Raw genomic sequence first — 57,240 nt, 5'->3', positions numbered from 1 at the left:
GGTCGGCCTGTTCCAGGTGATTCACATAGAGATGAGCATCACCGAAGGTATGAACGAATTCGCCCGGTTGCAGCCCGGTGACCTGGGCCATCATCTGGGTCAGCAGGGCATAGGAGGCGATGTTGAACGGCACGCCGAGGAAAATGTCCGCCGAGCGTTGATAGAGTTGGCAAGACAATTTGCCCTCGGCCACATAGAACTGAAACAGGCAGTGGCACGGTGGCAGGGCCATGCGGTCAACGTCGGCCACGTTCCAGGCGCTGACGATCAAACGACGGGACTCGGGTGTTTGCCGAATCTGCGCCACCAACTGGGAAATCTGGTCAATCTTGCTGCCGTCAGGGGTCGGCCAGGAGCGCCATTGATGGCCATAAACCGGCCCCAATTCGCCCTTATCGTCCGCCCAGTCGTCCCAGATTCTCACCCCGTTGTCGCGCAGATATTTGATATTGGTATCACCGTTCAGGAACCACAAAAGCTCATGAATAATCGACTTAAGATGCAGTTTCTTGGTGGTCAGACAGGGAAAGCCCTGCCCCAGATCGAAGCGCATCTGGTAGCCAAACACCCCCTGGGTGCCGGTGCCGGTACGATCACCCCGGAATACACCGGTGTCGCGCACATGTCGAAGAAGATCGAGATACTGTTTCATGGGGGCCTATTGTAAGGGCCGGGAATGGCAAGAGGCAATCGGTTTGCCCTGCCCGGGCGGCAGTGTATCATGGGGCGGGGAATCAAGGGGGAGCACATCACGTGACAGCGAACAGCCATTCCAAACCTCGGGCCAGCGGTCCGATATCTTTTCCGAGTGCCGTTTTGGCCCGCTACCACAACGACCAGGGGCTGCGGGTAGCGGCATCGCTGAGCTACACCTCGTTGCTGTCGCTGATTCCGCTGCTCACCATTGCCTTTGCCATGCTCGCCGCCTTTCCCGGATTCGCCGGAGCGCGGGAACAGATCCTGGCCTTTCTGCTCGACAATCTGGTGATGCAGGACCGGGATCAGATTGAGCTTTATTTCAACAATTTCCTGACTAATGCCGGGAAGATGGGGGCCGTGGGCGTGGTCGGATTCGCGGTCACCGCCTTGATGCTGCTGTCGACCATCGAAGGGGCCATGAACCGGGTCTTCCGGGTCTCGCGTCCGCGCAGTTTTCTGGTCCGCATTCTGGTCTATTGGGCGCTGTTGACCCTGGGGCCGGTGCTCATCGGGTCGTCGTTCACCCTGTCGGGCTACATTACCACGCTGCTCAAGCTCAACGGGGCCGACGCCTTTGCCGGGCCATTGGGCAAGTTGACCATCGCGACCCCGACCCTGCTCACCATCGTTGCCTTCATGTTATTCTACATGACCATGCCCAACCGCTCGGTCAAATGGACCCATGCCCTGACCGGGGCCATTGTCGCCAGTCTGCTGTTTGCCTTTCTGCGCTGGGTGTTCGCCCTCTATGTAATCTCCTTTCCGTCCTATCAGGCGGTCTATGGGGCCATTTCCTCCATTCCGATCTTTTTGATCTGGATGTATCTGTCCTGGGCAGTGATTCTGTTCGGGGCCACCATCACCGCCGCCCTGGCCGAGTGGAATCGCGGCAACCATCTCATATATCAAGGATTTTCAGAGCATGGACGCCGCTTGTGGCTGGCCGCTCATATTCTCAAGATCCTCGACGAGCGCAGCCATGGCGAAGGCGGCGAGGTGCAGCGCAAGCTGTTGATTGACGAAACCGGGGTCGGCGAGATGGAAGTCGATTACATGCTCGACCATCTGGCTGGCGAGTCCTACATCACGCGCACCGATACGGGCCGCTGGGTGTTGTCGCGCAATCCGGAAAGCACCACCCTGGCTGACCTGCATCAGTCCCTGAATTTACCGCTGGGGCCGCTGCCCGCCGTCGAGGAGCAGACCCCAGCCTGGGCCGCGCGCATGCTGAACAAGCTCAGCCGGGCGGAAAAGACCCAGGCCGCTTTCCTATCCGCCCCCCTGCGCGACATTTTCCACGGCGACGACCTGCCCCGGGAAGAAGAGGTTTCCCATCCCTCTCCGGCCCTCGACTTGATGGCTCCGGCGCTTAAGACTTCGGACATCAAGCCGGTGCCGGACCTGCGCGCCGAGCGGGAGTGATCAGTCCGACTTTTTTGGCGGACGCTTGCGCTTCAGGGGCCGCGATCCGGCGTCATCCTGGTTGCGGTTGCGCGGGGCCGACTTGGCGAACTTGGGCTTGAACGGTTTCTTGCCCTGATATTTGCCCTTTTCCTTGGATGCCGCGTCGCCGGTTTCTTCGGCGCGCTCCGTTCTGCGGGACAGCCCCAGCTTGCCCCGGGGGGCGGACGCAACTGGCGCATCCGATCGGGACGGCTGTTCCGGTTTGGACCGACGGGCCGGTTTGGCCTCGCCCCAGCGTTCGGAAATCGGGCGTGATTCGGGCCTGCGACGGGGCTTCGGCTTGGCCTCCTCCTCGGTTTTCCGGGGCGCTTCATCCGCCTCAACCCTCGGCGCCGGTGAATACGGTTTTTTCCGCTCGTAGGGCTTGGCGTCCGGTTTCGGCTTCTTGCTCCACCGTTCCGGCTTCGGTCGGTCATAGGGTTTGGGTTCGACCTCGACTTTCACGGGTTCCGGCGCCACGGAATCCGTGCGCGGCTGCCAATTGTCCGGCTTCGGACGACGCTCCGGGCGGGGACGTTCATAGGGCTTCTTGTCGGCATAAGCAGGCTTGGGCCCACTTTCCTGAGGCGCCTCCGGGATGCCGTCGAGGCGGGTCACGGAAATGGTCTTTTCCACCTTGCGGCTCGGCCCCAGAGCTTCCAGGAAGCGTTCCACACAGCCCGGAGCCAGTTCCACATAGGTCTCGCTGGCATGAATACGGATGGCCCCGATCTCGTGCTTGGTGATATGCCCGGCCCGGCACAGCATGGGCAACAACCAGCGTGGCTCGGCGGTATGCTCGCGCCCCACCGACAGGGAAATCCACACGCCGCCGGTAAAATTATCCCGAGGAGGCCGCTCCCGTTCCACCGGAGCCGCATCCAGCAGTTCCTCCGGGGCGGGTTGCTTGGAGCGATGCAAGCGCAAGAAAGCGGCGGCAATCTGCTCCGGCGCATGCTGGCTCAAAAGGTCTTGGGCAAAGGACTGCTCATCCTCGGTCAGCGCCTCACTGAGCAACGGATCGGCCAGAATGCGCTCCCGGTCGCGCCCCATGATATCCACCAGCGACGGCGGATGGACCCAGGACGCCTCGATATGCGCCGCCTGGAACAGCCGTTCGGTGCGCTTGCGCCAGTTATGGGGGACGATCAGGGCACTCACTCCCTTGCGTCCGGCCCGACCGGTGCGGCCACTGCGATGCAGCAGGGTCTCGCGGCTTTTCGGCAAATCGGCGTGGATCACCAGTTCCAGGTTGGGCAGGTCAATGCCCCGCGCGGCCACATCGGTGGCGATACAGACCCGCGCCCGGGCGTCGCGCATGGCTTGCAGGGCATGGCTGCGCTCGTTCTGACTCAGTTCGCCGGACAGGGCGACCACCGAGAATCCCCGGTTGGCAAATCGGCTGGTCATGTGATTGACCGTGGCGCGGGTGGCGCAGAAGACCAGGGCATTCTTGGCATCGTAGTAGCGCAGCAGATTGATGATGGCGTTTTCCCGATCGTTGGGGGCCACCATGAAGGCGCGATAGTCGATATCCAGATGCTGCTTCTGTTCCGCCACCGTGCTGACCCGCACCGCGTCGCGCTGATAGCGCTGGGCCAGATTGGCGATGGAGCGCGGCACGGTGGCCGAGAACATCAGGGTCCGCCGCTCGCTGGGCGCGGAGTCGAGGATATATTCCAGATCGTCGCGGAACCCGAGATCGAGCATCTCGTCCGCCTCGTCCAGCACCACCGCCTTCATTTCGGAGGTATCCAGGGAGCCGCGCTCGATATGGTCGCGCAGCCGTCCCGGCGTCCCGACCACGATGTGTGCTCCACGATCCAGCGCCCGCCGTTCGGTGCCCATATCCATGCCGCCGACACAGGAGGCAATGGAGGCCCCGGTCATTTCATAGAGCCATTCCAACTCCCGTTTGACCTGCAAGGCCAACTCGCGGGTCGGGGCCACGCACAGGGCCAGGGGGGCCTTGGCATAGGCGAAGCGCCCGCTCTCATTGAGCAGGGTGTGGGCCAGGGCGAGCCCGAACGCCACGGTCTTGCCGGAGCCCGTTTGCGCGGAAACCAGGGCATCGGCATCGCGCAGATTGGGGGCCAGCATGGACTCCTGAACCGGAGTCAATTGGGTATAGCCCCGTTTGGTCAAGGCCTGACCCAGCGTCTCGATGACGCCTTCAAAGTCTGTCATGTTTTTCTTCTTTCTGAATACGGGATATCGCACGCCGTATCTCACAGAAGAAAAGCGCCAGTTGCCCGAGGGGGTGGCACTCTAATCCCGCAACGCAAAAATACATACCTTTTTTATTCACCGGGGTGATGATCGAGGTGCCCCCTATTTGCAGGACAGCATTCGATCCACCAGGCCCCAACCGAATACCTTGTCCCGGCCGGGCAGGCCCAGGTCGAGGGTTTCCTGGCGCAGGATCTTGCGCAGTTTGTCGGCGCTCAGTTGACCGCTGCGGGAAGCCTCGACACCCGCCAGCGCGGTAATGAAGGGTGCTGCGAAGGACGTTCCGCTTTGCGACTTGCCGCCCCCGGGAACGGCAGTCCATAACCCCACTCCCGGTGCCGCGAAATCAATCCAGGACCCCGTATTGGCATGCCGATAAATGATGCTGTCCGCCGAACCGCCGCTCACCGCCGTCACCGCGACCACCGGCAAATAGGCCGCCGGATAGGCGGGCTTGTCATCGCGCCCCCAGTTGCCGGCCGCCGCGATCAGCAACATGCCGAGCTTGCGGGACTTGGAGACGGCAAGCCGCATCACCTTGTTGTCGTCCCCGGCCACGCTCATGTTGATCGCATGGACCCGCTCGCCCGCCAGCCAGTCCAGGGCCTTGAGCAGCCCAGCCGCGTTAGCGACCTTGCTCCCAGTCTCGGTGAGTTCGAAAATATTGGCCGCCTTGAGCGACGCCTCGGGCAGAAGGCCACCCCATTCGCGGTTGCCCACCAGGATCGCCGCGACCGCCGTACCATGGAGCGAGGGTCCCTGCTGGCGGCCTGTGCGGTGGAAGGATCGGAATTCGACGTTGCGGTTCTTGAGCGCCGGATGAGTCAGATCCACCCCTGAATCGATCATGCCCAGACTCACGCCGCTGCCACAGCCCGGCGGGGCCGCCGGCCATCCCATGGCCGCCCGGGCATGGCGATGGTTCTGGCTGGCCTGGGCCTCGAACCGATGGTTAGCCTCTACGGTCAGGCTGGGAAACCGATCCCTGAGAGTGCGAATGGCCCCAACGACGCTCTCCCCGGGTGGCACCTTGAGCACCACCAGAGTCATGTCCAGCCGCTCCAGGGACACCGAATCAATGACGCGAAACCCAAGCCGTTTGATCGCTGAGAAAAAGCCGCTCGGTGGATCGAGAACCATCACTTCGTCGGGCTCGAAGGCCGGATTGGGACCGCCGCCTTGCTCCTCGCCTACGGAGCCGGAGCCGGAATTCTGGCCCTCGCCATTCTCGATTCCGATGACCCGCCCCTGGCTGTCATATTGCAGGATCTTATACTCGGCTCGTCCCACGCCGCCCAGAAGCACCATGACTCCGACGGCCAACGCCACGACTGCTGATTTCCATCCCCACATACCCGCCTCGCGCTGTTACTGCTGCTCGACATTCCCGTGGTCAGGCTAGCGCATCCCGAACCCGTGAGAAACCCCTTCCCCACTGGCCCGTTGCCCTGCCCTGGATAACGCGCTCAAAGTCCCGAAGCAAAGCCGAGGTAGGCGATCAGGCCGACGACGCCCGCCAGCACAATACCGTTGATGAGGCCGCTGCTGGCCCGGTTCCTGAAAGCGCGGCGCTGTTCGCTGCTCAGATGGCAATAACCCGCAGGACGCCGGTAGCCCCAGGCAAACCCCACGGCAAACGCGACTGCGGCAATGATCAGTGTCGTACTCATCGGCTCTCCAGCCTCCTCTGCAAGGGCAAGCTATAACATATCAACCCTCAAGGCGAGAGAGGAATGGAGAGAAAGTTGGTTTCGGGGGGCTTCCTGGGCAAGTTGGGCTGTTCAGCCGTTCACTTGCTCCAGAGAGCCTTTATGAATCAATCGACGCCGAACCGCCGATTTACTGAAATCAAGCATATATGACGCAGACCACTGTCTTTGCGTGGTTCTCCTGCGTCATCTGCCTCCACAGCCTCACCCCCCTGGGCTGCGTTTTGGTCGTGCCGCAGAAAGGAGGGGAGGCGTTGTCCTGATGATATGGATCAGGATGCCCTTCGTTTGGTCAACTTAAGTGTTATTTTTTGACTTTTGGCGCGACAACGACAGTCACTTCCTCTGGTTTTTTAGAAGGTTGATCGACTTTCGGTGCATCCTTGGATATGGCGGTTTTCGTCGCCTTTTGGGATGATGAGAAACTATTAAAGGACATGTGTCTGACCTTTCTCTGGGGGGGGGGGGGGGGGGAATTTATATCTTAATTGCTTCTGCTTAAGTATTAAGCTGTTTGACTAAATTAGGTTTAATGTTCTTTTGTGAAGCAGCCAACTCCAACTTGGCTTTCTCCCAATGCACTTCATTTCGATCACTCGGGCATCCTTCATTTTCCCATATTTGGTAAGCTGCATCCCGGATTTTCTCTTCATTTGTTTTAGGCATTTCAATTCTCCATATTTCTATTTGTTCATGTATTGGTAGATGGTGCATATTTTGAAGACTCGCGAGTTCTTTGTTGTTCGTGAGTCCTGTCGGTTCGGCTTGCATCTTAAAGCAGAAGATTGCACGGCCATCCTCACCAGATAGCCCCTGAACGATGGCATCTGAAAACAGCCGATCACATGCTTCAACGCTGGAAGCGAAGCAATCTACATAAGGAAGGGGATGCATTTATTTTCCGCTTCACAGGAATAAAAAACTTTATGGGTTCTATTTAAAAAAACCCGTTCCTGATATAAATAAAATGGCATACTTTTCAAATATAATCAACAATTATTAATAATTGTTATAAAATATTTCCATTATAAAATCACTAAGTTAATTAATTTTGTTTACGAGACTTGTTTTGCTTGTTTCATTTTTTATGGCATTAAGGAATGAATGGGGCGTGCGATGGCACAAAAGAGGGAGACTCCGCTGATTGCAGAAGGCAGCAATGGAGACAATGGCTGTTTTCCGGGCGTTACCGATCCTGGGGAGGGCTGTTGATGCCAACTCTGCCCTCCCCTTCAAGGTCCGCAACGCCCTTACCCTCAATCCTTCTGGATCAGTTCGATCATGTAGCCATCCGGGTCTTCGATGAAGGCGATGACGGTGGTGCCGTGCTTCATGGGGCCGGCTTCGCGGGTGATCTTGGCACCGGCGGCGCGCAGGGCCTCGCAGACCGCATAGGCATCGGGGACCGCAATGGCCAGATGGCCGAAGCCGTCGCCGCGCTCATAGGGGGTGTCGCGATCCCAGTTATGGGTCAGCTCAATGGCCGTATGGTCCGTCTCGTCGCCATAGCCGACAAAGGCCAGGGTGAACTTGCCGCCCGGATAGTCGGCCCGGCGCAGTTCCCGCATGCCCAGCAGGCGGGTATAGAAATCCAGTGATTTGTCCAGGTCGCGGACCCGGATCATGGTATGCAGCAAGCGGAATTTCGATTGATCCATGGCTAAAGCCTTTCACCTGTTATATGACCCCTCCTGATAGCATCCGGCGAGTCGAACCGCCAGGAAAGGTCTCGAAAGCGATGCGGCGCATCGGTGAGAGAGCTTGACGCCGCGGGCGACCGCCAGATGCCACCCTTTCGGGCCGATCATTTTCCGCCAGGGCTGCGTCGCGACCCTTGGCCGTAGCCCCGCTACGCCCTGCGCGCCGCTCCTGCCCCTGGCAAAAAATGATTCGGTCAGGATGGATCATATAACAGGCGAAAGGCTTTTGATTTCCTTCCTGTCGATGAGGGTCCAAACCGCCTCGGCGGCGCGGCGTGACGGCGAGGGACCGCCGCGCCCCAACTGCTCCAGGGCCGGAGCCGCCGCGTCGATTTGCGCCCGTCGCCGCGCGGGGTCGGCCAGATAGGACTGCAAAACCGGCGTGATGGTCTCGGCGCGGCAATTTTCCTGAAGAAACTCGGGGAGCACAGGACGGTCTAGAATCAAATTGATCAGGCTGGCATAGCGCACCTTGACCAACCGCCGCGCCAGCCAGGCGGTCAGCGGGTTCATCTTGTAGGCGACCACCGACGGGCAACCGGCCAGCGCCAGTTCCAGGGTCACCGTGCCCGAGGCCGCCAGGGCCGCGTCGGCGGCGGCAAAGGCGTCGAATTTCGCCCCCTCACCCTCGATCACCTGCACCGGACAGGGCCAATCGACGACTTGCGTGCGAACCAAGTCGGCCACCCCGGCGACGGTCGGCAGCACCACACGCAGCCCGTCCAGGGACTCGGCCAAACGGCACACCACCTCGCGAAACACCGGCAGATGGCGGGTCACCTCGCCGACCCGGCTGCCCGGCAACACGCAGAGCAGCGGCGCATTTTCGGTCAACCCCAGGCGGGCGCGACAGGCCGCCCCATCGCCCTGGTCGGCCCCGCCCTCGATAACCGAATGCCCGACAAAGGTCGTGGGCAGTCCCTCGCGCTCGAAATACGGCGGTTCAAAGGGCAACAAGACCAGCAGATGATCGAGAAAACGGGCAATCTTGGCCGCCCGCTTGGGCTTCCAGGCCCAGACCGTGGGGGCCACGTAATGCACCAGCGGAATGCCCAAATCCCGCACCCGCTGATCAAGACGGAAACAGAAGCCAGGGGAATCAATGGTCAAAATCAGGTCGGGTCGGCACTGACGGATATCCGCCTCCGCTTCCCGCAGGCGGCGCATCAGGCGCGGCAGGTGGGGCAGCACTTCGGCCAATCCCATCAGGCTCAGGTCCGACATGGGAAACAGACTGTGCAGCCCCTGCTCGGCCATCCGCTCACCACCGATTCCGGCAAAAGTGATTCGCCCCGGACGGGCCACATGCAGGGCCGCCATCAAACGTCCGCCCAACAAATCGCCGGACGGCTCCCCGGCCACCACATAAACCAGGGCGGCCCCGGGCATATCAGATATCCCTCGGCTCGGAGAGTCCGATCAGGAACAGCCCCAGGCGGTCGGCCCGGACGAGGATTTCGTCGCGATCCAGCATCACCGTGCCGCCCGCTTCCACGGCAATGCCGCGCAGACCGGCGGCGGCGGCCTGATCCATGGTCGCCGGTCCGATGGTCGGCAGATCGGCGCGGCGTTCCTGTTGCGGCTTCTTGAGCTTGACCAGCACCCCTCCGAGCCCGTCACGGGCCAACCTGCCCGCCCGCGCCAGCATGGCCTCGGTGCCTTCCACCGCCTCGACCGCCAGCACAATGCCCTGCTGCACCACCACCCCCTGCCCCACATCCAACGCCCCGAGACCGCGCGCCACCTCCCAGCCCCGCCGCAGGTCGATGCGGGCCTGTTCGTCCGGCTCCAGTCGGCCAAGCCGTCCTCGGGGAGCCAACAGACTGGGCAACAGATCATCCAGCCCGACCATGTGGAAGCCCTCAGCCTCGATTTCGGCAATCAGCGCCCGCAACAGGTTGTCATCGCCCAGGGATTTCAGGCCCACCTTGGCCAGGAAGCGGGCACTCCACATGTCGGGACGCAGGCTGGCCAGACTGGGCCGGGTGACGCCGCCGGCCATGACCAGATCCTTCACCCCGGCCTGACGCAGCAGCGTGATGCCCTTGCCCGCGCCGCCCAGGCGGATCCAGGCATGGGGCACATCCCTGGCAACCGTTTCCGGGTCAGTCTGATTTTCGATGGCGAGGACAAAGTATGGCCGCCCCCGTTCCCGGCAGGCGGCAATGATCCAGGCCGGAAGATCCCCCCGCCCGGCGATGATGCCCAGGGGGACGGTCGGATCAGTCGACATGCCCGTCGGCCGGCAGGCAGACGCCGCGGGAAGAGGACTCGTCGCGGATGAAATCGACGATCTCCATGACCGGCTCGTTGTTGGCGAAATCCTCCACCAGATCGGCCAGACGCTCTGACATGGTGCCCTCCTGGGCGAAGATCAGGCGATAGGCCTTGCGAATATCGTGGATGGTATCACGCGAGAAGCTGCGCCGTTTCAGGCCGACGATATTCAACCCCGACAGCCGCGCCCGGTTGCCCATCACCGAGCCATAGGGGATGACATCGTTTTCCACCCCCGACATGCCGCCGACCATGGCATGACGCCCAATGCGCACGAATTGATGCACGGCGGACAGCCCCCCGAGAATGCCGAAATCGCCGACCCGTACATGCCCGGCCAGGGTGGCGTTGTTGGCCAGGATCACTGAATCCCCGACCCGACAGTCGTGGGCCACATGGGAGCCCATCATGAACAGACAGCCGTTCCCCACCTGGGTCAGCATGCCGCCGCCCTCGGTGCCCGGATTCATGGTCACATGCTCCCGGATGGTATTGTCGGTCCCGATGATCAGTTGCGAAGGTTCGCCCGCATATTTCAGATCCTGCGGTTCATGGCCGATGGAGGCAAAAGGGAAAATGCGCGTGCGCGCCCCAACCGTGGTCCGTCCGGCCACCACCACATGGGACTTGAGGATGACGTTCTCCTCCAGCACCACATCCTTGCCGATACAGCAATAGGGGCCAATCTGCACATCTTTGCCGATCCGGGCTTGGGGATCGACAATGGCCGTGGGGTGAATATTCGTCATTCTTCGGTCCGAATCATGGCGGCGAACACCGCCTGTGCCACCAGCTTGCCGTCCACCTTGGCCTCCCCCTTGAATTTCCAGACGCTGCCCCGGCTGTGGATGCGGGTCACGTGAATATGCAGGCAATTGCCGGGCACCACGGGCTGCCGGAAACGGGCATCATCCACCGACATGAAATATACCAACTTACCTTCGGCGGCCTCGCCCAGGGTTTCGACCACCAGCACCGCCGCCGTCTGGGCCATGCTTTCGATGATCAACACCCCCGGCATGATCGGTTTTTGGGGGAAATGGCCCTGAAAAAAAGGCTCATTGATGGTCACGTTCTTGATCCCGGTGGCCCGTTCCCCAGGCACCACATCGTCCAGACGATCAATCAGCAACATGGGATACCGATGGGGAATCATCTCCATGATCCGTCCGATATCAATGCTAAAGCCCTCAGTCATTTCCGCATGGTCCTCCATAGATCAAGGGTCTTTTTTCCGCGCGAGTTTAGCCAACATCGCCACCTGTCGCCAGTACTCCTTGGCTGGCATGGCGGGCGATCCGGCCACGGTTTCCCCCGGCGGAATATCACGGAAAACACCGGCCTGCGCCGACACCCTGGCCCCGGCGCCGATGCTCAGATGCCCCGCGATGCCGGACTGCCCGCCGAACATCACCATGTCGCCGACCACCGTGCTTCCGGAAATCCCCACGTGAGAGACCACGATACAACCTTTGCCCAGTTTGACGTTGTGACCGATCTGCACCAGGTTGTCGATCTTGGTCCCGGCACCGATTTCGGTATCCGGCCCGGTGCCCCGGTCAATGGTCGTGTTGGCCCCGATTTCCACGTCATCGCCGACGATCACTCGGCCCAGTTGCGGCACCTTGAGGTGGCCTTCACGACCGAGGGCGAACCCGAAGCCATCCTGGCCGATGCGCACGCCGCCGTGCAGAATGACCCGGTTTCCGATCAGGCAATGGGTCAGGGAAACACAAGGGCCGATGTGGCAATCATCACCGATGCTTACCCCGTCCTCGATCACCGCATTGGCCCGGATATGACAGCGGTTCCCGATCTTGACCCGATGGCCGATGACCACCCCCGCCTCAACCCGCGTATCGAGGCCCACTTCCGCGTCATCGGCGATCTGCGCCCCGCTTTCCACCCCTTCCTTGAAAGGCGGAGCGGGATAGAAGGCCGCGGCGATTTTGGCATAGGCGCGATAGGGGTCGGCCGTCACCAGCAACGCCATCCCCGGAGGGGCCTTGTCCACATGGGCCGCCCGGACCAGACAGGCCCCGGCTAGACTGCTGCGGAATTGTTGGAGATATTTCGCGTTATCGAGAAAAGACAGGTGTTCCGAAGTCGCCGAATCCAGGGGCGCCACATCCATGATCCGCGCCGAGGAATCGCCGCCCGCCGCCAATTCGGCACCGGACAAAGTGACCAATTCGGCCAGCGAAAAAGGTCCCGACCGGGCAAAAAAACGAGGATCCGCCATGGCTCAAGGCTCGACGGGCCAGACGACCTCGACCTTGACAGACGGCAGCGATTTATTAAGCGCCGCCAGGACTTCATCGTCGATTTGCAGACGTTTCGGGGTCAACACCAACTCCCGGCGTCGAAAGACCAGTGAAATCCCCTTCTCATTGGCCACATCAATGATGATCTTGCGCATCGCCTCCTGAAACACGTCCTTGGCCTTTTGATCGGCATCGGAAATGGCCTTTTGTTTGGCCTGCAGCCACCTTTGGGCCTTTTCGCGTTCCTTGAAAAACGCAACCCGCTTGGCCTCGAAGGCTTCGGCGGAAATGATATTGCGCTGACGCCCCAGTTCGGCATCGGCCTCGCGCAATTTTTCTTCGTCCTTGGCCGTTTCTTCCTGCAAACGCTTGATCAACTGCGCCACCTGATCATCAATATTTTTCTTGGCCAGCGCCCCCCGCAGGACGGCCTCCATGTCGATCACACCGATGATGAATTTGGTCTCATCGGTCGTCTGTTTGGCGTCCTGCGCCATGGCCCCCGCGAGCGGACCGAACAGAAACATGGCCACGACGATGCTGGCGGTTAAACCTGAAATCAAGCGCATGACCTAGAACCTCGTGCCAAAGTTAATCCGAAACGACTCTGTTTGATCGAACTTCTCTTTGAGAATCGGGAAGCCGAAATCCACCCCGATGGGGCCGACCGGGGATTCCCATCCCACGCCGAAGCCCACGGAAAGCCGAAGGCTTCCGGTATCCTGAATCAAGGAAGACTTGGGCGACACCGCCCCCACACTGCCGGCATCGCTGAACACCCGCCCCTTGATCCCGAATTCATTGGGCAGGCCCAGCGGGAACGACAACTGTGTCGATGCCGTATACTTCCATTCCCCGCCCAGGGCATCCTTGGTCGAGGAATCCCGGGGACCGATACCCGCCGTGGCGAAGCCGCGCAAATCGTCCCCGCCCCCGTGGAAGCGGTCGATCAGAACCACGTCCTCACCGATTCCATAAATGTGACCGACCAGACCGGAAACCGACAGCGTCACCTGATCGTCGATGGGGATATATTTGGCTGCCGACAATGTATTGCGCAGATAATGCCGGTCCCCGCCGAGACCGCCCAGATCGTTGGCCAGACGCACGAAATATCCGTCGGTGGGAGAAAGCTTGCTGTCCCGGCGGTCATAGAGCAGACCATGCGACAATTCCGACAGCAAGGTGGTGCCTTCTTGGGATTTGATGAAGGTCGAGGCCCCCGACTGGACGTTGGTCACCTCGGTTTGCTTCACGGTCTGACGCCAACTCTGGCTCAAGCGCTCGGTAATCGGATAGCCCACGCGAAGCGCGCCGCCGGTGAGGCTGGTATTATGCGACTGGGTATCCTGTAGATCGGTCGAGGAATGAAAGAGGTCAAATCCCGCTGCCACTTCCCGATCCAGGAAGTAGGGCTCGGTAAAGGACAAATCAATCTTGCTCTGGCGCTGGGCAATGGTCGTCGACAGACTCAGCTTCTGCCCCTTGCCCAGAAGGTTGGATTCCTGGATGCCCACTTCGGCCAGCGCGCCGTTGGTGGTCGAGAACCCGGCCCCCAAGGATAACGACCCGGTGGATTTCTCCTGCACATCCACCTCGACGACGGTTTTGTCCGGGGCGCTGCCAGGCACCTGCTCCACTTCGACTTTTTCGAAATAATCGAGATCCTGCACCCGCTGACGGGAGCGCCGCAAACGGGACTGGTTGAACGGATCGCCTTCGACCAGACGGAATTCCCGGCGAATGACCTTGTCTTCGGTCCGCACATTGCCGGACACATCGATGCGCTCGACGAACACCCGTGGCCCCTCATTGAGGGCGAAGGCGATGTCGATGGTCTTTTTTTCTCGATTGCGCTTGATGCTCGGGCGCACGTCGATAAAGGCAATGCCCAGTTCACCGACTTCGTTGGTCAGGTCGGTGACGGTCTTTTCCACCTTGTCAGCCTCGTACCAGTCGCCTTGTTCAATTTCGACCACATCCGCCACATCTTCGACATTCAAGCCCTTGATGTTGGTCGACAGGGTGACCTCGCCCAGTTCGTAGCGTGGCCCCTCGTCGATGGTGAAGGTGATGAAAAAATCTTCCCGGTCCGGGGTCATCTCGGCGACCAGGGACAGCACCTGAAAGTCGGCGAACCCTTCGTTCAGATAAAACCGCCGCAACAGTTCCCGGTCAAAGGACAGGCGGTCGGGATCGTAGGTATCCTCGCCGGTCAGAAAGCGCCACCAGCGGGTCTCCTTGGTGCGAATTTCCTCGCGCAGCCGGGAATCACTGAACTCCCGGTTGCCGACGAAACGAATCCGCTCCACGTCCGTGGCCTTGCCCTCGTTGATCTCGAACACCAGATCGACGCGGTTTTGTTCCAACTGGATGACCTTGGGATCGACCGTGGCGGCAAACCGCCCGCGGGCGCGATACAGTCCGAGCAGACGCTGCACGTCGTTCTGCACCTTGGTCCGGGTATAGATGACCCGCGGTCGCAGGGTCACTTCCTTTTCCAGATCGGCATCCTCGATGCGCCGGTTGCCCTCGAAGGCGATGCGGTTGATCACCGGATTCTCGACCACCCGGACCACCAGCTGACTGCCCTGGCGCTCCAGGGTCACGTCGGCGAACAGGCCGGTGCCGAACAGTTTTTTCAGCGACCGATCCACCCGCACCTGATTATAGATATCCCCTTCGCGCAGCAGCAGGTAGGAACGGATGGTTTCCGGTTCGACGCGCTGCGCCCCCTCGACCACGATGTCGCGAATAACCCCCGAGGACTGGGCCAGGGCCGACGGCTCCCACATTCCCACTCCCCAAAGCAGCAGCACGGCGACGGCGGCAAAGCGGCTCAAAATCAATCCCTTTCCAGGTCGTTCCTCAGGACACCAGATCCGTGAAGAACTGGACAATCTTCAGATTTACCAAGTCGTTCCAGGTGGCAAACACCATCAAAGCCAATACCAGAACCAGACCGAAACGGAAACCGTATTCTTGGGCCCGCTCTCCCATCGGTCGCCCGCGAATCGCCTCGATGGCATAGAACACCAGATGACCACCATCCAGCATAGGTATGGGGAACAGGTTAATGAGCCCCAAATTCAACGACAGGGCGGCCATGAAAAACACCAGATTGGACAATCCACCCTGCGCCACGTCGCCGGACATCTTGGCGATCATCAGGGGGCCCCCCAATTCCTCGGACCCCCGATCACCGGTGATCAGTTCCCCCAGGTAGCCCAGAATCTGCTTCGTCATGGTCCAGGACTTGTCAAAACCTGCTGCGATGGCCTCCAGGGGACCATAGGTTTCCGTTTCAATCTGTTCCGGGTCCGGAGACACACCAAGGAAGCCTTTGGCCTCTCCCGCCACGTCGCGGGATTTGGGCACAGCGGTCAGGGTCAGAATCTGATCCCCCCGGCGCACACTGAAGTCCAGGGCGATTCCGGGATTTTTCTCAACGATGCTCTTCAGGTCGTCAAACCATCGGACCGGCGTTCCGGCAATGGAGAGCACCCGGTCGCCACTCTCGAACCCGGCCTCGGCGGCGGCAGAGTTTTCCTGCACCGTGCCCACGGCAGCCATCGGGTAAGGCTGCCCGACGGCCCAGAACAACCCGGCCAGCACCACGATGGTGAAGGCAAAATTGGCAAACGGTCCCGCCGCCACCACGGCAGCCCTTTTGCCCAGGGGTTTATGCTGAAAAGAGCCGCTTTTCTCCGCCTCGGTCATCGGCCGTTCTTCGCCGTCTTCGCCAGTGGTGGTATCGCCGTTTTCGCCGAACATTTTCACGTAGCCGCCCAACGGCAGGGCGCAGACCCGCCAGCGGGTGCCGTGTTTATCGTTCCAGCCCCGCAACTCCGGTCCAAAGCCGATGGAGAATACCTCGATCCGCACCCCGGCCCAACGGGCAATCAGGTAATGACCGAGTTCATGGACAAACACCAGAACCGACAGAACAAAAACAAAAACAAAGACGTAGTAAGGGACGCTCCCGACGAATTCCATGCTTTCCTAATCCATTTCCTTGTGGGGAGGCGCGACAGGCTCACCGCCGCGCCCTTCACCGCTGAATCAAATCCATACGTTCTTGCGCCTTGCGACGGGCCCAAGCGTCGGTTTCCAGAACATCCGACAAACTTTCCATGGTTCCAGATTGCTCGGCATTCATAGTCTCTTCGACCACCCGGGCGATATCCAGAAAACCAATTTTCCGCCCAAGGAACCCGGCCACCGCCACCTCGTTGGCCGCATTGAGAACAGTTGGCACCGCGCCACCTCTTTGCAAGGCCTCGCGGGCCAAACGCAACGCCGGGAATCTCTCCATGTCCGGGCTCTGGAAGCTCAGCGTGGCGATCTTCGCCAGGTCGAGCTTCTCCACCGGTGCCCCCATCCGGTCAGGCCAGGCCATGCTGTAGGCGATGGGCGTGCGCATATCCGGCGACCCCAACTGCGCCAAGACGCTGCCATCCGCATAGGCGACCATGGAATGGATCACCGATTGAGGATGCACCAGAATTTCGATCCGCGCCTCGGGCACCGGGAACAGATGCGAGGCCTCGATCAACTCCAGCCCCTTGTTCATCATGGAGGCGGAATCCACCGAGATCTTGGCCCCCATGCTCCAATTGGGATGGGCGACCGCCTGTTCCGGCGTCGCCGCTTCCATGAATGCCTTGCTCGCCTCGCGGAACGGCCCGCCCGAGGCGGTCAGGATGATCCGCTCCACACGCTCCGGGCGTTCAAAATCGAACACCTGAAAAATGGCGTTGTGTTCGGAGTCGACGGGCAACAGGGTCGCCCCGTGACGGCGCACCTCCTCCATCACCAGATCGCCGGCACAGACCAGGGTCTCCTTGTTGGCCAGGGCCACCACCGCGCCATGACGCACGGCGGCCAGAGTCGGTTCCAGCCCCGCCGCGCCGACGATGGCCGACATGACCCAATCCACCGGCCGGGCGGCGGCGGCCACCACCGCCTGCGCTCCGGCGGCCACCTCGATGCCACTGCCCGACAGCGCCGCCTTGAGGTCCTTGTAGCGCTCAGGGTCGGCAACCACGGCCAAACGGACTTGCAGCTCGCGGGCCTGCTCGGCCAGAAGCGCCACGTTGCGGTGTGCGGTCAGGGCCTCGACCCGAAAGGCGGCCCGATTGCGCTTCAGAAGATCAATGGTGCTGCAACCGATGGAACCGGTCGAGCCCAGGATGGCGACCGTGCGCGGGGCGGTTGCCGCCTTCAATTCCGTCACAGCCATGCTCACTGTCCTCCCAGTGCCCAGAATTCCAGGAGAGCCAGGGCCAGACCGGCGGCCAGCAGGCCATCCATGCGATCAAGCAACCCTCCGTGTCCGGGGATCATACCGCCTGAATCCTTCACATTGAAGCGTCGCTTGACCCAGGATTCAAAAAGATCTCCCATTTGGGCGATGACCGCCAGCCCCCCACTGACCCAGAACATCCAACTCCCCGAAGGCCGTTCCAGCCAGAAATCAATCCCGGCCCCGACCGCCATCGCACAGGCCATGCCGCCGAGGAGCCCCGCCCAGGTTTTCTTGGGGCTGATCCGGGGAGCCAGTTTCGGCCCGCCGATCAAGCGCCCGGCCGCATAGGCCCCGGTATCCGTCGCCCAGACCACCCCGAGCAGCCATATGAAGTTGACCATCCCCCAATCTTCCATGCCGCGCAGCCAGACCATCGCCGCCATGGGCAGCACGATGTAGGGAATGCCGACGACGATCCAGCTCGCACGCCAGCCGACCAGACGTCCCCATTCCACCCCGAGCAGAACGAGGCAGACCGCCGCCAGGATCTCGAAATAGGGCGACCCGAAATAGACCGCAGCCAGAACCGGCGGGGCAAGCACCAGGGCGGACACAATCCGCACCCCCACGCCACCTCCAGCAAGCCTGGAAGGTGTGACTGCCCCTGCGTCGGCATCGGGTTTGGTCACGATGGCCTCAACTCCCCACCGCGCCGAAGCGGCGCTCGCGCCCCATGAAGTCGTGCACCGCCCGTTGCAGGTCCTCGGCACCGAAATCCGGCCAAAACTTGTCGACGAACAGAAATTCCGTATAGGCCATTTCCCATAGCAGGAAATTGCTGATGCGTTGATCGCCACCGGTGCGAATGAGCAGATCCGGCGGCGGTGTTCCCATCGTTTCCAACCGCTCATTGAAGGTGTCTTCGGTGATCTCCGAGGCCGCCAGTCGCCCCGATGCCACCTCTTCGGCCAAACGGCGGGCCGTCGCCGCGATGCTGGCCCGTCCGCCGTAGTTGAGTGCCAGCACCAGGGTCAGGCCGCTATTCTCGGCCGTCTTGGCTTCCGCCTCCTTGATCAAGGAAACGATGTCGTCGGCCAATCCGGTGCGGTCGCCGATCACCTGCAAACGCACATTGTTCTTGTGCAGGTTGGCCACTTCGCTGCGCAAATGGAATCGCAGCAGCCCCATCAGGTCCTTGACCTCGCTCAGCGGGCGCTTCCAGTTCTCCGATGAAAAGCTGTACAGGGTCAGATAGGAAATCCCCAATTCCCCAGCCGCGCGCACGACCTCCTTGACCGCATCGGCCCCTTTCTTGTGGCCGGCCGCGCGGGGCAGTCGACGGGCCTTGGCCCAGCGTCCGTTGCCATCCATGATGATGGCCACATGCACTGGGACCTGCGGGTCGTCCGAGATTTGCGGGGCCGGTTCCATCATCAGACCTGCATGATCTCCTTTTCCTTGTGCGCCAGCGCCTCGTCGATCAACGCCACATGGTCGTCGGTCAGGGTCTGGATCTCCTTGCTGTGGTCACGCAACTCGTCCTGGGAGATTTCGCCATCCTTTTCCATGCGCTTGAGTTCATCCAGGGCATGGCGGCGCACATTGCGCACCGAAATCCGGGCATCCTCGGCATATTTTCCGGCAATCTTGGTGAATTCGACCCGCCGTTCCTCGGTCAGCGGCGGCACCGGGACGCGGATCAACTGACCATCGGTCTGCGGATTGAGCCCAAGGCCCCCATCCCGGATGGCTTTTTCCACCGCCTTGATCATGCCCTTGTCCCAGACCTGCACGGTCAGCATGCGCGGCTCGGGCACGCCGATATTGCCGACCTGGGAAATCGGCATCACGCTGCCGTAGGCTTCCACCTGGATCGGTTCCAGCAGGCTGGTGGTGGCGCGCCCGGAGCGCAACCCGGCGAATTCCGTGTGCAGCATCTTGACCGCCCCGTCCATGCGGTGGGACACATCTTTCTTGAGTTCCTTGAAATCGGTAAATTGAGCCATTGTTGGACATCCTCCCCCTTATTTCGGGTCTTCGATGATCGTGAAACGACCGCCACCCGCCACCACTCGGGCCAGTTCGCCGGGCGTATGAACGGAACAGACAAGCATGGGAATGTGGTTTTCCCGTGCCAAAGCGACCGCAGTTTGATCCATGACCCGAAGATTATCGGACAGGACCTGTTGATAGGTCAGCCGGTCGTAGCGTTTGGCATCAGGCACCTTTTTGGGGTCCGCGTCATAGACGCCATCCACCTGGGTGCCCTTGATCAAGGCATCGCAGCCGGTTTCCGCGGCCCGCAGAGCCGCCGCGGTATCGGTGGTGAAATAGGGATTGCCGGTGCCGCCGGCGAACACCACCACCTCGCCCCTCTGCAAACGCGCCACCGCGTCGCGCTGGGTATAGGAATCGCAGACCGTCGGCATCGACAGGCCCGACATCACCGACGCCGCCACCCCTTGCGTCTTGAGGGCGCTGGCCATGGCCAGGGCATTCATCACGGTGGCCATCATGCCCATGTAGTCGGCGGTGGTCCGCTCGATCCCGGCGGCGGCCTGGGACAGTCCGCGAAAGATGTTACCGCCCCCGATCACCAGCCCGACCTGAACCCCCAGATCATGCACGGCCTTGACCTCGGCAGCGGTGCGCGCCACTTCCTGCGGGTCGATCCCGAAGGGCTGCGCCCCCATCAGGCCTTCGCCCGAGAGCTTCAACAGAATTCGTTTATATTTCGGCCCATCCGGCATGGCAGAGTCTTCCGTCGTCCGTTTTGTCGGTCGTGGTTTATCGCACAGGTGAACCCATGGAGGAAAGCCTTATACCAAGGCTCCCGGCTTTCCAAAGGCCAAAGACGTACGGCCCGGATCTTACACAATCCGGGCCGTTGGGTCTTTTTCAAAAAAGGAAGACCGAGCGAGGGCCTCAGCGGCCAGCCGCCGCTGCCACCTCGGCCGCGAAATCCTCTTCCTTCTTTTCCAGGCCTTCGCCCAGGGCGTAGCGCACGAAGCCGGTCACGGTGATCGGCTTGCCCGCGTCCTTGGCTGCCGCATCGACCACCTTTTGCACCTTGCTCTCGGGGTCCATCACGAAAGCCTGCTCCAACAGGCAGACGTCTTCGTAGTATTTGCGCAGCCGTCCTTCGACCATCTTGTCGATGATCTCTTCGGGCTTGCCGGACTCGCGGGCCTGTTCCTTCAGCACCTCGCGTTCGCGATCCAGGTCCGAGGCGGCCACGTCATTGCGCGACACCGCCTGCGGGTTGGCCGCCGCCACATGCATGGCCAATTGCTTGCCCAGGGCCTCCAGGGCCGCACCATCGGCCTCGGATTCCAGGGCCACCAGCACGGCGATCTTGCCCAGGGAAGGGGCCGCCTGATTGTGGATGTAAGAGGCCACCAGCCCGTGTTCGACCTTCAGCACCTTGGCCCGGCGTAGCCCCATGTTCTCGCCAATGGTGGAGATCATATGGGTCAGTTCCTCGGCGACGGTCCGACCGCTGCCCGGGAACGCCTGGGCGGCCAGCGCCTCCATGTCGCCATCGACGTTCATGGCCAGATCGGTCACGTTGGACACGAAGCCCTGGAACGTCTCGTTGCGGGCCACGAAGTCGGTTTCCGAATTGACCTCGACCACCGCCCCCACGGTGCCACCGGTCTTGCCGCAAACCAAACCCTCGGCGGCGATGCGCCCGGCCTTCTTGGCGGCGGCAGCGAGCCCCTTGGTGCGCAGCCAATCGACGGCGGCTTCCAACTCGCCATCGGTTTCGTTCAGCGCCTTCTTGCAATCCATCATACCGGCACCGGTTTTCTCGCGCAGTTCCTTGACGAGCGCAGCAGTGATCTGGGCCATGGTTCCCTTGTCCTCATGAAGCTTGAATGTGAGTGGTCAAAGCAACGGTGGCGGGATCAACTCCCGCCACCGTGTTCGAAGGAGATGATCAGGCGTCCGGAGCCGCCTCGACCGGCGCGGCCTCAGCGGGCAGAGCCTCGGGCAGCACCTCGTCGGGCACGACTTCCATCTCGCCCAGATCCTCGCCGCTGGCGGCCATTTCGGCCTGGATGCCGCCGATGGCCGAACCGGCGATCAGGTCGCAGTACATGGTGATGGCGCGCACCGCGTCGTCATTGCCCGGGATCGGATAGGTGATGCCGTCGGGATTGCTGTTGCTATCCACCACCGCAGCCACCGGAATGCCCAGCTTGTTGGCTTCCGCCACGGCCAGGGCTTCCTTGTTGGTGTCGATGATGAACAGGATGTCCGGCAGGCCGCCCATGTCCTTGATGCCGCCCAGGGAGCGATCCAGTTTTTCGCGCTCGCGGGTCAGGCCGAGGATTTCCTTCTTGGTCAGGCCGGTCTGATCCTCGCCGAGGCGGGATTCCAGTTCCTTGAGGCGCTTGATGGAGACCGAAATGGTGTTCCAGTTGGTCATCATGCCGCCGAGCCAACGATGGTTGACGTAGTATTGACCGCACTTGCCCGCCGCTTCGGCGACCCGCTCGCTGGCCTGGCGCTTGGTGCCGACGAACAGCACCCGGCCGCCGCCGGCCACAGCGGTTTGCACCGCTTCCATGGCCCGATGCAGCATGGGCATGGTCTGACGCATGTCGATGATGTGAATATTATTGCGGGAGCCGAAGATAAACGGCTCCATTTTCGGGTTCCAACGGCGGCAGCTATGGCCGAAGTGAACACCCGCCTCGACGAGTTGACGCATGGTGAAGCTGGGAAGCGACATCTTTCAATTTCCTTTTCCGGTTAAGCCTCCGCGGACGAGAGTTCCCCCATGGGAACACCGGAGCGACAAAACGGCGAATTTGCGCCGCCGCCGCGAGTCCGCGTGCGAAGTGGGCGCAGGTCTACGCGCCCTCCTCCCGGAAATCAAGGGAAAATCCGCTTCCAGCACGCCAACCCCGGAAAAGCCCCCTCAAGCCAGCGGATCAAGAAGGCCAGGGTCCGGCCCAGCAATGGCGCGTCCAACTCAGTGCCTGGACTGCCCGGCTTCGATCCGGCGTTCCCAATAGGCGCTCCCACTGTCGCGCTGATGGGTGCGGCGCATTTCGTCCGTTCGGCAGGACACATCGTAGCCGTGGGCGGCCTCCGTCCAGGTCACGACGTCCAGTTCCTGACAAAACTCCCGCATCGCCGCGCCGATGGCATCCAAGTCATCGATTCCACTGGGAATGATGTACGTTTTGATGATGGAACGCTCGGCATGCCCATCAGAGTTCACATCACGCCAGAATTGTACGCGTGTATTCATACCACACCTCCAACGATTTCGTTTTTATCGGATTAAAGACCAAAATTAATAATATATCATTTACGAATTCTTGGCAACCCGGTTGTTTGATTTAAGGTTCTACTTTGATGCAACCAAATCAAACCTCGACCACCTCAATCACCCCGTCCAGGAAGGTCAAAGACTGCACCAGGGTCGGCGACACCGCGTAGCGGTCGGGCAGGCGCACTTCGACCTCCGTTTGGTCTTCCAGGCGCGACAAAAGACGAATCTCGCCACGCCCCCTTTTCTCTCCGGCCAGAAGGTCGCGCAGTCCGGGCAGGGCTTCGGGCCGGTCCAGGCGCAGGGTCAGACCGGCGTCGGTCTCTCCGGCCACCTTGTCCAGCAGTTCCACCGAACTGGCGGTCAGCCGCAGGCGGTCGTTGTCGAACTCCGCCGCCGCCCGGATGAACAGAGAGGTGCCGGTTTCCAGCAGGTCGCGGGACTGGGCCAGTTGCTCCGAGAACAGGGTGATCTCATAGGCCCCCGAGGCGTCTGACAGGGAGACGAAGGCGAAGCGGTTGCCCTTGGCCGACACCCGCTCCTTCTTGGCGACCACCGTCCCGGCCAACTTCACCGCCCCCGAGCGCCCGGATTCCAGAAGCTCGGCGGAGGCCACCACATGCAGCCGCTTCAGAGCCTGTTTGTAGGCATCCAGGGGATGGGCCGAGAGATAGAAGCCGATGGCGTCGAACTCTTCCTTCAGCTTCTCCATGGGACGCCATTCGGCCACCTCGGGCAGTTTCGGGCGATTGGATTGCAGACCCGCATCGCCAAACATGCCCATCTGATTGCTGTTGCGTTCCGCCGTCGCCATGCTGGCATGGGCGATCAACGCCTCCAACCCCTTGAACAGCCGCTGTCGGTTACGCTCCAGGCCGTCGAAGGCCCCGGCGCGCACCATGTTTTCCAACTGCCGCTTGTTGATCGCCTTGCTGTCCAGGCGGTCGAAAAAATCGTGCAGGTCCTTGAACGGGCCATGGGCACGCCGTTCCTCGACGATGGTCCGCACCGCCTCCGCCCCGACATTCTTGATCGCCGCCAGGGCATAGCGTACCGCCGCCCCGCCCTGACCGTCGCGCTCCACCGAGAAGGTCACCTCCGAGCGGTTGACGTCAGGCTGCCGCACCTCGATCTTCAGCCGCGCCAGTTCCTGACGAAAGGCGTTGAGCTTATCCGTGTTGTTCATGTCCAGGGTCATGGAGGCGGCCATGAACTCGGTCGGATGGTTGGCCTTCAGATAGGCGGTCTGATAGGCGACCAGGGCATAGGCGGCGGCGTGGGACTTGTTGAAGCCGTAGGAAGCGAACTTGGCCACCAGATCGAAAATCTCCGAGGCCTTTTTCTCCGGCACCCCCTTGGCTACCGCGCCGTCGACAAAAATCTTGCGCTGCTTCTCCATCTCCTCGGCGATTTTCTTGCCCATGGCCCGGCGCAGCAGGTCGGCGCCGCCGAGGCTGTAGCCGGCCAGTTCCTGGGCAATCTGCATCACCTGTTCCTGATAGATGATGATGCCGTAGGTTTCCTTGAGGATACCCTCCAGAGTCGGATAGAGATAATCCGGCTCCTCCGCCCCATGCTTGCGGCGGATGTAGCTGGGGATATTGTCCATCGGCCCCGGGCGGTACAGGGCCACCACGGCGATGATGTCCTCCAGGGTATCGGGCTTCATGTTCTTCAGCACATCGCGCATCCCTGCGCTTTCCAACTGGAACACACCCTGACTTTCGGCCCGGCCCAGCAATTCGAAGGTCGTTCGGTCATCCAGCGGGATGGTCGACAGATCCACCGTCACCCCTTTGTCAGCAATCAGCTTCACCGCCGTAGCCAGTACAGTCAGGGTCTTCAGGCCGAGAAAGTCGAACTTCACCAGCCCGGCGCTTTCGACGAACTTCATGTTGAACTGGGTGACCGGCATGTCGGAGCGCGGATCGCGGTACAGGGGCACCAGTTCATCCAACGGTCGATCACCGATGACCACCCCCGCCGCATGGGTAGAGGCATGACGGTACAACCCTTCGAGCTTCAGCGCCTTCTCGGTCAGGCTGCGTACCGTCGGATCATCGTCAATCATTTCCTGTAGTTGTGGCTCGTCCTTAATAGCCTGCGCGAGAGGGACGGGCTTGCCCGGCGGGTTGGGCACCAGCTTGGTGATGCGGTCCACCTGACCGTAGGGCATCTCCAGCACCCGACCCACATCGCGCAGCACGGCGCGCGCCTGAAGCTTTCCAAAGGTGATGATCTGGGCCACATGGTCATAGCCGTATTTCTTCTGCACGTAGCGGATCACCTCGTCCCGCCGGTCCTGACAGAAGTCGATGTCGAAGTCGGGCATGGACACGCGCTCGGGATTAAGGAAGCGTTCAAAGAGCAACCCGAAGCGCAAGGGGTCCAAATCGGTGATGGTCAGCGCCCAGGCGACCACCGAACCGGCCCCCGATCCACGCCCCGGACCGACTGGAATATCATGGGCTTTCGCCCATTTGATAAAGTCCGACACGATGAGAAAATAGCCCGGAAAGCCCATCTGCGCGATGACGTCCAACTCATAGTCCAGACGCTCCCGATAGGGTTTCGCCACCCGCTCCCGCTCGTCGTCGGACATGGCCGGACCGTAGACGCCGGTCCATAGACGCTTGTCGAGCCCGGCAATGGATTGGGCACGCAGTTCGTCGGCCTCGCCCCGTCCTTCGCCGCAGTCGTAGGGCGGCAGGATCGGGTCGATCTTTTCCACCATCACCGCGCAGCGGCGGGCAATGACCAGCGTATTATCGACCGCCTCCGGCAAATCGGCGAACAAAGCGCGCATTTCCGACGCCGACTTGAAGCGATGCTCCGGGGTCAGCCGCCGCCGCTCGCTCTGTGAAACATAGGCCCCGGCAGCCACGCAGAGCAGCGCGTCGTGCGCGTCGTACATGGACTCGTCGGCAAAAAAGGCTTCGTTGGTGGCAACCAGCGGCAGACCCTGGGCATAGGCCAGATCGACCAACGGCCCCTCGATCTGTTTCTCCACAGCCAGGCCGTGGCGTTGAAGTTCTACATAAAGTCTATCATGGAATATTTTGTTTAACCTGGAAAGATACTCTTCGGCCTTATCGTTCTGTCCCTCGGACAGCAGCCGCCCCACCGGCCCAGCCGGCCCCCCCGTCAGACAGATCAATCCGCCATTCAGCGCTTCCAGGGACTCCCAGGTAACATGCGGGTCGTCTCCCGGATCGGTGTCCAGAAAAGCCCTGCTGACCAGTTTCAGCAGATGGTGATAGCCGACCCTGTTCTGGCACAGCAGCACCAGCGAATCCGGCGGTGGGGTCAGCCCCCCCTTGCCGGGCGTCCCGTCGCTGCGGGCGAGTCCCAACTGACAGCCGATGATCGGCTGCACCCCGGCCCCGGCCATGGCCCCGGAAAACTCCATCGCCCCGAACAGGTTGTTGGTGTCGGTGACGGCCACGGCGGGCATGTCGTGAGCCTGACAGAGCTTGGCCAGATCCTTGACCCTGATCGCCCCCTCGGAGAGCGAATAGGCGGTATGGACGCGCAGATGGACAAAATCGGCATGGGTCATGGGGAGAGGATTCCATGCGCAGCCGATTCCCGCCATGCCCGTTTTTCCTTTTCCACAAGAAATCCGGGGGCTAGACTCCCAGGAATTCAAAAAATTTCGAGCGGGGGATTCGATCATGAGCGAACAACAGAACACCGAAAAGAAACTGGCCGGACAAGCCGCGGCGGCATTGGTGCAGGATGGCATGCTGGTCGGCCTGGGCACCGGATCGACAGTCAATTATTTCCTGCATTCTCTGGGATTGCGGGTCAAAGACGGGCTTAAGATCAAGGGCCTGCCGACCTCGGAACGCACTGCCGCCCTGTGCCATGAATTGGGTATTGAATTGATCGACTTCGCCTCGGTGGACAAGCTCGACATGGCCATCGACGGGGCCGACGAAATCGACGGCGACTTCCAGATGATCAAGGGCGGCGGCGGTGCCTTGCTGCGTGAAAAGGTCGTCGCCTCGGCGGCCGATCATGTGGTGATCATGGTCGATGCCTCCAAACGGGTCAAAACCCTGGGCCAGTTTCCGCTGCCGGTGGAAATCATCAAGTTCGGTCATCAGCAGGTGGAGCGCCGCATCCAGGAAATGGGCATCCCCTACGCCATGCGTCTGGTCGAGGGGCAGCCCTATGTGACCGACAACGGCAACTACATCCTGGATTGCCAGATGGACTCCATCACCGATCCCCGCGCCCTCAACGCGCAACTGAACGGCATTACCGGGGTGGTTGATAACGGCCTGTTCATCGACCTCTGTCACACCCTGGTGGTGGCCACCGGCGATCAGGTGGAGACCCTGCCGAAACCGTGAGCGGCGGTGCCGGGACGCCTGAAGAGCAGTTAGGAATACGGTTATGTCGATCCGAAAAACACTGAAGAACAAGGAAATCTGGTTCCTGTTCGAGGGCTTCCTGACGGAAGACATCTTGTCTGGCACGTCCAATGCGCTGAAAATGCGTTTGTCTTGTGACGACGTCGCGCCCGCGGTGGCCAAGATCACCTTCCACGTTTTCGTAGAATTGGCCCAGAACATCATGCGCTATTCGGACAAGCATGAGTTCATCGAGTCCCTCTGGGGGGCAGAAGACCTCAAATTCGGCACGATCGTTGTCGGACGAGGTAAAGACACGATCGTGGTCGCCTCCGAAAACCAAATCCAAAATGAAAAGGTGGAGTCCCTCCGCAGCCATCTTGACACCATATGCGGGCTGGATGCGGAAGGCCGGAAAAAGCTCTACAAGGAAACCCTCAGAGGCAACACACCTGAACAAAGCAAGGGCGCTGCGGTCGGTTTCATCGACATCGCCCGCAACAGACTGACGAGCTTCAATTACGTTTTCTACGAAATTGACGACAGCTATTCCCGCTTCGTCTTCGAGATCAATATCGACACCTCGGGTACGGCCCCACAAGCCCTATAGCGCCTTTCGCGGCAGCAGGGTCGGCCACAGGCCGCCCTCTGCGCCGCTTGGGGTCACGCCCGCCGTGGAAAGACGCCGCTCACCACCCCTGCGGGATGCGGAACGTTTCGTGGCACTGGGTGCAGGCGCGGATCAGGTTGCCGAAGGCCTCGACCGTCTCTTCGGTGAAGGTCTCTTCGGTGAAGGTCTCCTCGCGAATGTCCCGGGTCGGACGGACCGGACGCGGCGGCTGCGGACGCCAGGGCGGTCCCATGGTGCGCGGATCGCGGGGACGATAGGCCGTTCCCGTCTTCGCCTCCTCCGGGCTCGGCCGCTCGGCCAGCTTGTCGGCCAGATCACCGGCACGGACTTTCAGGTTCTCCGCAAAGGCCTTGAAGTCGTCGAACTTCTCCCAGATCAGCGGCAGGCTGCGCGACTGCCGGGTCAGACTGCCGGGCTTGTAGAGGGACCACAGGTTCTCCCCGGCCCCGGCCTCGACTTCGCGCGCCATTTTGGTGGCTTCCCTGCGGTCGATGTGCCGCTGGCCGTCTAAAATCAGTTTCAGTTGCCGCATCTGGTCACTGTGGTCGCGCATCAGGTTTTGCCGTTCATGGGTCAAACGGGACGCCTCGCGGCTCGGCGGTTGGGCAGGCCCGCGATAGCCGTATCCCGGTCCGCTCGGTCCATAACCGTATCCGGGACCGCCCCAGGGCGCCCCCCAATACTGGGCCTGCGCCGAACCGGCAAGGAGCGCTCCCATCCCCAGAGTCGCCGCGACGGCCAGCATCTTGAATCCAAAATGTTTCATGACATTCCCCCTCGCTGTGGGTTCTCCCTTTCCGGGGACACATCTCCCCAGGCCCCGGAAACCGGGCGGATTATACCATAAATGAGGGCAGGCCCGTCACCCCTCGCGGCGGGCCAGGGTGCGGTTGACGGCGATCATTTCGTCGAGCCGCGCCGCCGCAGGATTGCTTGCCGCCCGCTGGTTTTCCTGATCCATGAAGTCACAGAGTTCCAGCAGATCCCGCCGCAAATCCTCCGACAGCGGACAGCCCGCCGCCGAAAGGTCGGCCTGAAAAATGGTCCAGAGCTTGTGATTGAAGCGTAGCGCCTCGGCCAGATCCCCCCGGCCATGGCGTGCCTGATCAAGCAACCGGGCCGCCTTGACCAGGGCTTCGGATTCGGCCCGCGAGCGGATTTGTGGTCCTCGGGCCGCCTTGGCATAGGCCGCCCGGGCCGCATGCAAGGCGTGGGAAGAGGAAATCATCCGCCTGCCTGGGTCACCAGATCGACAATCAAATTCTGGGAACGGGCCGCGATGCGCTGCCCCTCGATGGCCAGTCCGTCGAGCGCCTGGGTGGCCTGTAACGCGGCGGCGCTCTCGTAGGGATCGCTGGCCGTCAGCCGGTCGGCCCCGGTCTGCGTCACATCGGCCAGATCCTGATTGAAGCGGCTCCGAACCTCAAGGATTCCGGCATTGATGCCGATGGCCGAGGCACTGGCCTGAAGGGTACTTCCGGCACTCTGCACGGCACTCAGGGCGGCATCAATATCGGTCTGGGTGGCGAAATTGTTATAGTCCGTGGTCGCCGAGCCGAGTCCCAGGGACGCCGCATCGCTGGGCCGCCCCTGCACCGTCAGTTCAGGCCCCGGTGCCGGACTGACCGAGACCCGCAAATCATCCGCCGGAATACTCAGCAGGTTGGTTCCCCGATAGGACGTGTCGGCGACCAGATTGTCCAACTGAGACGCCACCTGATCGAACTGCCGAGCCAATTCGGCCCGCTGTTCGGCGCTGCTGGCATCCTGCGCCGCCAGGGCCAGTCCCTGCAACTGGTCGGACAGCCGTCCGGCGGCATCCAGCCCGGCCTGGGTGGCCTGCAATGTCTGGATGGCCTGTTCCGTATTGGACTTGGTCTCCAGCAAGCGGCTCACCTGGGCTTGCAGCGCCTTGGCCTGATAGAAGTCCTGGATGTCGTCGCGGCGCAGTTGAGCCCGTTCATCCTGGCGCAAACGCAAGGACGCGCGATCCCGGGCTCTTTCCAGAGAGATCCGATCCAGCGTGGCCTGCCGAAAGGCAGTCACATCGGCAATGGCGGACAGGGGCGTGGCCATGTTTCCTCAACGGTCACTTGCAAGGTTGGACCATTGTAGCACTTTCCGCGCCTCTGGAAAATTGATCGTCGTCACAGGTTATCGAATGCCTCGAAACTATTTCGCTTTCGCCAAAAGAAAGGGGTTTTCAACGGCAAAAAATTCCATACACTTCATCCCAGGTAATATTTGGACCCTCGATACCCGGACAACAACGGCGAATCGGGTTTTTTATTTCGACTGAGTGCAAGGGATTGCAAAAATGATCATCAAGGAAACAGGGCTGAAATTGTTTTCCGGAGAAAGTGTCGTCATCAAAGGTCCGGCGGATGTGAGCGTCATTCCCGGCAAGGCCGTTGCCGCCACCAAGGGTGCCGCCGCCAAAACCGGGGCGACCCAGATGGGGCTGGCCAAGGCTGGCGGAACGACCATGGCCGCCAAGGCCGGAGGCGCCAAGGTGGCCGGGACGACCGGCACCAAGGCCGCCGCCGCCGCCGCCGCGGGGAGCAAGGCTGCTGCGGCCGGGACAATTTGGAACGGCACCGGCTGGAGCCTCGGTCTGGGTCTCGGCCTGGGGGCCTGGGGTCCGGTGTTGCTGGTCGCCGGGGGTCTTGGGGGATATGCAGTGTATCGCGGCTACAGGGCCCACAGCCTCGGCAAGCGGGCCAAGGAACTGGCCGAACAGGCCCGTCGGGCGGCCAATCCGTTCCGCGCCTTCCGTCGCGGCTGACCCCGCGCCATTGACAAAAAACCCGGCCCCTGCGAAGGGAGCCGGGTTTTTTTGCGCTCAGCATGACGGCTTGGTTTCTGTCGGCTATGCGACAGACCAACGGGACCAATTGCCTCATATTTCGACCACATAAATTTCAATAAGCAATATAAACAATGAGTTGCGCTAACGGCGCGGTTCTTGCGTAGAACGACTCATGATCCTTTTCAGGATGCGAAAGGCATGAGCGATTGAGCACCTTTGACTTTGGACAAAATGCGCCGGGATTTGGTTTTGCCTCCTTCTCCGAGGACGCCGAACCCCTGGCCGGGCCGTACATCCCAGAGGCCCGCGACTGCATGAGTTGTGGCATGTGCCTGCGTCGTTGCCCCACTTATCAGGTCAGACGTGAGGAACCCTACAGTCCTCGCGGTCGCATTCGTATGATCGAGAGGGTGCTCAGAAAGAACCAGGTTCTTGACGCGGAGGCGATGGAGGCTTTGATGGCCTGCACCCTTTGCCGATCTTGTGAAACGGCATGTCCGTCGAAGATGGCCTATGGTGATCTTTACCGCCAGACGTTGGAAGCCCTCGCGAATAGGCCGAGGCAGGGGCGGACGATCCGGGTGATGTTGGGTGCGGTGGCGGAAGGGCGAACCGCGCAGCGCGGGCTGAATGCCCTGCTCCGCTTCTACCAAAAGAGCAAAATGCAGCGTGCGATCAGGCGGCTGTCGATTCCGCCGATGATGCGGAACCTGCGCAGGCTGGAATCCCTCCTGCCCGCAGCACAGGTAGGCCCTCCCGTCCCGCCCTTCAATCCAGCGATTGCCCCCGAGTGCCGGGGAGAAGTGGCGCTGTTCACCGGCTGTATCGCCCATGTTTTGGATACCGAAACCCATGGTGCGACGATCAACCTGTTGACAGCCCTGGGCTATGATGTGTGCGTTCCCGAGGCGCAAACCTGTTGCGGTGCCCTGTATGCTCATAACGGAGACTTCGAGCGCGCCCGATCCTGTGCCCGGAAGAACAGAGCCGCCTTTTCCGGGCTCGGGGTCGAGTCGATGATTTACAATTCGAGTGGCTGCGGGGCCTTCCTGAGCGAGTATGAGGGCCTATTGAACGCGGACCCGCCAGGGGACGGAATGGGACCGCCGATGCGCGATATCATGGATTTTCTGGTCGGAAATGATGGATTTCGCCACGTGACGTTCCGGGAAATGAAGGCACGGGTTGCCGTGCACGAGCCGTGCAGTCAGCGCAACGTCTTGAAAAACAGTCATCTTGTTTATGAGCTGTTGGCGCGGATTCCCGGGCTTGAGGTTGTCCCTCTGCCCGGCAATGACATGTGCTGCGGGGCAGGCGGCACGAAGATGCTGACACATCCCGAACTCGCGTCGCCCCCCCGGGACGAGAAGGTGCAGGCCCTCCTCGACAGCAAGGCCGACCTGCTGATCAGCACCAATCTCTCCTGTGCGCTGCATCTGTCCAGTGGCTGCCGCGACGTCGGACATGAGATTCCGGTTTTGCATCCGGTTGCACTTCTGGCCCGGCAGATTAATTTCCCGCCGCTTTCTGGAGGCGCCGCCACTTGACCACGTTCTTGTTGTGCTCGGTCAGGGTGCGGGCAAAGCTGTGGCCGCCCTGCCCGTCGGCCACAAAATACAGATCCTGCGTCCGCGCCGGGTGCACGGCGGCCTCCAGCGAGGCTCGTCCGGGGTTGCAAATGGGGCCGGGCGGCAACCCCTTGATCACATAGGTATTATACGGCGTCTGGGATTGCAGGTCGGCGCGCGTCAGGGGGCGCCCCAGGGGCACGCCGGGGGACAGTCCGTAGGACACGGTGGGGTCCGATTGCAGGCGCATCCCCTTGCGCAGACGATTGACGAAAACGGCGGCCACCCGGACGCGCTCCCCAACCAGCCCGGTTTCCTTCTCGATCAGCGAGGCGAGGATCAAGGCCTCCTCCGGGGTTTTCAGGGGCAGGCCTTCCGCACGACCGGCCCAGACCTCGGCCAGCGCCTCGCGCATGGCCTGACGCATGCGTTCCACCACGTCGGCCCGTTGGTCCCCGTAGGAAAAATAATAGGTCTCGGGCAACAGATCCCCCTCCGCCACCCGATGGGGCAGAGGACCGAGCAACCCCTCCACCGCCGCCAACTGATCGAGCACCGAATCGCTGGTCAGTCCCTCGGCGATGGTGAACCGGCGGGCCAGGGTCTTGCCCTGGCGCAGGATATCCAGCACGTCGCGGATGCTGGCCGAAGCCGGAATGAGATATTCCCCGGCCCGCAGGCCCTGCCCGTCGCCGGTCAGCCGGACGGCGACCTGAAACACCTGGGGATTGTTGAGGATACCCAAATCTTGTAACTGTCGCGCGATGGCGGCCACGCCGGAGCCCTTGGCAATCAGGATCGTGCGATCCGACGACAGGGGGCCCGGCTCGACGAAGCGGGCATACCCCCAGGCGTAGAGGCCACCAAACGCGGCGCCGACCATCATCAATAATGTGAGGAAAATGAGGATCAGGCGCCCCATGCTGCCTGACCCCCTGACTTAATCGACGGCCTTGAGAACCAGCGACGCATTGGTGCCGCCGAAACCAAAGGAATTGGACAAGGCGGCCCGAATAGGACGTTCCATGGCCTGCTTGGCCGCCAGATCCAGATCGCAACTGTCCGACGGATTATCCAGATTCAGGGTTGGCGGAGCCACCTGATCGCGAATCGCCAGAACGGAGAAGATCGCTTCCACCGCCCCGGCCGCGCCGAGCAGATGCCCGATCGCCGATTTGGTCGAAGACATGGTCAGATCATAGGCCGCCGCCCCAAACAGACGCTTCACCGCGCCCAGTTCGATTTCATCGCCGAGCGGCGTCGAGGTTCCATGGGCGTTGATGTAATCAATATCCTCGGGGTTCATCCCGGCTCGCTTCAGGGCCGCCTGCATGGAGCGGAAACCGCCATTGCCATCGGCTGCCGGGGCGGTGATGTGATGGGCATCGCCGGACATGCCGTAGCCGACCACCTCGGCATAGATCTTGGCCCCGCGCTTCTTGGCGTGCTCGTATTCTTCGAGCACCACCATGCCCGCGCCTTCGCCCATGACAAAGCCGTCGCGGTCCTTGTCCCAGGGACGCGAGGCCCGCACCGGGTCGTCGTTGAAGCCGGTGGACAGCGCCTTGGCGGCGGCAAAACCAGCCACACCCAAGCGACAGACCGCCGCTTCCGTACCGCCCGCGACCATGACTTCGGCATCTTCCCACATGATCATGCGGGCCGCGTCGCCGATGGCGTGCGCGCCGGTGGAACAGGCCGTCACCACCGCATGGTTCGGTCCCTTGAACCCATATTTGATGGATACATGGCCGGACACCAGATTGATCAGACTGGCCGGAATGAAGAATGGGCTCAGACGGCGGGGATTGGTCTCCACCGTCAAGGCGCCCTTGGCGATTTCCGGCAGGCCGCCGATCCCGGAACCGATCAACACGCCGGTCCGTTCCCGATCGGCCTCGTTCTCAGGCATCCATCCGGAATCCTGCACCGCCTGCATGGCCGCTGCGATGCCATAGATGATGAAATCATCCATGCGCCGCTGATCCTTGGGCGGAATCCAGTCGGTGGAAATGAAAGCGCCCTCGACGGACTCGTCGGTCGGCACCTGGCCGGCAATTTTCGCCGCCAGGTCCGAAACGTCGAAGTTGGTGATTTTGCCCAGACCGGACTCGCCCGCAAGCAGACGGTTCCAGGTCAGTTCAACCCCGCACCCCAGAGGGGTAACGAGACCGAGTCCGGTGATGACGACGCGTCTCATGGCAGACCTTGATGAGTCATCCAGCGCCCCGAATTAGGAGGCGTTGGCTTCGATGAAATCAATGGCATCCTTCACGGTCAGGATCTTTTCCGCCGCATCGTCAGGGATTTCGCAGCCGAATTCCTCTTCGAAGGCCATGACCAGCTCGACGGTATCGAGGCTGTCGGCGCCCAGATCGTCAATGAAGCTGGAGGTATCGGTCACCTTGGATTCTTCGACGCCCAGGTGCTCAATGACAATTTTCTTCACGCGCTCAGCAGTGTCACTCATGCTCGTTATCCCTCGGATTGCTTGGTCGTATCAAAAAAACTAAAGGTATCCTGGGGATACCACCCCTTACCCCCCAATTTCTGGGCCTTTTTCTGGGCCTTTCGGCGTTTGGTATCATACTTTATCCGGCAAGGCTAGCATCCTATCGCCGTCCGAAAAAGCATCATATCATCGCCATTCCGCCATTCACATGCAAGGTCTGACCGGTCACATAGGCGGCCTCGTCGCTGACCAAATAAACCACGGCGGCGGCGATTTCCGCCACATCCCCCATGCGTCCGGCGGGAATGGCCGACAACAGCTTGTCCTTTTGCGCCTCGGGCAGGCCGTCGGTCATCGCCGAAACGATGAACCCAGGGGCCACGCAGTTGGCGGTGATCCCCCGCGACGCCACTTCCTGGGCCAGCGACTTGGTCATGCCGATCATGCCCGCCTTGGAGGCGGCATAGTTGGTCTGCCCCGGATTGCCGGTGGTGCCGACGATGGAGGTGATACCGACGATGCGTCCCCAGCGCCGTTTCATCATCCCCTTCAGGCAGGCCCGGGACAGCCGGAACGCGGCGCTCAGATTGACATCGAGCACCGTCTGCCAGTCGTCGTCCTTCATCCGCATGGCCAGATTGTCGCGGGTCATCCCGGCGTTGTTGATCAGGATATCCACCTGTCCCAGCACCGCCTCCGCATCCTTGATCAAGGCTTCGGCTCCGGCAGAATCGGAGAGATCAGCAGGCACCGCGAACGCCCCCTCGCCCAGTTCAGCGGCCAGGCGATCCAGGGACTCCCGGTTGCGGCCCGACAGCGCGACCCGCGCTCCGGCCTGATGCAGGGCCCGGGCAATGGCCCCGCCGATGCCCCCCGAGGCCCCGGTCACCAGGGCGGTTTTTCCCGTCAATTGGAACATATTCATTTCCCCATTCATGGCACACCAGGAGTCTCATCCACATCCTTCGACAAGCTCAGGATGAGGTGGTGTTGTGTTGCTCCTTATCCTGAGCCTGTCGAAGGATGAGCCAGTTACAGATTCTGCAAAAAAGTCTCGATATCGGTCGGTGTGCCCACCGATTGGCCCGACAACGCCTTGTCGATGCGCTTGGCCAGACCGCCCAGCACCTTGCCACTGCCCAGTTCGACCAGTTCGGTGACCCCCTCGGCCTTCATGGTCAGCACGCTTTCCCGCCAGCGCACCGCGCCGGTGACCTGCTCGACCAGCAACCGGCGGATCTCCTCCGGGTCGGTTACCCGGGCGGCGGTCACATTGGCCACCAGGGGCACTTTCGGCGCGGCGATGTTGACCCCGGCCAGCGCCTCGGCCATGGCCTCGGCAGCCGGCTGCATGAGGGCGCAATGGAACGGCGCGCTCACCGGCAACAGCACGGCCCGCTTGGCGCCACGCTCCTTGGCGATGACCAAAGCCCGCTCCACCGCCGCCTTGGCCCCGCTGACCACCACCTGACCGGGGGCATTGTCGTTGGCCGCTGTGCAGACCTCACCTTGGGCCGCCGCCTCGGCCACTTCGCGGGCCGTTTCCAGGTCCAGACCGAGCAGGGCCGCCATCGCTCCCAGCCCCACCGGCACCGCCTTTTGCATGGCCTCACCGCGAATCCGCAATAGCCGCGCCGTATCGGCCAGATCGAACGCCCCGACGGCGGCCAGAGCCGAATATTCGCCAAGGGAATGACCGGCGACCAGAGAACAGGATTGCGCCAAATCCAGGCCGCCGTCCTTTTCCAGCACCCGCGCCACCGCCAGACTGACCGCCATCAGGGCCGGTTGGGCGTTGGTGGTGAGCACCAGTTGATCCTCCGGCCCCTCGAACATCAGGCCAGACAGATTCTGAGACAGCGCCTCATCCACCTGTTGAAAGACATGGCGAGCGGTCTCGAAGGAATCGGCCAGATCTTTGCCCATGCCGACGGCCTGGGAGCCCTGTCCGGGAAATACGAATGCGCGTGACATGACAGCCGTCGCCCCTGTTGTTGAAAAAACATTTCGCCCTTGCGATAAGGGAAGGACGTTCTTAGCGGCTGCGATGCGTCGGATCAAGCGTCGGAATGGCAAAAAATCCCGCCAAAATTCTTGCACACCCCTTTGAAATGTGTATAGTCCCGGCCTTCAGTCTTCCTGCCGGGATGGCCCGGCTATGCCCTTTTGTGACTGAATAGGGCTGAGAGAAGCCATAGGGAGAAGTCAGAGTATGTCGTTTTATGAATGCGTGTTCATTGCACGCCAGGATATTTCCACACCCCAGGTCGATGCCTTGGCCGATGCCTTCACCACGGTCCTCACGGACAATGGGGGCGAGGTCAAAAAGCGCGAGTATTGGGGCCTGCGGGGTCTGGCCTACAAGATCAAGAAGAATCGCAAGGGCCATTATGTGATGTTCAACATTGATGCCCCGGCTTCCGCCGTTCTCGAAATGGAACGCCAGATGCAGCTCAATGAAGATGTGCTGCGCTTCTTGACCCTGCGCATGGATGAACTGGAGGAAGGCCCCTCCGTGATCATGCAGAACAAGGACCGTGGCGACCGCCCGGACCGTCCGCGCCGTGATCGGGATGACCGCCCGGATCGCCCGCGCCGCGATGATCGCCCGCGCCGCGATGACCGGCCGCGCGAATTTGGCGACAGCGCATCGACCAGTGAAGGAGCCGAATGATGAGCAAACCTGCCCCCCGTCGGCCGTTCTTCCGTCGTCGCAAGAACTGCCCGTTCACCGGTGAAGGCGCGCCGAAGATTGATTACAAAGACATTCGTCTGCTGGGCCGCTTCATTTCCGAGCGTGGTAAGATCGTACCCAGCCGGATCACCGCCGTGTCCGGCAAGAAGCAACGCGAGTTGGCCCGTGCCATCAAGCGTGCCCGTTACCTGGGACTACTGCCGTACGTGCTGAAGTAGGACCGGAACCCGGAGCCGGGGCCAATATGTCGAAGGAGACTCTAACAGCCGTCGCGGCTGGTGCCTTCAGTGGCGTTTTGGCCTTGAGTTGGGTCAGCGGCAATCCGATTGGTATGCTGCTGACCTATGTGGCCCCCCTGCCCCTGTATTGGGTCGGGTTGTCCCGCGGAGCCGGGGCACTTCTGGTGGCCTGTTTGGCCGGTTTGGCGATTTCGGTCCTGTTGCTGGGCCTGTTGCCGGGCATGGTATACGCTTTGGTGCATGCGGCACCGGCCCTGATGGTGGTCCGGTTTGCCTTGATGCACCGCCCGGACGAACAGTCCGGCACGCTTTGGTATCCGGCCGGACATGTGATCGTCTGGTTGAGTTTGATGACGGCGGCCATGTTTGTGGTCATGTCCGCCTTCCTCCTGAGTTCCGGGGTCGTCCTGAGCCAGGGGATCGAAAAGATGTTGACGGAGTTGCTGTCCCCGCTTCTCGCCGCCGCTCCGGTGGCGGAAAGAGAAGACTGGATCGCGACCCTGGTGGCCGTGTTTCCCGGGCTGGTTGGCACCTCCTGGGTGATCATGGTGGTGGCCAATGCGGCTGCGGCGCAGGCCCTGGTGGCGCGCGCCGGTCGCAACAAAAGGCCATCGCCGACGTTCGCCGGGCTCACCGTGCCCCAATGGGCGCCGGTGCCGTTGGTCGTGGTGGCCGCCTTGACTTTGGCCAGCAGCGGCGAGTTGGAGTATCTGGGCCGGAATTTGGTGATTATCCTGTCCGTGCCGTCGTTTTTCATGGGTCTTGCCGTGGTGCATACCCTGGTGTCCCGGTTCCCGCTCCCGATGCTGGTCCTGGGGGTGTTTTATGTGTTCGTGGTTCTTGTCGCCTGGTTCATGGCTGCAGTCGCCGCGATTGGTTTTGTCGAGCAATTGATCGGCCTCCGTCAGCGGTTGACGGGTCCCGGTCAGCGCACGGGAGAGTAAGGTTATGGAAGTCATTCTGCTGGAACGCGTAGAGAAACTGGGTCAGATGGGCGATGTGGTCGCCGTCAAGCCGGGCTACGCCCGTAATTATCTGCTGCCGCAGAAAAAGGCGTTGAGAGCCACGGCAGCCAACAAAACCATTTTCGACACCCAGAAGGCCCAGTTGGAGGCCGAGAACCTGCATCGGCGTCAGGAAGCCGAAGCGGTGGCCGAAAAGATGGTCGATGTCTCGGTGGTCATCCTGCGTCAGGCGGGCGAGGCCGGGCAGCTCTACGGATCGGCCAACAGCCGCGACGTGGCCGCCGCCCTCACCGAGGACGGCTACACCGTCAACCGGACCCAGGTCGAACTGGCCGCCCCGATCAAGACCGTTGGGTTGCATGAGGTGATTGTCCGTCTGCACCCGGAAGTCTCCCTGACCGTCACCGTCAACGTGGCCCGCTCGGCGGAAGAGGCGGCCATCCAGATGGAAACCGGCAAGGCCGTCACCGGGGCTGACGACGACGAGGAAAACACCGACCTGCCGCCCATGGGCTACAACGAGGACGCGCCCTTCGGGGACGACGATCACGATCACGAGGACGTGGCAGAGGAAGCGCCCGACGAGACCGAGGAACCCTCGGCCTAAGGGTCCCTTTTTACCCCACTCGAATAGCGGCGCGTTCTTTGGAGCGCGCCGTTTTTTATCGAGTTATCCCCAATGTTCACAGGCCCGGGAGAAGATCGGACAAGCCGACACTGGGGTCGGCTTGCGGAGACCTGTAAGGTCCCGCCCATGGACCATTATCCCGACGATCCCGGCCCTTCGGAGCCCTACGATTCTCCGCCCTCCCCTTCGGAGTCCCTGCGGTCCGATCCGGGCAGGCAGCAGGCCTTTCGCGCCCCGCCGCGCAATTACGAAGCCGAAAAAGCCCTGCTGGGAGCCATTTTCGCCAACAACAAGGCCTATGAGCGGGTTTCGGAATTTCTGAAGCCCGAGCATTTCGCCGACCCAATCAACGGCTTGGTCTACGACGCCATTTCCCTGCTCGTCGAGCGGGGGCAAATTGCCGATCCGGTGACCCTGCGCAGCTACTTTGAACAGAACAAGTCGCTGGCCGACGTGGGCGGCACCCGTTATCTGGCCGAACTGGCCGATTCGGCGGTGACCATCATCAATGCCGGGGAATACGGTCGCATCATCTACGATCTGTTTCTCAAACGGGAATTGATCAATCTGGGGGAAGAGGTGGTCAATTCGGCCTTTGATTCGGACGTCGGCGAATCGGCCAACAGCCAAATCGAGGCGGCGGAACAGCAACTCTACAATCTCGCCACGTCCGGTGAGACCGAGGGCGGCTTCAAGCCGTTCAAGGACTCGGTCATCGGAGCCCTGGGGGCCGCCGAAGCGGCGCACAAGCGGACCAGCGGTCTGGCCGGTTGCACCACCGGCCTGCGCGATTTGGACAAGATGCTCGGCGGCCTGCACGAGTCCGACCTGCTGATTCTCGCCGGTCGCCCCTCCATGGGCAAGACCGCCCTGGCCACCAACATCGCCTATAACGCCGCCTATTCCCATGTCCGCAGCCAGGGCGATGAAGGAGCTGTGGTCGGGTTCTTCTCGCTGGAAATGAGCGCCGAGCAGTTGGCGGCCCGCATCATCTCCCAGGAGGTGCAGATTTCCTCCGACCGGATGCGCAAGGGCGAACTATCCAACGATGAGTTCACCCGTCTGGTCTCGGCCAGTCAGGCGCTCTATCAGTTGCCGTTTTTTATCGACGATACCCCGGCCCTGACCGTCTCAGCATTACGCACCCGCGCCCGGCGATTGAAACGCCAACACGGTCTGAGCCTGATCGTGGTCGATTACCTGCAACTGCTGTCCGGGGCCGGTCGGCGCAACGAAAACCGGGTGCAGGAACTGTCGGAAATCACCCGCGGCCTGAAGACCCTGGCCAAGGAATTGAGCGTTCCGGTGATCGCTCTGTCGCAGCTCTCGCGCGCCGTGGAACAACGGGACCCGCCGCGCCCGCAATTGTCGGATCTACGCGAATCGGGCTCCATCGAACAGGATGCCGACGTGGTCATGTTCATCTACCGGGCCGAATACTACATGGAGCGCAAACGCCCCGACATGGACGATCCGGAGAAGGTCGCCAAGTGGGAGGAACGGCTCGATAAGGTGCGCAATCTGGCCGATATCATCATCGCCAAGCAGCGTCACGGCCCGGTCGGCGACGTGACCTTGCAGTTCACCGGACAGTTTACCCGTTTCGGCGATCTGGACACCACGCACGGCGGCGGTTACGAATAGGTCCATGGGAAAAGCCGACGCCCGCGCCAATGCCATTCTGACCATCGACCTGCGGGCGCTGGCCGATAACTGGCGGCTGCTTCGCGACCGGGTGGCCCCGGCGGACTGTGGGGCGGTGGTCAAGGCGGATGCCTACGGATTGGGTATCGGACCGGTCTCCAAGGCCCTGTGGGAAGCCGGATGCCGCCGCTTTTTCGTCGCCCAGATCGACGAGGCGCTGACCCTGCGCAAGCGGCTGCCGGAAGCCGAGATCCATGTGCTCAACGGCCTGCTGCCGGGCACCGCCGCCGAATTCCATGCCCGCAACCTGATTCCGGTGCTCAACGACCTGGGCCAGATCGAGGCCTGGCGCAAGCATGTGGGTGATCCTCCCCTGCCATGTGATATCCACATTGATACCGGCATGTCGCGCCTCGGCCTGCCCGCCGACGAACTGCAACGGCTGATCGAGGCGCCGACCCTGGCGCGCGGCCTGAAACCCCGCCTGATCATGAGCCATCTGGCCTGCGCCGACAGCCCCAATCACCGGCTGAACGCCGCCCAACAGGAAGAATTCACCAGCGCCCGCAAACGGCTGGCCCAGGCTGGACTGAGCGGCGACGGATCGCTGGCCAATTCATCGGGCATTTTTCTAGGCCCCGCCTTTCATTTCCAGACGGTGCGACCCGGGGTCGCGCTGTATGGCGTCAATCCGACCCCGGACGATCCCAATCCGATGGCGCAAGTTGTTCGGCTGCAAGGAAAAATCCTTCAGGTGCGGACAATTGACACCCCCCGGACGGTTGGATATGGTGCCACCCATCGTGTCTGGGGTCCGTCTCGCATTGCCACCGTCGGCGTCGGCTACGCGGATGGCTTCCTTCGAACCATCGGCAACAAGGGCACAGCTTACATAGAGGACCACCGAGCCCCGGTGGTGGGACGCATTTCCATGGATTTGACCACTCTCGACGTGACCGCAATTCCCGTCTCCCTGAGCGAGCCCGGCTGTCTGGTCGATCTGATCGGACCGCACAATCCGGTGGACAGCTTGGCCACGGCGGCAGGCACCGTCGGTTATGAGATCCTCACCGGTTTGGGGACGCGCTATCATCGGGTCTACCTGGAGGGTGCCAGCGCATGATCAATCCGCTCCGCCCCATCGGACGCGCCTCGCTGGCCACCCTGGCCACCGCCGGACGGCTGACCCTGTTCACCGGCGAGGCGCTGTCCCATTGCGTGCGCCCACATTTCTACATGCACAACATTCTGCGGGCGATCATCGAGATCGGCTACTTCTCGCTGCCGGTGGTCGGCCTGACGGCGCTGTTCGCGGGCATGGTGCTGGCCCTGCAAAGCTATACCGGGTTCGCCCGCTTTTCCGCCGAGGGGGCCGTCGCCAATGTGGTGGTGCTGTCGCTGACCCGCGAACTGGGGCCGGTGCTGGCCGGGCTGATGGTCGCCGGACGCATTGGCGCGTCCATGGCCGCCGAGATCGGGACCATGCGCGTCACTGAGCAAATCGACGCCCTGACCACCCTGTCCACCAATCCGATGAAATACCTGGTCGCGCCGCGCCTGATTGCCGGCATCACCATGCTGCCGTTTCTGGTGTTCGTGGCCGATATCGTCGGCGTGTTCGGCGGCTATCTGGTGGCCGTCTACAAGCTTGGCTTCAATCCCTCCAACTACCTGCAAAGCACCTGGGACTTCCTGGAAGTGCAGGACGTGGTCTCGGGGCTGGTCAAGGCTGGGGTGTTCGGCTTTCTGTGCACCCTGATGGGCTGCTATCATGGGTACAATTCGAAAGGCGGCGCACAGGGGGTCGGCACCGCGACCACCAATGCAGTGGTTTCCGCCTCCATTCTCATCCTCTGTTTCGACTATATCCTGACGGAGATCTTTTTCGCCTCATGACCGATCAGCCGCTCAAAATCCGCATGCGAGACGTCCACAAGGCCTTTGGCGACAAGAAGGTCCTGCAAGGGCTCGACCTGGACGTGGGAGTCGGTGAGAGCGTTGTCGTCATCGGCGGTTCGGGCACCGGCAAATCGGTCACCCTGAAGTCGATCCTCGGCATGCTGTGGCCCGACCGGGGCAGCATCCAGGTGGATGGCGAAGAGGTGGTCGGCCTGCGCGGTCGCGCCCGCGAGCGAATCAACCGCAAGTTCGGCATGCTGTTCCAGGGCGGCGCCTTGTTCGACTCCCTGCCGGTTTGGGAAAATGTTACCTTCGGGTTGCTGGCCGAGCACCGCTGTTCCCGCCACGACGCCCGCGACGTGGCGGTCGAGAAGCTGGCCCTGGTCGGTCTCGATGCCAAGGTGGCGAGTCTTTATCCGGCCGAACTGTCCGGCGGCATGCAGAAGCGGGTCGGATTGGCCCGGGCCATCGCCACCGATCCGGAGATTATCTTTTTCGACGAGCCGACCACCGGGCTTGATCCGATCATGGCCGACGTGATCAACAATCTGATCGTCAAGGTCACCCGCGAGATGGGGGCCACCGCCCTGTCCATCACCCACGACATGGCCAGCGCCCGCAAGATCGCCAACCGCATCGCCATGCTCTATGAGGGCCGCATCATCTGGGCCGGGCCGACCGAGGAAATCGACACCTCGGGCAACGAATATGTGGATCAGTTCATTCACGGGCGCGCCGAGGGGCCGATTCAGATGGCGGTGCGCAAATGACCGGTGCCTTGACAAAATCTCTTATGGTCATCGCCGGGGTGATGGTCATCAGCACCTTTGCCGTCGCCCTGTGGGTGATGCTTTCCATGGCCCGCAACATGGACAGCATGGCCCAGGACATGGGACTGATGGCGCAACGCATGGAAATCCTGGCGGCCAGTGTCCCGGCGATGGGCGTTACCATGACCGAAATGGCGGTCGATATTCACGCCATGCAGGGCAATATGCAGAAGATGAACCCCCTGCAAGGCGGCGCGCCCCTGCAGATGTTCAATCCAATGAAGCCTTAGTCTTTCCTATTCGAGACCTTTGCCCGCCCGCCACTTGGCAAGCTGCGCGATCCGGCGCTGCTCGTAGGCCTGGGCTTTCTGCTCCGGGGTTAGCCGCGCAAGGGTGCCGCGCAGTTGCTGCTGATTGCGCGCCATCTGCATGGCGGCCAGTACGGTGAACGGCTGCTGGTCGCGCATGTGGCGCCATAGATCGAGCTGTTCGCCCCGTTTCTCCGCCCCCTTGAGCGGCTTCTCGGCCAGCCGTTTGGCCCGGAACGCCTTGTTCAACTGATCCATGCGCGCCACGTCGATCTCCGCCGGAGCCGGGATGATTTTCGGCGTCGGGGTCGGCGTCGGGGTCGGCGTCGGCAGAGCCATGACGGTTTCAGTCACCCCCTGTTCACCCCCGTGCAGATCGTTCCAGGTTTCCAAGACCTTGGTCCGATAGGGAGTGCCCCGTTGCCACCGGGCGGAATGGTAATCCCCGGCCGCCTCGACCCAGGATTGGGAGCGATCCTTCAACTGGCCCAGAAATTTTGCCGCGTAGGCCACATTGGCCGCCGGATCGAAGGCTTCTTCCAGGGACTTGAAGGCTTCGGAGTGGTACATCAGGTTGACCTGCATGCAGCCCACGTCGATGCTCTCGATACCCTCTTCGCGCAGTGCCCGAACCTTGGCGATGGCGGCCGCCTTGCTGGGCAGGAAATACCCCTTTCCCGCCGCATTGATGGTCCAGGGCCAGGCAGTTGTTGCCGTCCCATTGTCCCGGCTGCGCCCGGATTCGACCAGGGAGATGGCCGTCAACAGATGCTCCGGCACCCCATCCTGACGTTCCCGTGCCGCTGTTTGTCGGGCGCAGACCTGCCAATTGGCGTTGCTTTCCCAGGCACTCGGCGCCGCCCAGGCCCCGGAAAACAAAACCGGGAACAAGGTCAAGATACCGACAAGGAGCAGAAATAATCTCATGTTTCGCCTGGGCAGGGGGTGAGAATCGCAATACCCAACAAGCAATTTCCGTGCCAAAAGCAAACAAGAAAACACAGACCAGGGTCACACCCGCCCCCTGCACATTTTTATTGTGCAGATGCGGCAAAACCGATAGATTGTGCGTTGCAGCATTGGTTCGGGTTCATGACCCTCCCCCCGATGTTGTATTCTTGAACGTTTCCTCCCTGCACTTGGGCCGCCCCTCACCGGGCGGCCATTTTTTTGGGCAGGACATCTAAGCCAGCTTCAATTCTCAGGCCGGATCATGGGACAGGAAACGCCGTGTCGTTGCCAAGGTCGAATAGCATCCCGGCGAGTTGTAACCTCGCGTCAGCTTCGTCGTCACCAATCCGAGCCGCCCTGCGGAACGGATCGTTGTCGGATTACGCTATGTGCATCGACCCAGTGGATCAGAGGCTGGTCATGCACTCACCTTCATCTGTGACAACCAATGGAAGTAGACTAACTTCTGGGGCTACCTCTATTGTTTGCATGGGCCAAGACTGAGATGGTGTATAATACTCTTTAGAGGCCGCAACTCATTTCACGAGGTGGTGTGCCTAGTGTCGTAGTCGGCGACTACCGAATAGGAGGCTGGCGTAACCTTGTCCGTCGTTGCCCAAATGCGACAAAAACTTATTAGAATGGCCGTTGCTGTTGGGGTGACTCTGCTCGCTGTATCCCTTATTTTCCTATGGTTCTTGCATTTGCTGGCGTTTGAAGAACGCCGCGATAGGTTAGGCGAAATGGCCTACAACTTGGCAAGCCTTGCCGGATCCATCGCCAAATTCGACCTTCATGCCCTAGGGGATGCTGAAGTCGCCTGGAACGCCACGGTGGCGCAACTGCGTGCCGGTTTCAATCCGGTACTCACCAAGCATATGGAGGTCGTTTTAGCGCGCCGCGTGGAGCAGCAGATCGAATTTGTCTGGCGTCAAAAGTCCAAAACTGGGGATAGCCTTAAAACCGTCAATTGGGATTCAATTTTGGCTGGCCCAATGCATCGCGCCTTGGATGGCCAATCAGGCGTGATCGTCTCCATTGATTATGATGGCCGCGAAGTGTTGGCCGCTTATGCCCCGGTCCCTTTGCTTGGCCTAGGGCTTGTACTTAAGGAAGACCTCTCTACAATCAGAGAGCCCTATTTATACGTCGGCATGCTCATTCTATGTACCGGCTTTGTTTTATTTATTCTTGGCCGATTTGGCTTTTCTAAATTTATCGCTCCCATCGTTGATGTGCTTTCCAATAGCGAGCAAAAGTTCCGCGACCTAGTGGTAAATTCCCCGGACATTATCTGGGAGATCGATGCTGAAGGGAGTTATTCTTATATCTGTCCCCGCTGCGAAGACATCCTTGGTTACGCTCCGGATGAACTGATCGGCAAAACCCCGTTTTTCCACATGTCACCCGAAGAAGCGGAGAGGGTTGGAGCCATTTTTGGGCTGCTCGTCGCTGAAGGACTGCCCTTCCACAGCCTGCGGAACACTTGCCGTCACAAGGATGGACACGAGGTCATACTGGAAAGCAGCGGAAACCCGCTGTTCGATCAATCGGGCGTGATAATCGGTTATCGCGGCGTGGGCAGAGACATTACGGACCAAAGGGAGCTTGAAAAATCGATCGCGGACCGCGAGGAAGAGCTGCGTATGGTTTTGGCCTCTACAAGTGATGGCATCTACGTTGTTGATATCGATGGGATCTGCACACTTGCCAATCCTGCTGCGGCCCAACTGTTAGGTTACGATGGTCCGGAGAACCTGGTTGGCCAACCCATGCATGAGCTTATCCACCAAGTCAGGCAAGATGGGACAGAGGTTCATAAATCAGAATGCCGATTACTTCAGGCCGTGCGAGAAGGGCGTTCCCACATCGTTGAGGATGAGGTTTTTTGGAAGGCAGATGGCAGGCCTATTCGGGTGCGCTCCACGGTGCATCCGATTGAGAAGCATGGGATCATTATCGGTGGGGTCGCTTCATTTATCGACCTTACGGACCGCATTGAAGTCGAGAAAGCAACTCGTCAGACACAGAAAATGGATGCCCTGGGCACCCTCGCAGGTGGCATAGCCCATGATGTGAACAATATGCTGTTGCCGATCATTGCTCTGACCGGGCTAACCTTAAAGCAACTCCCTGCTGAAAGTCGCGACAAAGTTCGGCTTGAGAAGGTGCTTGAAGCCGCCAATAGTGCCAAGCGCCTAATATCTCAGATTTTAGCGTTCAGTCGAAAAGAAGAATCAGAACCAACGTTGCTGCCAATTGTTGTCAACAATGTGGTTCGGAAGGCTGTGACACTGTTGGAGTCTACGCTTCCTTCATCCGTAGAGTTGGAGGCAGCGTATGATGCAACGGAAAGAAAGGCTATGCTGGACCAGTCACAAATGGAAACCGTACTGATCAACTTGGCGACTAATGCCGTTGATGCGATGGCAGGAAATGTCGGCAAGATCTGTTTTGCGATTAAACCGATCACCGTAGCGCCAATACACAAGAAGTGGTCGACGGATCTTCTGCCAGGAAAGTACGTAATGATCTCGGTTTCCGATACGGGATGTGGGATGTCCGAAGAAGTCCAACAGCGCCTGTTCGACCCTTTTTTCACCACCAAGGCAGTGGGTGAAGGAACCGGCCTCGGTCTATCAATGGTTTACGGTATCATCGACAAACACAATGGCAAAATCTTTGTCGATAGTGCGCCTGGAAAAGGCTCAACATTTGAGATTGTCCTCCCTGAAGCCATTGGCAATTAACTCTTCAGGCCCTATGGGCAAACATCCTTTGTCGGTTTTTCCAAAAGGAAGCTCTTGCCAACGCCGTCGGCAAGCCGGTCCAAACCTTGAAAAATGGAGTTCCCACTTTTGTGGGAGAATGGCGACCCCTACGGGATTCGAACCCGTGTTGCCGCCGTGAAAGGGCGGTGTCCTAGGCCTCTAGACGAAGGGGTCGTAGAGGGCTGACTTCATAGCGGCGAACGGCGAGGGAATCAAGCCTTTAACGTGAGGAATTTATCGCTGCCGGGGCGCCGTCGTCGATTAGGAACTGTACATGGTCGCCGCCACGCCAATGATCGCGGCGCAGGTGCCCGGCCAGATGGAAGGCCGCGCCTTGGTGATGCAGCAGGGCCTGGCCCAAATCCGTGTCCACGGAGCGGAAGGCCATGGCATTCAGACGCCCCCCTTCTCCGGCTCCGGTGAGGGTGCAACGCAGATGATTCTCGCCGACGATTTTGGTCTGGGTGAGCAGCACGTTGGTCAGCACGAAACGCGGTTCCGGATTGCCGGCCCCGAACGGCGCGGCGCGTTCGATGGCACCGAGGGTCCCGCCATGCGCCGCAGCGACGCTCAACAGGGCATCGCAGCGCAGGCGGGGGACCAGCCCCCCGACCTGCACGCCTTTGGCGAGGCGGTCGGCCAGGAACGCAATAAAGTCGGTCAGTCCAGCGCGAGACAGGGTGACCCCCGCCGCCATGGCATGACCGCCGCCCTTGAGGATCAGGTCGCTCTGACGGGCCGCGATGACCGCCGCGCCGAGATCCACCCCGGGCACCGACCGACCGGAGCCGGTGGCCGTCTCACCATCCAGGGCCAGCACGCAGGCCGGTCGGTTGTAACGCTCGCATAAACGGCTGGCGACGATCCCCACCACGCCGGGATGCCAGCCTTCCCCGGAGGCGGTCACCAGGGCCGGGAACAAATGCCGATCCGGATCGTTCTCCACCTGCATCAGCGCCTGATCCAGCACCGCCGCCTCGATGTTGCGGCGTTCCTGATTAAGGCTGTCCAGTTGACGGGCCAGATCGCGGGCCTCGGCGGGATCATCGCTCCACAGCAGCCGCGCCCCCAGATCGGACTTGCCCACCCGTCCGCCTGCGTTGACCCGGGGCCCAAGCAGATATCCGGCATGATAGGTGCCCGGCTGTTGGTCCATGTTGGCCACGTCGGCCAGGGCGCTTAAACCAACATTGCCGCGCCCGGCCATGACTTTCAGACCCTGGGTGACGAAGGCCCGATTGAGACCGAGCAGCGGCACCACATCACAAACCGTGCCCAGGGCGACCAGATCCAGCAGCCCCTTGAGGTCGGGCTCCCGACGCCCCTCTCCATACCAGCCCCGTTCCCGCAGCAATCGATTCAGCGCCACAACGAACAGAAACGTCACCCCGACCGCCGCCAGATGCCCCTGCCCCGGCGTCTGGTCCAGCCGGTTGGGGTTGATGAAGGCCCGCGCCTGGGGCAACCGGGGTTCGACCGCATGATGATCGACCACGATCACGTCCAGCCCCACCCCGGCGGCCTGATCCAGCGCCTCGAAGGCGGTGCTACCGCAATCCACGGTGACCACCACCGACACGCCCTCCGCATGCAGACGGCGCAGGGCCGGGCCGTTGGGGCCATAGCCTTCGTTCAAACGATCCGGCACATAGAGCCGCACCGAAGCGCCGACGGCACGCAGGAAGCGACCGAGCACGGCGGCCGAGGTCGCCCCGTCCACATCGTAGTCGCCGAAAATGCCAATGGTCTGTTGATGTTCGAGGGCCTCGGCCAACCGTTCGGCACCCCGGGTCATATCCTGGAAGCTGTCCGGGTCGGGCATCAGGTCGCGTAATGTCGGGTCGAGAAAAGAGGCGGCATTTTCAAGATCAACGCCCCGCGCCGCCAGCACCCGTCCGGCCAATTCGGGCAGCGCGAAACGTTGCGCCAGAGCCAGGGCCAGACGATCATCGGACGGTTGCAGGTGCCAGAATTTACCGCGCAAGGAGCGGCTGACGCCCAATAGGGCCAAGGAAGAGTCCGTGGTGCCGTCAGACACCGGAGATCAGCGCCCCGTCGGCGTCCAATTGATGGCGCGAATTAAGATAACGCAGGGTCTTGGTCGAGCTGCGAATGACCAGGGAATGGGTTTGCGCCTGCCTCCCGGTACGCTGCACGCCCGTCAACAAGGTGCCCCGCGTGACCCCGGTGGCGGCGAACAGAATATCGCCATGGGCCATATCTTCGGCCGTATACTTGCGGTTCGGATCGGCAATGTCCAAGGCCCGGGCCTTGGCGTGATCTTCGTTGGTGCGCAGCAACAGCCGCCCCTGCATCTGACCGCCGACTCCGCTCAGCGCCGCCGCCGCAAGCACCCCTTGGGCGGCGCCGCCGATACCCATGTACATATCGACACCGCTTTTCGGTTCGAGGGTCGCCAGAATACCGCTCACATCGCCATCGGCAATCAGCATCACCCGGGCCCCGGCCTCGCGAACCCGCCAGATCCGTTCCTCATGGCGCGGTCGGTCGAGGATGCAGACCGTCAGGTCTCCAACCTGCCCGCCCCGAGCCTCGGCCAGATGCCGCAAATTCACTTCCGGTTCCGCGTCCAGATCGACAATGCCCTCGGGCAATCCCGGCCCGACGGCGATTTTCTCCATATAAACATCGGGAACGGCCAGAAAACCGCCTTCATTGGTCATCGCCATCACCGACAGGGCATTGGCTGTCCCCTTGGCGCAGGCGGTGATGCCTTCCAGCGGCGTCAGGGCCACATCGACCCGCAATGTCCCGCCGGCCCCGACCCGGTCCCCCGGACAGATGGCGGCCAAATGACCGTCGCCGAATTCCCCGATCACCACACGGCCTTCGAGTTCCATCTGCGACAGGGCCTTGCACATGGCCGTCGCCGCCGCGCCGTCGGCGGCCTGCTCGTCGCCCCGCCCCATCCAGGCGGCGGCGGCCAAGGCGGCGGCCTCGGTCACATGAACCGTCACCACAGCCAGATTGCGGGGACCTCCGAGGGAATGGGCCTTATCCATGCTGTGGCCTTTCGCCTGGAATCAGAAGGTTTCGATACGGATCATGCGCGGCGGCTCGACCACATGGGGTAGCGCCTCAATGGCCGCCAAAGCACCAGCCATGGACGATTCACGGGTCTCGTGCAGGGTCATCACCAGCGATACCGGCTCATCCGGATTGCGGCCATGTTGCAGCACCGATTCCATGGAGACTTGGTGGTCGCGCAGCACGGCGGCAATATCCGCCATTACCCCGGGCTTGTCGAGCACGGTGATGCGCACGTAGTAGGCCCCCTCGTGCTCGCCCATGGGACGGGTCGGTCGATGCGCCAGATCCTTGAGCGGCACCCCGAAGGTCGGCAGACGCAGCCCCCGGGCAATGTCGGCGATATCCGCCACCACCGCCGAGGCGGTCGGTTTTTCACCCGCTCCGCGCCCCACATGCATGGTGGTATCGACGAAATCCCCGTGCGCCACCACCGCATTGAACACGCCTTCGACCGCCGCGATGGGGGCCGACCGCTCGACCATGCAGGGATGCACCCGTTGTTCCACGCCGTCGGCGGTTTGACTGGCCACACCGAGCAGTTTGATGCGATAGCCCAATTCATCGGCGAAACGGATATCCAGCGCCGAGACATGACGGATGCCTTCCACATGCACCCCCTTGAAATCCAACGCGCAGCCGAAGGCGACCGACGTCAGGATGGCCAGCTTGTGGGCCGTGTCCACGCCGTCCACGTCGAAGCTCGGATCGGCCTCGGCGTAGCCCAGTTCCTGCGCCTCGCGCAACACATCGTCGAATTCCCGTCCGGTCTCGCGCATGGTGGTCAGGATGTAGTTGCAGGTGCCGTTCAGGATGCCGTAGACGCGGGTATAGGCATTGCCGACCATGCCTTCGCGGATCGCCTTGATGATCGGGATGCCCCCGGCCACGGCGGCCTCATAGGCCAGCTGCACGCCCCTCGACTCGGCCAACTCGGCCAGTGCCATGCCGTGATGGGCGATTAGCGCCTTGTTGGCGGTCACCACATGTTTGCCCGAGGCCAACGCGGTCTCGACCAGGCGCTTGGCGATACCGTCGGAGCCGCCGATCAGTTCCACCACCACGTCCAGATCCGGCGACTCGGCCAGGGCCAGGGCATCGTCATACCAAGTCACCCCATCCAGCATCGCGCCAAGATGGCGAGATTTGTCGCGCTCGGCCACGGCGGCCAGACGGAGCGGCCGTCCACAACGGGCCGCCAGCAGGGCCGCGTTCTCGGTCAGCAGCTTGACCGTACCGCCGCCGACCGTCCCCAGACCGGCAACCCCCACACGCAAAGGATGACTCATCAATGTGTTCCCCACTCTGTCGTTTTTCGGCACCCTCAGCCCGCCGCCAGGGCGCGCCGTTTTTCAGCCGCTTCGAGGGCGTGATCATAGGACCCCAGGAAGGTCTTGATGCTGCGGATGGCCTGCCGGGTGCGGTGCTTGTTCTCGACCAACCCGATGCGCACGAATCCATCTCCGTGCTCACCGAAACCGATGCCCGGAGCCACCGCCACCGAAGCCTCGCTGAGCAGCAGCTTGGAAAACCCGATCGACCCCAGATGGGCAAACGCCGGCGGAATCGGTGCCCAGGCAAACATGGTCGCCTCGGGAGTCGGAATCTCCCATCCGGCCTGCGCCAAGCCCTCGACCAGCACATCGCGGCGTTCCCGGTACAGGGTGCGGATTTCATCGACGCAATCCTGCGGCCCGTTGAGCGCCGCCGCCGCCGCCACCTGGATCGGCGTGAAGGCCCCGTAATCCAGGTAGGACTTGATGCGGGTCAGGGCGGAAATCAGCTTCTTGTTGCCGACCGCGAAGCCGATCCGCCAGCCGGGCATGTTGTAGGTCTTGCTCATGGAGGTGAATTCCACGGCGATATCCCGCGCTCCCGGCACTTCCAGGATCGACGGTGGTGGCGTGGTGTCGAAATAAATTTCCGAATAGGCGAGATCGGACAAAATCCAGATTTCATGGTGGCGGCAGAAATCCACCACCCGGGCATAGAAATCAAGATCGACCAGTTCCGCCGTCGGGTTGTTGGGGTAGTTCAGGACCACCGCCGTCGGCTTGGGCACGCTATGGATCACCGCCCGCTCCAGGGCCTGGAAAAAGGCCTCGTCTGGACGCACGGGGATGTTGCGCACCGCCGCTCCGGCGATGATGAAACCGAACTGATGGATCGGATAGCTGGGATTGGGCACCAGAATCACGTCGCCGGGACTGGTGATGGCCGAAGCCAGATTGGCCAGCCCTTCCTTCGAGCCCAGGGTAACGATGGCTTCGGTTTCCGGGTTGATCTCCACATTCCAGCGGCGCGCATAGTAGCTGGACAATGCCTTGCGCAGGCCGGGAATGCCGCGCGAGTTGGAATAGCGGTGGGTGCGTCCGTCCTGCACCGTTTCGATCAGTTTGTCGACGATATGCTTCGGCGTCGGCTGGTCCGGATTGCCCATGCCGAAATCGATGATGTCCGCGCCAGCGGCCCGGGCCTTGGCCTTCATCGCGTTGACTTCGGCAAAGACATAAGGGGGAAGCCGCCTGATGCGGTGAAACTCCTGGTCCATCATCATAAAGTACTCGATCATCTAGGCCCCGGCCCGGGCGGAATATCGACCGTGGCTGGGGTGGTTAAGGGCTGCGGCGCGGCGCGTCAAGCGCCACGTCTCAAACCCGGAAAAGAACCCGCCCGAGGGGCCGGGGTCAGCGCAGGAAATAGATCTCCGTACGCCGGTTTCCGGCTTCGCCAGCCGGCATGACCTCAAAGAAGCGCGGCTCGTGATCTGCCACCGCCGCGGTTTGCACCAGGGACTCGGCGGCTCCCAAACGCACCAGTTCCCGGGCCACCGTGTCGGCCCGCTGCGAGGACATGTCCAGATTCACCATCTTGTGGCGAACCGGCTCCATGTCGCGGGTGCGGCTGCTGGCATGACCAACCACGCGGACCACGCCGCCATGCTCCTTATGCAAGGCCACCACCTGACGCAGGATATGGCGATCCTGACCGCTCAATTGCGACGATCCGTCTTGGAACTGGATTGTGGCGACTTTGAGGGCGTTGCCCGGCATGAAGTTCTGACGATCAACGGCGGTCAAGGTGTCTTGGCCATAAGCCTGAGGCTCCATGAAAGGCGATTGCAGACCGGTGCCGGAAATCACCACCGGACCGGCCATGGTCGGATCATAGATCCCGGCGGCGAACGCCGCCTGCCCCGGACGGGACGGCATCATGGCCCCGGCCTGGGCTTCCGAGGTCACCACCTGCATGGGCTGCGGCCGCGGACCAAGCCACGGCATCGGCGGCACCGGTTGGGCAGGCTCCATGGGGGACACGGCCACCGGGGCTGGCGCGGCGGAAGCCATGGGCATCGGCGCGACCGGCATGGGCGCGGCCATCACCGGGCTGGTCGGCGCGGCCATCGGCGCGGGAGCCTGGGCCATGGGGATCTCGTCGGAGGTCTCGTCCTGGCGGGTGATGCTGTTCGCCGCATAGCGGTTGCGCGCATTGTCGGCCCGCAGGCCCTCGGCGATTTGCGCCCGTTCCTCGGCTGCGGTCGCCTGCAATGCCTCGGGGGTATCGGCCACCGATGGGTAATCCCGGTCGCCGCCCGGCGCATCCTGGACCTCGGCCGTTCCGTCGTCATCGAACCAATCCGGCATCCAGGAACTGGAACAGCCCCCCAATGCCAACGGCGAAAGAAGTGTCACCACGGCGCTTGATTTCAAAAATTTGTTCATCATCCGCTTGCCTTTGCCCTGCCTACTGCATGATCATAGAACATGAGCCGTCGATAAAAAGCTCCGATTCCATTTTCAAGCCTGAAGAAATTCCGTTAAAACTATACAAACAGCGCAAAAAAATAAACGCTGCTGAACAGACCGGACGAATATGGGCCGGGCGGGGAGTATCCAAGGCGAACCATTTTGCCGTTCGCCGTGGCGTCTTAGCGGGAAAGGGAGTCCCAATGTCCGACAATCAAGCCAGCCAACCGACCACACCGGACCCCGGTGAAGTCACTAAAATCATGAGCGATATCGCCGAGCGCAGTCAGCGTTTGGTATCTGATTTTCTCGCCCGTCAGGCGACCGACGGCAGCCCCGGCAACCTGGACCCGCTGAATATCGGCCAGGCGTTCATGGAAATGACCACCAAAATGATGGCCGACCCGGCCAAGCTGATGCAGGCTCAGATGAATTTGTGGCAGGACTATATGGCCCTGTGGCAGAGCACCACCCGCCGCATGCTGGGCCAGGACGTCGAACCGGTGGCGACTCCGGCCCGCGATGACCGGCGCTTCCGTGACGAGTCCTGGTCGGATAACGAAGTCTTCGATTACATCAAGCAATCCTACCTGCTGACCTCGCGCTGGATGCAGGCTGTTGTGGGTGATGTGGAAGGCCTCGACGACAAGACCAAGCACAAGGTCGAATTTTACACCAAGCTGTTCACCGACGCCCTGTCGCCGACCAATTTCGCGGCGACCAATCCAGAAGTCCTGCGCGCCACGGCGGACAGCGGCGGCGAGAACCTGCTCAAGGGTTTGCAGCACATGCTCGAAGACCTGGAGCGGGGCAAGGGTCAACTGCGCATTTCCATGACCGACTACGATGCCTTCAAGGTGGGCGAAAATGTCGCCAACACCCCGGGCAAGGTGGTCTTTCAGAACGACATGATGCAACTTTTGCAATATACGCCCACCACGGAAGAGGTGCAGAAATCGCCGCTGCTGATCGTCCCGCCATGGATCAACAAGTTTTACATCATGGACTTGCGGGCCAAGAACTCGATGATCAAATGGTTTGTCGATCAGGGTCTGACGGTGTTCGTCATTTCCTGGATCAATCCCGACGAGCGCCACAAGGACAAGGATTTCACCAACTATATGCTCGAAGGCCCGATCACCGCGCTCGACGCCATCAAGGAGGCCACCGGCGAAGAACAGGTCAACGCCATCGGCTATTGCATCGGCGGCACCCTGATGGCCGGAACCCTGGCCTATATGGAAGCCAAGAACGACAAGCGCATTAAATCCTGTACCTATTTCACCACCATGATCGACTTCGCCGAACCGGGCGATCTCGGCGTCTTCATCGACGAGAAACTGCTTGCCGGAATCGACGAGGCCATGGCTGAAAAAGGCTATCTGGACGGCGCCGAAATGGCCCAGACCTTCAACCTGTTGCGGTCCAACGATCTGATCTGGTCGTTCGTCATCAACAACTATTTGATGGGCAAGGACCCGTTCCCGTTCGATCTGCTGTACTGGAATTCGGACTCGACCCGGCTGCCGCAGACCATGCACAGCTACTATCTGCGCAACATGTACCTGGAGAATAAGTTCATCCAACCAGGAGCCCTGGAATTCGGTGGCGTCCCCATCGACCTGCGGACCATCACCGTCCCCTCCTACGTACTCTCAGCCCAGGAAGACCATATTTCGCCCTGGAAATCCAACTATGTGGCGACCCAGACCTATGCCGGTCCGGTCAAGTTCGTGCTCGCCGGTTCGGGCCATATCGCCGGGGTGATCAATCCGCCCGCAGCCAACAAATATTTCCACTTCACCAAGCCGGGAAAAGCCCCCAAAGACCCAGACAAATGGCTCGAAGGGGCCAAGCGCAACGAGGGGTCCTGGTGGCCGGACTGGCTCAAGTGGGTGACCAAATACGGGGCCGGCACGGTGCCCGCCCGGATACCCGGCGACGGCAAATTGAGCGTCCTGGAAGACGCGCCGGGTTCCTATGTCAAGGCCCGCCTCGACTAAAGTCAATGCCGTTCAAAAAACAGTCACGGGACTCCGGCAACGGGGTCCCGTTTCTATTCAGTCGGCCCGGGTTTTCTCAGAAGCTTGATTTGCGGCGACTTGTTACTGGAGGCTGCGCTTCCCCTGTGTCGCCACCAGTTTTGTTCATTGATCGAGAAAATCGGCTCGTAATGGAGGATGCGACGGGAATCGACGACCAGCGAGATCTGGTTGTCGAGAATCATGAATTGGCCTTCAAATTCGACCGCCAGAACGGCATGCAGGGCATCCAGGTTCAAATCGCGCAGGACGACGATGCGCATTTTCTCGGTCGGCCAGCCCAGGGCCCGCAGGGTCAGGTATTTGGCGATGGCATAATCCTCGCAGTCTCCGAACTTGTTGAAGAATTCCTGTGGGATGGCCCAATAGTCCTTGCTCCCCCAGTTGATCGGATCGACCACGTATTTGTATTTATTGAGAAAGCCATTGACCTTGTTGAGCTGTTGAAGCCCCGAAAGTTCTTTCGCCTCGTCCATCATCTTGAACCAGAAGGAATAGCGACATTCCGGGGTGCCGAGATCGGCACAGTCCCCTTCCAGTTTCTGCTTTTCGGCAAAGTAGCGGTCTAAGGTGCCGGTCCATTTGGGAAACGGCTTGAGGTCCGTGGAGACCGTTTCCGTACTGCCGAACAGCGCGGGAGTCGCAAAAGCTTGCGCGACGGCACAGGACAGCGAGGCTGCGACCCCCAGCGCCGCCAACCTCACAATCCACCCCAAGCTGGCAAACCTCATCGCCCCATCCTCGGTCCGTCCGACGAAACTCATCTTGAATTATAGGCAGTTGAACGGGAAAATGAACGCCGCTTCGCGAGGATCACCGCACCGGGGGCATCCGTGAAGTCACCGACCGCCATCCGAAAGGGG

Annotated in this window: 54 protein-coding genes and 1 tRNA gene (1 of these 55 cut by a window edge); 16 read left to right on the top strand and 39 right to left on the bottom strand. The window is 61.3% G+C overall.

What is annotated here, in order from left to right:
* A protein-coding gene (locus tag ACYQ1P_RS11755; protein ID WP_460020546.1) for a thymidylate synthase crosses the window boundary here: on the bottom strand, positions 1-652 show its 5' portion. 143 nt of this gene lie to the left of the window's left edge; only the first 652 of its 795 coding nucleotides appear in the window; it begins with the start codon at positions 650-652; the stop codon falls past the left edge of the window.
* A gap of 101 nt (positions 653-753) precedes the next feature.
* On the opposite strand from ACYQ1P_RS11755, the gene ACYQ1P_RS11750 reads away from it, so the two are divergent.
* Positions 754-2,121: a YihY family inner membrane protein gene (locus ACYQ1P_RS11750; RefSeq protein ID WP_460020545.1), complete on the top strand. Its 1,368-nt coding sequence runs from the start codon at positions 754-756 to the stop codon at positions 2,119-2,121.
* On the opposite strand, the gene ACYQ1P_RS11745 is transcribed toward ACYQ1P_RS11750, so the two are convergent.
* From ACYQ1P_RS11745 to dnaE, 22 genes are all read right to left on the bottom strand, one after another.
* Positions 2,122-4,329, bottom strand: a complete 2,208-nt coding sequence (locus ACYQ1P_RS11745; protein WP_460020544.1) for a DEAD/DEAH box helicase — start codon at positions 4,327-4,329, stop codon at positions 2,122-2,124.
* Between the two features lie 144 nt (positions 4,330-4,473).
* Positions 4,474-5,700, bottom strand: a complete 1,227-nt coding sequence (locus ACYQ1P_RS11740) for a S8 family serine peptidase (RefSeq protein ID WP_460020543.1) — start codon at positions 5,698-5,700, stop codon at positions 4,474-4,476.
* 137 nt (positions 5,701-5,837) lie between these two features.
* Positions 5,838-6,041 carry a hypothetical protein gene (locus ACYQ1P_RS11735; RefSeq protein WP_460020542.1) on the bottom strand — a complete coding sequence of 68 codons (204 nt, stop codon included), beginning with the start codon at positions 6,039-6,041 and terminating at the stop codon, positions 5,838-5,840.
* 537 nt (positions 6,042-6,578) lie between these two features.
* Positions 6,579-6,974 carry a DUF2934 domain-containing protein gene (locus ACYQ1P_RS11730; protein WP_460020541.1) on the bottom strand — a complete coding sequence of 132 codons (396 nt, stop codon included), beginning with the start codon at positions 6,972-6,974 and terminating at the stop codon, positions 6,579-6,581.
* 362 nt (positions 6,975-7,336) lie between these two features.
* Complete coding sequence (gloA, locus tag ACYQ1P_RS11725; RefSeq protein ID WP_460020540.1) at positions 7,337-7,738, bottom strand: lactoylglutathione lyase; 402 nt, start codon at positions 7,736-7,738, stop codon at positions 7,337-7,339.
* A gap of 246 nt (positions 7,739-7,984) precedes the next feature.
* Positions 7,985-9,169: a lipid-A-disaccharide synthase gene (lpxB, locus tag ACYQ1P_RS11720; protein WP_460020539.1), complete on the bottom strand. Its 1,185-nt coding sequence runs from the start codon at positions 9,167-9,169 to the stop codon at positions 7,985-7,987.
* A 1-nt stretch (position 9,170) separates the two neighbouring features.
* Positions 9,171-10,013 (bottom strand): LpxI family protein, encoded by an 843-nt coding sequence (locus ACYQ1P_RS11715; RefSeq protein WP_460020538.1) that lies wholly within the window; start codon positions 10,011-10,013, stop codon positions 9,171-9,173.
* The gene (gene lpxA / locus ACYQ1P_RS11710; protein WP_460020537.1) at positions 10,003-10,806 is read right to left on the bottom strand and encodes an acyl-ACP--UDP-N-acetylglucosamine O-acyltransferase; all 804 of its coding nucleotides are present in this window, start codon (positions 10,804-10,806) and stop codon (positions 10,003-10,005) included. The genes ACYQ1P_RS11715 and lpxA overlap by 11 nt, the downstream gene beginning before the upstream one ends.
* Positions 10,803-11,255 (bottom strand): 3-hydroxyacyl-ACP dehydratase FabZ, encoded by a 453-nt coding sequence (gene fabZ, locus ACYQ1P_RS11705; RefSeq protein WP_460020536.1) that lies wholly within the window; start codon positions 11,253-11,255, stop codon positions 10,803-10,805. Before fabZ ends, lpxA begins: the two co-directional genes overlap by 4 nt.
* Before the next feature lie 21 nt (positions 11,256-11,276).
* Positions 11,277-12,299 (bottom strand): UDP-3-O-(3-hydroxymyristoyl)glucosamine N-acyltransferase, encoded by a 1,023-nt coding sequence (gene lpxD / locus ACYQ1P_RS11700; RefSeq protein ID WP_460020535.1) that lies wholly within the window; start codon positions 12,297-12,299, stop codon positions 11,277-11,279.
* A 3-nt stretch (positions 12,300-12,302) separates the two neighbouring features.
* The gene (locus ACYQ1P_RS11695; RefSeq protein WP_460020534.1) at positions 12,303-12,890 is read right to left on the bottom strand and encodes an OmpH/Skp family outer membrane protein; all 588 of its coding nucleotides are present in this window, start codon (positions 12,888-12,890) and stop codon (positions 12,303-12,305) included.
* Positions 12,891-12,893: 3 nt separating this feature from the next.
* Positions 12,894-15,164 carry an outer membrane protein assembly factor BamA gene (gene bamA / locus ACYQ1P_RS11690; RefSeq protein ID WP_460020533.1) on the bottom strand — a complete coding sequence of 757 codons (2,271 nt, stop codon included), beginning with the start codon at positions 15,162-15,164 and terminating at the stop codon, positions 12,894-12,896.
* A gap of 25 nt (positions 15,165-15,189) precedes the next feature.
* A complete protein-coding gene (gene rseP / locus ACYQ1P_RS11685; RefSeq protein ID WP_460020532.1) occupies positions 15,190-16,317 on the bottom strand; it encodes an RIP metalloprotease RseP in 1,128 nt (375 codons plus the stop codon).
* Between the two features lie 55 nt (positions 16,318-16,372).
* On the bottom strand, positions 16,373-17,563 hold the full coding sequence (locus tag ACYQ1P_RS11680) for a 1-deoxy-D-xylulose-5-phosphate reductoisomerase (protein ID WP_460020531.1): 1,191 nt from the start codon (positions 17,561-17,563) through the stop codon (positions 16,373-16,375).
* 2 nt (positions 17,564-17,565) lie between these two features.
* Positions 17,566-18,258 (bottom strand): phosphatidate cytidylyltransferase, encoded by a 693-nt coding sequence (locus ACYQ1P_RS11675; RefSeq protein WP_460020530.1) that lies wholly within the window; start codon positions 18,256-18,258, stop codon positions 17,566-17,568.
* A gap of 7 nt (positions 18,259-18,265) precedes the next feature.
* Complete coding sequence (locus tag ACYQ1P_RS11670; protein ID WP_460021641.1) at positions 18,266-19,000, bottom strand: isoprenyl transferase; 735 nt, start codon at positions 18,998-19,000, stop codon at positions 18,266-18,268.
* 2 nt (positions 19,001-19,002) lie between these two features.
* The gene (gene frr / locus ACYQ1P_RS11665) at positions 19,003-19,575 is read right to left on the bottom strand and encodes a ribosome recycling factor (protein ID WP_460020529.1); all 573 of its coding nucleotides are present in this window, start codon (positions 19,573-19,575) and stop codon (positions 19,003-19,005) included.
* Between the two features lie 18 nt (positions 19,576-19,593).
* On the bottom strand, positions 19,594-20,319 hold the full coding sequence (gene pyrH / locus ACYQ1P_RS11660; protein ID WP_460020528.1) for a UMP kinase: 726 nt from the start codon (positions 20,317-20,319) through the stop codon (positions 19,594-19,596).
* 175 nt (positions 20,320-20,494) lie between these two features.
* Complete coding sequence (gene tsf / locus ACYQ1P_RS11655) at positions 20,495-21,421, bottom strand: translation elongation factor Ts (protein WP_460020527.1); 927 nt, start codon at positions 21,419-21,421, stop codon at positions 20,495-20,497.
* Between the two features lie 88 nt (positions 21,422-21,509).
* Positions 21,510-22,307, bottom strand: coding sequence for a 30S ribosomal protein S2 (gene rpsB / locus ACYQ1P_RS11650; protein WP_460020526.1), 798 nt, complete (start codon positions 22,305-22,307; stop codon positions 21,510-21,512).
* A gap of 243 nt (positions 22,308-22,550) precedes the next feature.
* Positions 22,551-22,832, bottom strand: a complete 282-nt coding sequence (locus ACYQ1P_RS11645) for a hypothetical protein (protein ID WP_460020525.1) — start codon at positions 22,830-22,832, stop codon at positions 22,551-22,553.
* A gap of 118 nt (positions 22,833-22,950) precedes the next feature.
* Entirely contained in the window at positions 22,951-26,412 is a 3,462-nt protein-coding gene (dnaE, locus tag ACYQ1P_RS11640) for a DNA polymerase III subunit alpha (RefSeq protein ID WP_460020524.1), read from the bottom strand.
* 115 nt (positions 26,413-26,527) lie between these two features.
* Here dnaE and rpiA point away from each other — a divergent pair, with 115 nt between their 5' ends.
* Together rpiA and ACYQ1P_RS11630 are read left to right on the top strand one after the other, a co-directional pair.
* Positions 26,528-27,211 (top strand): ribose-5-phosphate isomerase RpiA, encoded by a 684-nt coding sequence (rpiA, locus tag ACYQ1P_RS11635; RefSeq protein WP_460020523.1) that lies wholly within the window; start codon positions 26,528-26,530, stop codon positions 27,209-27,211.
* 43 nt (positions 27,212-27,254) lie between these two features.
* Positions 27,255-27,821 (top strand): SiaB family protein kinase, encoded by a 567-nt coding sequence (locus ACYQ1P_RS11630; protein ID WP_460020522.1) that lies wholly within the window; start codon positions 27,255-27,257, stop codon positions 27,819-27,821.
* 79 nt (positions 27,822-27,900) lie between these two features.
* Here the strand turns inward: ACYQ1P_RS11630 and ACYQ1P_RS11625 are convergent, their stop codons facing one another.
* The 3 genes from ACYQ1P_RS11625 to ACYQ1P_RS11615 form a co-directional block, all read right to left on the bottom strand.
* Positions 27,901-28,608, bottom strand: coding sequence for a cytochrome c (locus ACYQ1P_RS11625; protein ID WP_460020521.1), 708 nt, complete (start codon positions 28,606-28,608; stop codon positions 27,901-27,903).
* A gap of 96 nt (positions 28,609-28,704) precedes the next feature.
* Positions 28,705-29,070 (bottom strand): flagellar biosynthesis regulator FlaF, encoded by a 366-nt coding sequence (locus tag ACYQ1P_RS11620; RefSeq protein ID WP_460020520.1) that lies wholly within the window; start codon positions 29,068-29,070, stop codon positions 28,705-28,707.
* Positions 29,067-29,918, bottom strand: a complete 852-nt coding sequence (locus tag ACYQ1P_RS11615) for a flagellin N-terminal helical domain-containing protein (protein WP_460020519.1) — start codon at positions 29,916-29,918, stop codon at positions 29,067-29,069. The genes ACYQ1P_RS11620 and ACYQ1P_RS11615 overlap by 4 nt, the downstream gene beginning before the upstream one ends.
* Before the next feature lie 241 nt (positions 29,919-30,159).
* Between ACYQ1P_RS11615 and ACYQ1P_RS11610 the strand changes: the two genes are divergently transcribed.
* Together ACYQ1P_RS11610 and ACYQ1P_RS11605 are read left to right on the top strand one after the other, a co-directional pair.
* The gene (locus tag ACYQ1P_RS11610; RefSeq protein ID WP_460020518.1) at positions 30,160-30,627 is read left to right on the top strand and encodes a hypothetical protein; all 468 of its coding nucleotides are present in this window, start codon (positions 30,160-30,162) and stop codon (positions 30,625-30,627) included.
* A 230-nt stretch (positions 30,628-30,857) separates the two neighbouring features.
* Positions 30,858-32,198: a (Fe-S)-binding protein gene (locus ACYQ1P_RS11605; RefSeq protein ID WP_460020517.1), complete on the top strand. Its 1,341-nt coding sequence runs from the start codon at positions 30,858-30,860 to the stop codon at positions 32,196-32,198.
* Here ACYQ1P_RS11605 and mltG read toward each other — a convergent pair.
* The 5 genes from mltG to fabD all read right to left on the bottom strand — a co-directional run bounded on the left by mltG (position 32,161) and on the right by fabD (position 36,645).
* The gene (gene mltG / locus ACYQ1P_RS11600; protein WP_460020516.1) at positions 32,161-33,141 is read right to left on the bottom strand and encodes an endolytic transglycosylase MltG; all 981 of its coding nucleotides are present in this window, start codon (positions 33,139-33,141) and stop codon (positions 32,161-32,163) included. The two genes, ACYQ1P_RS11605 and mltG, sit on opposite strands and share 38 nt — an antisense overlap.
* Before the next feature lie 18 nt (positions 33,142-33,159).
* Positions 33,160-34,419: a beta-ketoacyl-ACP synthase II gene (gene fabF / locus ACYQ1P_RS11595; protein WP_460020515.1), complete on the bottom strand. Its 1,260-nt coding sequence runs from the start codon at positions 34,417-34,419 to the stop codon at positions 33,160-33,162.
* Between the two features lie 33 nt (positions 34,420-34,452).
* On the bottom strand, positions 34,453-34,689 hold the full coding sequence (locus ACYQ1P_RS11590; RefSeq protein WP_460020514.1) for an acyl carrier protein: 237 nt from the start codon (positions 34,687-34,689) through the stop codon (positions 34,453-34,455).
* A 163-nt stretch (positions 34,690-34,852) separates the two neighbouring features.
* On the bottom strand, positions 34,853-35,590 hold the full coding sequence (fabG, locus tag ACYQ1P_RS11585; RefSeq protein WP_460020513.1) for a 3-oxoacyl-[acyl-carrier-protein] reductase: 738 nt from the start codon (positions 35,588-35,590) through the stop codon (positions 34,853-34,855).
* 113 nt (positions 35,591-35,703) lie between these two features.
* Positions 35,704-36,645: an ACP S-malonyltransferase gene (gene fabD / locus ACYQ1P_RS11580; RefSeq protein ID WP_460020512.1), complete on the bottom strand. Its 942-nt coding sequence runs from the start codon at positions 36,643-36,645 to the stop codon at positions 35,704-35,706.
* Positions 36,646-36,883: 238 nt separating this feature from the next.
* Between fabD and rpsF the strand changes: the two genes are divergently transcribed.
* The 9 genes from rpsF (at position 36,884) to ACYQ1P_RS11535 (ending at position 43,801) form a co-directional block, all read left to right on the top strand.
* Positions 36,884-37,345: a 30S ribosomal protein S6 gene (gene rpsF / locus ACYQ1P_RS11575; protein WP_460020511.1), complete on the top strand. Its 462-nt coding sequence runs from the start codon at positions 36,884-36,886 to the stop codon at positions 37,343-37,345.
* Positions 37,345-37,584, top strand: a complete 240-nt coding sequence (gene rpsR, locus ACYQ1P_RS11570) for a 30S ribosomal protein S18 (RefSeq protein ID WP_460020510.1) — start codon at positions 37,345-37,347, stop codon at positions 37,582-37,584. The genes rpsF and rpsR overlap by 1 nt, the downstream gene beginning before the upstream one ends.
* Before the next feature lie 26 nt (positions 37,585-37,610).
* A complete protein-coding gene (locus ACYQ1P_RS11565; protein ID WP_460020509.1) occupies positions 37,611-38,549 on the top strand; it encodes a DUF2232 domain-containing protein in 939 nt (312 codons plus the stop codon).
* A gap of 4 nt (positions 38,550-38,553) precedes the next feature.
* The gene (gene rplI / locus ACYQ1P_RS11560) at positions 38,554-39,177 is read left to right on the top strand and encodes a 50S ribosomal protein L9 (protein WP_460020508.1); all 624 of its coding nucleotides are present in this window, start codon (positions 38,554-38,556) and stop codon (positions 39,175-39,177) included.
* A 147-nt stretch (positions 39,178-39,324) separates the two neighbouring features.
* Positions 39,325-40,842 (top strand): replicative DNA helicase, encoded by a 1,518-nt coding sequence (locus ACYQ1P_RS11555; RefSeq protein WP_460020507.1) that lies wholly within the window; start codon positions 39,325-39,327, stop codon positions 40,840-40,842.
* A gap of 4 nt (positions 40,843-40,846) precedes the next feature.
* A complete protein-coding gene (gene alr, locus ACYQ1P_RS11550) occupies positions 40,847-41,965 on the top strand; it encodes an alanine racemase (protein WP_460020506.1) in 1,119 nt (372 codons plus the stop codon).
* Entirely contained in the window at positions 41,962-42,738 is a 777-nt protein-coding gene (locus ACYQ1P_RS11545; RefSeq protein WP_460020505.1) for an MlaE family ABC transporter permease, read from the top strand. Before alr ends, ACYQ1P_RS11545 begins: the two co-directional genes overlap by 4 nt.
* A complete protein-coding gene (locus ACYQ1P_RS11540) occupies positions 42,735-43,511 on the top strand; it encodes an ABC transporter ATP-binding protein (protein WP_460020504.1) in 777 nt (258 codons plus the stop codon). Before ACYQ1P_RS11545 ends, ACYQ1P_RS11540 begins: the two co-directional genes overlap by 4 nt.
* An 8-nt stretch (positions 43,512-43,519) precedes the next feature.
* Complete coding sequence (locus ACYQ1P_RS11535; protein WP_460020503.1) at positions 43,520-43,801, top strand: hypothetical protein; 282 nt, start codon at positions 43,520-43,522, stop codon at positions 43,799-43,801.
* A 6-nt stretch (positions 43,802-43,807) separates the two neighbouring features.
* On the opposite strand, the gene ACYQ1P_RS11530 is transcribed toward ACYQ1P_RS11535, so the two are convergent.
* A complete protein-coding gene (locus ACYQ1P_RS11530) occupies positions 43,808-44,746 on the bottom strand; it encodes a transglycosylase SLT domain-containing protein (RefSeq protein ID WP_460020502.1) in 939 nt (312 codons plus the stop codon).
* Positions 44,747-45,372: 626 nt separating this feature from the next.
* Between ACYQ1P_RS11530 and ACYQ1P_RS11525 the strand changes: the two genes are divergently transcribed.
* Positions 45,373-47,520: a PAS domain-containing sensor histidine kinase gene (locus ACYQ1P_RS11525; protein WP_460020501.1), complete on the top strand. Its 2,148-nt coding sequence runs from the start codon at positions 45,373-45,375 to the stop codon at positions 47,518-47,520.
* A 119-nt stretch (positions 47,521-47,639) separates the two neighbouring features.
* Here the strand turns inward: ACYQ1P_RS11525 and ACYQ1P_RS11520 are convergent.
* The 6 genes from ACYQ1P_RS11520 to ACYQ1P_RS11495 all read right to left on the bottom strand — a co-directional run bounded on the left by ACYQ1P_RS11520 (position 47,640) and on the right by ACYQ1P_RS11495 (position 54,314).
* Positions 47,640-47,715, bottom strand: a tRNA-Glu gene (locus ACYQ1P_RS11520).
* Positions 47,716-47,761: 46 nt separating this feature from the next.
* A complete protein-coding gene (gene recJ, locus ACYQ1P_RS11515) occupies positions 47,762-49,579 on the bottom strand; it encodes a single-stranded-DNA-specific exonuclease RecJ (RefSeq protein WP_460020500.1) in 1,818 nt (605 codons plus the stop codon).
* Positions 49,572-50,564 (bottom strand): class II fructose-bisphosphatase, encoded by a 993-nt coding sequence (glpX, locus tag ACYQ1P_RS11510; protein WP_460020499.1) that lies wholly within the window; start codon positions 50,562-50,564, stop codon positions 49,572-49,574. Before glpX ends, recJ begins: the two co-directional genes overlap by 8 nt.
* Before the next feature lie 21 nt (positions 50,565-50,585).
* Positions 50,586-51,878 carry a homoserine dehydrogenase gene (locus ACYQ1P_RS11505; protein WP_460020498.1) on the bottom strand — a complete coding sequence of 431 codons (1,293 nt, stop codon included), beginning with the start codon at positions 51,876-51,878 and terminating at the stop codon, positions 50,586-50,588.
* Positions 51,879-51,913: 35 nt separating this feature from the next.
* The gene (locus ACYQ1P_RS11500; RefSeq protein WP_460021640.1) at positions 51,914-53,143 is read right to left on the bottom strand and encodes an LL-diaminopimelate aminotransferase; all 1,230 of its coding nucleotides are present in this window, start codon (positions 53,141-53,143) and stop codon (positions 51,914-51,916) included.
* A 133-nt stretch (positions 53,144-53,276) separates the two neighbouring features.
* Entirely contained in the window at positions 53,277-54,314 is a 1,038-nt protein-coding gene (locus ACYQ1P_RS11495) for an OmpA family protein (RefSeq protein WP_460020497.1), read from the bottom strand.
* Positions 54,315-54,538: 224 nt separating this feature from the next.
* Between ACYQ1P_RS11495 and ACYQ1P_RS11490 the strand changes: the two genes are divergently transcribed.
* Positions 54,539-56,338, top strand: coding sequence for a PHA/PHB synthase family protein (locus ACYQ1P_RS11490; RefSeq protein ID WP_460020496.1), 1,800 nt, complete (start codon positions 54,539-54,541; stop codon positions 56,336-56,338).
* Between the two features lie 53 nt (positions 56,339-56,391).
* Here the strand turns inward: ACYQ1P_RS11490 and ACYQ1P_RS11485 are convergent, their stop codons facing one another.
* Positions 56,392-57,108, bottom strand: coding sequence for a transglutaminase-like cysteine peptidase (locus ACYQ1P_RS11485; protein WP_460020495.1), 717 nt, complete (start codon positions 57,106-57,108; stop codon positions 56,392-56,394).
* Between the last annotated feature and the right edge of the window lie 132 nt (positions 57,109-57,240).

The sequence above is a fragment of the Magnetospira thiophila genome (assembly GCF_054657015.1).
This window is presented reverse-complemented; position numbering and strand designations above follow the sequence as displayed.

Coding starts and splice junctions, on each gene's coding strand:
- ACYQ1P_RS11610 (WP_460020518.1), top strand. CDS start 30,160: ATGATCATCAAGGAAACAGGGCTGAAATTGTTTTCCGGAGAAAGTGTC.
- ACYQ1P_RS11615 (WP_460020519.1), bottom strand. CDS start 29,918: ATGGCCACGCCCCTGTCCGCCATTGCCGATGTGACTGCCTTTCGGCAG.
- tsf (WP_460020527.1), bottom strand. CDS start 21,421: ATGGCCCAGATCACTGCTGCGCTCGTCAAGGAACTGCGCGAGAAAACC.
- rplI (WP_460020508.1), top strand. CDS start 38,554: ATGGAAGTCATTCTGCTGGAACGCGTAGAGAAACTGGGTCAGATGGGC.
- mltG (WP_460020516.1), bottom strand. CDS start 33,141: ATGGGGCGCCTGATCCTCATTTTCCTCACATTATTGATGATGGTCGGC.
- frr (WP_460020529.1), bottom strand. CDS start 19,575: ATGGCTCAATTTACCGATTTCAAGGAACTCAAGAAAGATGTGTCCCAC.
- ACYQ1P_RS11485 (WP_460020495.1), bottom strand. CDS start 57,108: ATGAGGTTTGCCAGCTTGGGGTGGATTGTGAGGTTGGCGGCGCTGGGG.
- ACYQ1P_RS11495 (WP_460020497.1), bottom strand. CDS start 54,314: ATGATGAACAAATTTTTGAAATCAAGCGCCGTGGTGACACTTCTTTCG.
- pyrH (WP_460020528.1), bottom strand. CDS start 20,319: ATGCCGGATGGGCCGAAATATAAACGAATTCTGTTGAAGCTCTCGGGC.
- ACYQ1P_RS11540 (WP_460020504.1), top strand. CDS start 42,735: ATGACCGATCAGCCGCTCAAAATCCGCATGCGAGACGTCCACAAGGCC.
- ACYQ1P_RS11630 (WP_460020522.1), top strand. CDS start 27,255: ATGTCGATCCGAAAAACACTGAAGAACAAGGAAATCTGGTTCCTGTTC.
- ACYQ1P_RS11735 (WP_460020542.1), bottom strand. CDS start 6,041: ATGAGTACGACACTGATCATTGCCGCAGTCGCGTTTGCCGTGGGGTTT.
- ACYQ1P_RS11745 (WP_460020544.1), bottom strand. CDS start 4,329: ATGACAGACTTTGAAGGCGTCATCGAGACGCTGGGTCAGGCCTTGACC.
- ACYQ1P_RS11715 (WP_460020538.1), bottom strand. CDS start 10,013: ATGTCGACTGATCCGACCGTCCCCCTGGGCATCATCGCCGGGCGGGGG.
- ACYQ1P_RS11545 (WP_460020505.1), top strand. CDS start 41,962: ATGATCAATCCGCTCCGCCCCATCGGACGCGCCTCGCTGGCCACCCTG.
- rpiA (WP_460020523.1), top strand. CDS start 26,528: ATGAGCGAACAACAGAACACCGAAAAGAAACTGGCCGGACAAGCCGCG.
- fabD (WP_460020512.1), bottom strand. CDS start 36,645: ATGTCACGCGCATTCGTATTTCCCGGACAGGGCTCCCAGGCCGTCGGC.
- fabG (WP_460020513.1), bottom strand. CDS start 35,590: ATGTTCCAATTGACGGGAAAAACCGCCCTGGTGACCGGGGCCTCGGGG.
- ACYQ1P_RS11530 (WP_460020502.1), bottom strand. CDS start 44,746: ATGAGATTATTTCTGCTCCTTGTCGGTATCTTGACCTTGTTCCCGGTT.
- alr (WP_460020506.1), top strand. CDS start 40,847: ATGGGAAAAGCCGACGCCCGCGCCAATGCCATTCTGACCATCGACCTG.
- ACYQ1P_RS11620 (WP_460020520.1), bottom strand. CDS start 29,070: ATGATTTCCTCTTCCCACGCCTTGCATGCGGCCCGGGCGGCCTATGCC.
- lpxA (WP_460020537.1), bottom strand. CDS start 10,806: ATGACGAATATTCACCCCACGGCCATTGTCGATCCCCAAGCCCGGATC.
- ACYQ1P_RS11500 (WP_460021640.1), bottom strand. CDS start 53,143: ATGATGGACCAGGAGTTTCACCGCATCAGGCGGCTTCCCCCTTATGTC.
- ACYQ1P_RS11625 (WP_460020521.1), bottom strand. CDS start 28,608: ATGAAACATTTTGGATTCAAGATGCTGGCCGTCGCGGCGACTCTGGGG.
- ACYQ1P_RS11505 (WP_460020498.1), bottom strand. CDS start 51,878: ATGAGTCATCCTTTGCGTGTGGGGGTTGCCGGTCTGGGGACGGTCGGC.
- ACYQ1P_RS11645 (WP_460020525.1), bottom strand. CDS start 22,832: ATGAATACACGCGTACAATTCTGGCGTGATGTGAACTCTGATGGGCAT.
- rpsB (WP_460020526.1), bottom strand. CDS start 22,307: ATGTCGCTTCCCAGCTTCACCATGCGTCAACTCGTCGAGGCGGGTGTT.
- ACYQ1P_RS11670 (WP_460021641.1), bottom strand. CDS start 19,000: ATGGAACCGGCCCCGCAAATCTCGGACGACCCGCAGGTCCCAGTGCAT.
- rpsR (WP_460020510.1), top strand. CDS start 37,345: ATGAGCAAACCTGCCCCCCGTCGGCCGTTCTTCCGTCGTCGCAAGAAC.
- lpxD (WP_460020535.1), bottom strand. CDS start 12,299: ATGGCGGATCCTCGTTTTTTTGCCCGGTCGGGACCTTTTTCGCTGGCC.
- ACYQ1P_RS11680 (WP_460020531.1), bottom strand. CDS start 17,563: ATGGCTGTGACGGAATTGAAGGCGGCAACCGCCCCGCGCACGGTCGCC.
- rseP (WP_460020532.1), bottom strand. CDS start 16,317: ATGGAATTCGTCGGGAGCGTCCCTTACTACGTCTTTGTTTTTGTTTTT.
- glpX (WP_460020499.1), bottom strand. CDS start 50,564: ATGGATAAGGCCCATTCCCTCGGAGGTCCCCGCAATCTGGCTGTGGTG.
- ACYQ1P_RS11695 (WP_460020534.1), bottom strand. CDS start 12,890: ATGCGCTTGATTTCAGGTTTAACCGCCAGCATCGTCGTGGCCATGTTT.
- rpsF (WP_460020511.1), top strand. CDS start 36,884: ATGTCGTTTTATGAATGCGTGTTCATTGCACGCCAGGATATTTCCACA.
- fabF (WP_460020515.1), bottom strand. CDS start 34,419: ATGAGACGCGTCGTCATCACCGGACTCGGTCTCGTTACCCCTCTGGGG.
- ACYQ1P_RS11730 (WP_460020541.1), bottom strand. CDS start 6,974: ATGCATCCCCTTCCTTATGTAGATTGCTTCGCTTCCAGCGTTGAAGCA.
- lpxB (WP_460020539.1), bottom strand. CDS start 9,169: ATGCCCGGGGCCGCCCTGGTTTATGTGGTGGCCGGGGAGCCGTCCGGC.
- dnaE (WP_460020524.1), bottom strand. CDS start 26,412: ATGACCCATGCCGATTTTGTCCATCTGCGCGTCCATACCGCCTATTCG.
- gloA (WP_460020540.1), bottom strand. CDS start 7,738: ATGGATCAATCGAAATTCCGCTTGCTGCATACCATGATCCGGGTCCGC.
- ACYQ1P_RS11555 (WP_460020507.1), top strand. CDS start 39,325: ATGGACCATTATCCCGACGATCCCGGCCCTTCGGAGCCCTACGATTCT.
- ACYQ1P_RS11590 (WP_460020514.1), bottom strand. CDS start 34,689: ATGAGTGACACTGCTGAGCGCGTGAAGAAAATTGTCATTGAGCACCTG.
- ACYQ1P_RS11490 (WP_460020496.1), top strand. CDS start 54,539: ATGTCCGACAATCAAGCCAGCCAACCGACCACACCGGACCCCGGTGAA.
- ACYQ1P_RS11565 (WP_460020509.1), top strand. CDS start 37,611: ATGTCGAAGGAGACTCTAACAGCCGTCGCGGCTGGTGCCTTCAGTGGC.
- fabZ (WP_460020536.1), bottom strand. CDS start 11,255: ATGACTGAGGGCTTTAGCATTGATATCGGACGGATCATGGAGATGATT.